General features: G+C 61.8%; 52 protein-coding genes (1 of these 52 cut by a window edge). 31 read left to right on the top strand and 21 right to left on the bottom strand.

The genetic code is table 11. The features are described 5' to 3' along the window. The 9 genes from J5M56_RS20560 to J5M56_RS20520 all read left to right on the top strand — a co-directional run. Nucleotides 1-2,646 carry the 3' portion of an efflux RND transporter permease subunit gene (locus J5M56_RS20560; RefSeq protein ID WP_207937656.1) on the top strand. Its footprint begins 420 nt before the window's first position, so 2,646 of the gene's 3,066 nt are visible here — the last part of the coding sequence; the start codon falls outside the window, past its left edge; the stop codon is at nucleotides 2,644-2,646. A gap of 311 nt (nucleotides 2,647-2,957) precedes the next feature. Next, a complete protein-coding gene (gene oscA, locus J5M56_RS20555; RefSeq protein WP_060477151.1) occupies nucleotides 2,958-3,140 on the top strand; it encodes a sulfur starvation response protein OscA in 183 nt (60 codons plus the stop codon). Between the two features lie 50 nt (nucleotides 3,141-3,190). Continuing rightward, nucleotides 3,191-4,198, top strand: a complete 1,008-nt coding sequence (locus tag J5M56_RS20550; protein ID WP_060477150.1) for a sulfate ABC transporter substrate-binding protein — start codon at nucleotides 3,191-3,193, stop codon at nucleotides 4,196-4,198. 100 nt (nucleotides 4,199-4,298) lie between these two features. Further along, nucleotides 4,299-5,117: a sulfate ABC transporter permease subunit CysT gene (gene cysT / locus J5M56_RS20545; protein WP_186476219.1), complete on the top strand. Its 819-nt coding sequence runs from the start codon at nucleotides 4,299-4,301 to the stop codon at nucleotides 5,115-5,117. A 10-nt stretch (nucleotides 5,118-5,127) separates the two neighbouring features. Beyond that, nucleotides 5,128-6,000, top strand: a complete 873-nt coding sequence (gene cysW, locus J5M56_RS20540) for a sulfate ABC transporter permease subunit CysW (protein ID WP_207937655.1) — start codon at nucleotides 5,128-5,130, stop codon at nucleotides 5,998-6,000. Nucleotides 6,001-6,003: 3 nt separating this feature from the next. Further along, nucleotides 6,004-6,993: a sulfate ABC transporter ATP-binding protein gene (locus J5M56_RS20535; RefSeq protein WP_207937654.1), complete on the top strand. Its 990-nt coding sequence runs from the start codon at nucleotides 6,004-6,006 to the stop codon at nucleotides 6,991-6,993. Nucleotides 6,994-7,179: 186 nt separating this feature from the next. Then, the gene (locus J5M56_RS20530; protein ID WP_207937653.1) at nucleotides 7,180-7,761 is read left to right on the top strand and encodes an alpha/beta hydrolase; all 582 of its coding nucleotides are present in this window, start codon (nucleotides 7,180-7,182) and stop codon (nucleotides 7,759-7,761) included. Nucleotides 7,762-7,825: 64 nt separating this feature from the next. Next, nucleotides 7,826-8,656: a sigma 54-interacting transcriptional regulator gene (locus tag J5M56_RS20525; RefSeq protein ID WP_207937652.1), complete on the top strand. Its 831-nt coding sequence runs from the start codon at nucleotides 7,826-7,828 to the stop codon at nucleotides 8,654-8,656. A gap of 174 nt (nucleotides 8,657-8,830) precedes the next feature. Then, the gene (locus tag J5M56_RS20520; protein ID WP_186476224.1) at nucleotides 8,831-9,616 is read left to right on the top strand and encodes a MetQ/NlpA family ABC transporter substrate-binding protein; all 786 of its coding nucleotides are present in this window, start codon (nucleotides 8,831-8,833) and stop codon (nucleotides 9,614-9,616) included. 99 nt (nucleotides 9,617-9,715) lie between these two features. On the opposite strand, the gene J5M56_RS20515 is transcribed toward J5M56_RS20520, so the two are convergent. Next, nucleotides 9,716-10,534, bottom strand: coding sequence for an alpha/beta fold hydrolase (locus tag J5M56_RS20515; protein ID WP_207937651.1), 819 nt, complete (start codon nucleotides 10,532-10,534; stop codon nucleotides 9,716-9,718). A 71-nt stretch (nucleotides 10,535-10,605) separates the two neighbouring features. Then, nucleotides 10,606-12,972: a penicillin acylase family protein gene (locus J5M56_RS20510; protein ID WP_207937650.1), complete on the bottom strand. Its 2,367-nt coding sequence runs from the start codon at nucleotides 12,970-12,972 to the stop codon at nucleotides 10,606-10,608. A gap of 87 nt (nucleotides 12,973-13,059) precedes the next feature. Between J5M56_RS20510 and J5M56_RS20505 the strand changes: the two genes are divergently transcribed. Continuing rightward, a complete protein-coding gene (locus J5M56_RS20505; RefSeq protein ID WP_207937649.1) occupies nucleotides 13,060-13,626 on the top strand; it encodes a sugar O-acetyltransferase in 567 nt (188 codons plus the stop codon). Here the strand turns inward: J5M56_RS20505 and J5M56_RS20500 are convergent. Continuing rightward, a complete protein-coding gene (locus tag J5M56_RS20500; protein ID WP_186476228.1) occupies nucleotides 13,605-14,174 on the bottom strand; it encodes a DUF6436 domain-containing protein in 570 nt (189 codons plus the stop codon). The two genes, J5M56_RS20505 and J5M56_RS20500, sit on opposite strands and share 22 nt — an antisense overlap. Nucleotides 14,175-14,456: 282 nt before the next feature. Here J5M56_RS20500 and J5M56_RS20495 point away from each other — a divergent pair, with 282 nt between their 5' ends. After that, on the top strand, nucleotides 14,457-15,383 hold the full coding sequence (locus tag J5M56_RS20495) for an alpha/beta hydrolase (protein WP_186476229.1): 927 nt from the start codon (nucleotides 14,457-14,459) through the stop codon (nucleotides 15,381-15,383). Here the strand turns inward: J5M56_RS20495 and J5M56_RS20490 are convergent, their stop codons facing one another. Continuing rightward, on the bottom strand, nucleotides 15,384-16,136 hold the full coding sequence (locus J5M56_RS20490; protein WP_186476230.1) for a DUF2059 domain-containing protein: 753 nt from the start codon (nucleotides 16,134-16,136) through the stop codon (nucleotides 15,384-15,386). 113 nt (nucleotides 16,137-16,249) lie between these two features. Between J5M56_RS20490 and J5M56_RS20485 the strand changes: the two genes are divergently transcribed. Further along, on the top strand, nucleotides 16,250-16,882 hold the full coding sequence (locus J5M56_RS20485) for a 2OG-Fe(II) oxygenase (protein WP_207937661.1): 633 nt from the start codon (nucleotides 16,250-16,252) through the stop codon (nucleotides 16,880-16,882). Nucleotides 16,883-16,912: 30 nt separating this feature from the next. Here the strand turns inward: J5M56_RS20485 and J5M56_RS20480 are convergent, their stop codons facing one another. After that, entirely contained in the window at nucleotides 16,913-17,428 is a 516-nt protein-coding gene (locus J5M56_RS20480; RefSeq protein ID WP_207937648.1) for a transporter substrate-binding domain-containing protein, read from the bottom strand. Nucleotides 17,429-17,652: 224 nt separating this feature from the next. On the opposite strand from J5M56_RS20480, the gene J5M56_RS20475 reads away from it, so the two are divergent. Next, nucleotides 17,653-18,129, top strand: coding sequence for a DUF4399 domain-containing protein (locus tag J5M56_RS20475; protein ID WP_186476232.1), 477 nt, complete (start codon nucleotides 17,653-17,655; stop codon nucleotides 18,127-18,129). Between the two features lie 135 nt (nucleotides 18,130-18,264). Here the strand turns inward: J5M56_RS20475 and serA are convergent, their stop codons facing one another. Beyond that, complete coding sequence (serA, locus tag J5M56_RS20470; RefSeq protein WP_060479614.1) at nucleotides 18,265-19,494, bottom strand: phosphoglycerate dehydrogenase; 1,230 nt, start codon at nucleotides 19,492-19,494, stop codon at nucleotides 18,265-18,267. Nucleotides 19,495-19,665: 171 nt separating this feature from the next. Between serA and J5M56_RS20465 the strand changes: the two genes are divergently transcribed. The 4 genes from J5M56_RS20465 (at nucleotide 19,666) to J5M56_RS20450 (ending at nucleotide 23,837) form a co-directional block, all read left to right on the top strand. Next, a complete protein-coding gene (locus J5M56_RS20465) occupies nucleotides 19,666-21,063 on the top strand; it encodes an FAD-binding oxidoreductase (RefSeq protein ID WP_207937647.1) in 1,398 nt (465 codons plus the stop codon). Nucleotides 21,064-21,087: 24 nt separating this feature from the next. Then, a complete protein-coding gene (locus J5M56_RS20460) occupies nucleotides 21,088-21,753 on the top strand; it encodes a fumarylacetoacetate hydrolase family protein (protein ID WP_060479616.1) in 666 nt (221 codons plus the stop codon). Between the two features lie 176 nt (nucleotides 21,754-21,929). Next, a complete protein-coding gene (locus tag J5M56_RS20455) occupies nucleotides 21,930-22,856 on the top strand; it encodes an SdiA-regulated domain-containing protein (RefSeq protein ID WP_207937646.1) in 927 nt (308 codons plus the stop codon). 78 nt (nucleotides 22,857-22,934) lie between these two features. Next, nucleotides 22,935-23,837 carry an SdiA-regulated domain-containing protein gene (locus J5M56_RS20450; protein ID WP_060479618.1) on the top strand — a complete coding sequence of 301 codons (903 nt, stop codon included), beginning with the start codon at nucleotides 22,935-22,937 and terminating at the stop codon, nucleotides 23,835-23,837. A 131-nt stretch (nucleotides 23,838-23,968) separates the two neighbouring features. Here J5M56_RS20450 and rpiA read toward each other — a convergent pair whose 3' ends face one another. Continuing rightward, complete coding sequence (gene rpiA / locus J5M56_RS20445; RefSeq protein WP_186476236.1) at nucleotides 23,969-24,643, bottom strand: ribose-5-phosphate isomerase RpiA; 675 nt, start codon at nucleotides 24,641-24,643, stop codon at nucleotides 23,969-23,971. A gap of 132 nt (nucleotides 24,644-24,775) precedes the next feature. On the opposite strand from rpiA, the gene ilvA reads away from it, so the two are divergent. The 4 genes from ilvA to ptsP all read left to right on the top strand — a co-directional run bounded on the left by ilvA (nucleotide 24,776) and on the right by ptsP (nucleotide 29,776). After that, nucleotides 24,776-26,290 carry a threonine ammonia-lyase, biosynthetic gene (gene ilvA / locus J5M56_RS20440; RefSeq protein WP_207937645.1) on the top strand — a complete coding sequence of 505 codons (1,515 nt, stop codon included), beginning with the start codon at nucleotides 24,776-24,778 and terminating at the stop codon, nucleotides 26,288-26,290. 38 nt (nucleotides 26,291-26,328) lie between these two features. Continuing rightward, entirely contained in the window at nucleotides 26,329-26,754 is a 426-nt protein-coding gene (locus J5M56_RS20435; protein WP_207937644.1) for a DUF2269 domain-containing protein, read from the top strand. 240 nt (nucleotides 26,755-26,994) lie between these two features. Further along, the gene (locus tag J5M56_RS20430; protein ID WP_060479637.1) at nucleotides 26,995-27,474 is read left to right on the top strand and encodes an RNA pyrophosphohydrolase; all 480 of its coding nucleotides are present in this window, start codon (nucleotides 26,995-26,997) and stop codon (nucleotides 27,472-27,474) included. Nucleotides 27,475-27,496: 22 nt separating this feature from the next. Next, on the top strand, nucleotides 27,497-29,776 hold the full coding sequence (ptsP, locus tag J5M56_RS20425) for a phosphoenolpyruvate--protein phosphotransferase (RefSeq protein WP_186476239.1): 2,280 nt from the start codon (nucleotides 27,497-27,499) through the stop codon (nucleotides 29,774-29,776). 110 nt (nucleotides 29,777-29,886) lie between these two features. On the opposite strand, the gene J5M56_RS20420 is transcribed toward ptsP, so the two are convergent. Further along, a complete protein-coding gene (locus J5M56_RS20420; protein ID WP_207937643.1) occupies nucleotides 29,887-30,633 on the bottom strand; it encodes an NRDE family protein in 747 nt (248 codons plus the stop codon). 129 nt (nucleotides 30,634-30,762) lie between these two features. On the opposite strand from J5M56_RS20420, the gene J5M56_RS20415 reads away from it, so the two are divergent. The 3 genes from J5M56_RS20415 to J5M56_RS20405 are packed head-to-tail and all read left to right on the top strand — an operon-like array spanning nucleotide 30,763 to nucleotide 33,391. Beyond that, complete coding sequence (locus J5M56_RS20415; protein ID WP_207937642.1) at nucleotides 30,763-31,545, top strand: sulfite exporter TauE/SafE family protein; 783 nt, start codon at nucleotides 30,763-30,765, stop codon at nucleotides 31,543-31,545. 16 nt (nucleotides 31,546-31,561) lie between these two features. Beyond that, complete coding sequence (gene lgt / locus J5M56_RS20410; RefSeq protein WP_152955506.1) at nucleotides 31,562-32,368, top strand: prolipoprotein diacylglyceryl transferase; 807 nt, start codon at nucleotides 31,562-31,564, stop codon at nucleotides 32,366-32,368. A 51-nt stretch (nucleotides 32,369-32,419) separates the two neighbouring features. Further along, nucleotides 32,420-33,391, top strand: coding sequence for a thymidylate synthase (locus J5M56_RS20405; protein ID WP_207937641.1), 972 nt, complete (start codon nucleotides 32,420-32,422; stop codon nucleotides 33,389-33,391). 74 nt (nucleotides 33,392-33,465) lie between these two features. Here the strand turns inward: J5M56_RS20405 and cadR are convergent, their stop codons facing one another. Continuing rightward, a complete protein-coding gene (gene cadR / locus J5M56_RS20400) occupies nucleotides 33,466-33,909 on the bottom strand; it encodes a cadmium resistance transcriptional regulator CadR (protein WP_186476241.1) in 444 nt (147 codons plus the stop codon). Between the two features lie 82 nt (nucleotides 33,910-33,991). On the opposite strand from cadR, the gene J5M56_RS20395 reads away from it, so the two are divergent. Next, complete coding sequence (locus J5M56_RS20395; protein WP_207937640.1) at nucleotides 33,992-36,205, top strand: heavy metal translocating P-type ATPase; 2,214 nt, start codon at nucleotides 33,992-33,994, stop codon at nucleotides 36,203-36,205. A 135-nt stretch (nucleotides 36,206-36,340) separates the two neighbouring features. Here the strand turns inward: J5M56_RS20395 and J5M56_RS20390 are convergent, their stop codons facing one another. Both J5M56_RS20390 and J5M56_RS20385 read right to left on the bottom strand, forming a co-directional pair. Then, nucleotides 36,341-37,705, bottom strand: a complete 1,365-nt coding sequence (locus tag J5M56_RS20390) for a GTPase/DUF3482 domain-containing protein (RefSeq protein ID WP_207937639.1) — start codon at nucleotides 37,703-37,705, stop codon at nucleotides 36,341-36,343. Further along, nucleotides 37,698-39,089: a DUF2868 domain-containing protein gene (locus tag J5M56_RS20385; RefSeq protein ID WP_207937638.1), complete on the bottom strand. Its 1,392-nt coding sequence runs from the start codon at nucleotides 39,087-39,089 to the stop codon at nucleotides 37,698-37,700. Before J5M56_RS20385 ends, J5M56_RS20390 begins: the two co-directional genes overlap by 8 nt. Before the next feature lie 54 nt (nucleotides 39,090-39,143). Here J5M56_RS20385 and J5M56_RS20380 point away from each other — a divergent pair, with 54 nt between their 5' ends. Beyond that, nucleotides 39,144-39,659, top strand: coding sequence for a dihydrofolate reductase (locus J5M56_RS20380; protein WP_207937637.1), 516 nt, complete (start codon nucleotides 39,144-39,146; stop codon nucleotides 39,657-39,659). A 34-nt stretch (nucleotides 39,660-39,693) separates the two neighbouring features. Here J5M56_RS20380 and J5M56_RS20375 read toward each other — a convergent pair whose 3' ends face one another. Then, entirely contained in the window at nucleotides 39,694-41,085 is a 1,392-nt protein-coding gene (locus J5M56_RS20375) for an L-cystine transporter (protein ID WP_186476246.1), read from the bottom strand. 240 nt (nucleotides 41,086-41,325) lie between these two features. Between J5M56_RS20375 and J5M56_RS20370 the strand changes: the two genes are divergently transcribed. Beyond that, complete coding sequence (locus J5M56_RS20370) at nucleotides 41,326-42,381, top strand: haloacid dehalogenase-like hydrolase (protein WP_207937636.1); 1,056 nt, start codon at nucleotides 41,326-41,328, stop codon at nucleotides 42,379-42,381. Between the two features lie 88 nt (nucleotides 42,382-42,469). Here J5M56_RS20370 and ilvD read toward each other — a convergent pair whose 3' ends face one another. Together ilvD and J5M56_RS20360 are read right to left on the bottom strand one after the other, a co-directional pair. After that, nucleotides 42,470-44,311 (bottom strand): dihydroxy-acid dehydratase, encoded by a 1,842-nt coding sequence (gene ilvD / locus J5M56_RS20365; RefSeq protein WP_060480063.1) that lies wholly within the window; start codon nucleotides 44,309-44,311, stop codon nucleotides 42,470-42,472. Between the two features lie 270 nt (nucleotides 44,312-44,581). Beyond that, the gene (locus tag J5M56_RS20360) at nucleotides 44,582-45,778 is read right to left on the bottom strand and encodes a class I SAM-dependent rRNA methyltransferase (RefSeq protein ID WP_060480064.1); all 1,197 of its coding nucleotides are present in this window, start codon (nucleotides 45,776-45,778) and stop codon (nucleotides 44,582-44,584) included. A gap of 178 nt (nucleotides 45,779-45,956) precedes the next feature. Here J5M56_RS20360 and J5M56_RS20355 point away from each other — a divergent pair, with 178 nt between their 5' ends. Both J5M56_RS20355 and mutM read left to right on the top strand, forming a co-directional pair. Beyond that, a complete protein-coding gene (locus tag J5M56_RS20355) occupies nucleotides 45,957-46,775 on the top strand; it encodes an HDOD domain-containing protein (protein WP_186476459.1) in 819 nt (272 codons plus the stop codon). Between the two features lie 3 nt (nucleotides 46,776-46,778). Next, complete coding sequence (gene mutM / locus J5M56_RS20350; RefSeq protein WP_060480066.1) at nucleotides 46,779-47,591, top strand: bifunctional DNA-formamidopyrimidine glycosylase/DNA-(apurinic or apyrimidinic site) lyase; 813 nt, start codon at nucleotides 46,779-46,781, stop codon at nucleotides 47,589-47,591. Nucleotides 47,592-47,743: 152 nt separating this feature from the next. Here the strand turns inward: mutM and J5M56_RS20345 are convergent, their stop codons facing one another. The 5 genes from J5M56_RS20345 to J5M56_RS20325 form a co-directional block, all read right to left on the bottom strand. Beyond that, entirely contained in the window at nucleotides 47,744-47,995 is a 252-nt protein-coding gene (locus J5M56_RS20345; RefSeq protein ID WP_060480067.1) for a YfhL family 4Fe-4S dicluster ferredoxin, read from the bottom strand. Nucleotides 47,996-48,103: 108 nt separating this feature from the next. Then, complete coding sequence (gene coaD / locus J5M56_RS20340) at nucleotides 48,104-48,583, bottom strand: pantetheine-phosphate adenylyltransferase (protein WP_060480068.1); 480 nt, start codon at nucleotides 48,581-48,583, stop codon at nucleotides 48,104-48,106. 111 nt (nucleotides 48,584-48,694) lie between these two features. Beyond that, nucleotides 48,695-50,293 carry a GMC family oxidoreductase gene (locus J5M56_RS20335; protein ID WP_207937635.1) on the bottom strand — a complete coding sequence of 533 codons (1,599 nt, stop codon included), beginning with the start codon at nucleotides 50,291-50,293 and terminating at the stop codon, nucleotides 48,695-48,697. Nucleotides 50,294-50,310: 17 nt separating this feature from the next. Next, entirely contained in the window at nucleotides 50,311-50,796 is a 486-nt protein-coding gene (locus tag J5M56_RS20330; RefSeq protein WP_207937634.1) for a twin-arginine translocation pathway signal protein, read from the bottom strand. Next, nucleotides 50,796-52,235, bottom strand: coding sequence for a coniferyl aldehyde dehydrogenase (locus J5M56_RS20325; protein ID WP_243430841.1), 1,440 nt, complete (start codon nucleotides 52,233-52,235; stop codon nucleotides 50,796-50,798). The genes J5M56_RS20330 and J5M56_RS20325 overlap by 1 nt, the downstream gene beginning before the upstream one ends. Before the next feature lie 142 nt (nucleotides 52,236-52,377). Here J5M56_RS20325 and J5M56_RS20320 point away from each other — a divergent pair, with 142 nt between their 5' ends. Further along, on the top strand, nucleotides 52,378-53,043 hold the full coding sequence (locus J5M56_RS20320) for a TetR/AcrR family transcriptional regulator (RefSeq protein WP_186476248.1): 666 nt from the start codon (nucleotides 52,378-52,380) through the stop codon (nucleotides 53,041-53,043). A gap of 34 nt (nucleotides 53,044-53,077) precedes the next feature. Beyond that, nucleotides 53,078-53,932, top strand: coding sequence for a sulfurtransferase (locus J5M56_RS20315; protein ID WP_207937632.1), 855 nt, complete (start codon nucleotides 53,078-53,080; stop codon nucleotides 53,930-53,932). A 13-nt stretch (nucleotides 53,933-53,945) separates the two neighbouring features. Here J5M56_RS20315 and J5M56_RS20310 read toward each other — a convergent pair whose 3' ends face one another. Further along, the gene (locus J5M56_RS20310; RefSeq protein WP_207937660.1) at nucleotides 53,946-54,938 is read right to left on the bottom strand and encodes a hydrolase; all 993 of its coding nucleotides are present in this window, start codon (nucleotides 54,936-54,938) and stop codon (nucleotides 53,946-53,948) included. 146 nt (nucleotides 54,939-55,084) lie between these two features. Further along, on the bottom strand, nucleotides 55,085-55,639 hold a 555-nt coding region (gene rsmD, locus J5M56_RS20305; RefSeq protein ID WP_207937631.1), incomplete at its 5' end, for a 16S rRNA (guanine(966)-N(2))-methyltransferase RsmD.

Below are 55,639 nucleotides of genomic sequence, written 5' to 3'. Positions count from 1 at the left end.
GATGTTTTCGGCTCGGTATATGCGTTCACCGCCGATGGCCTCACCCTGCGTCAACTGCGCGATTACGTGGAGCAGGCCCGCGCCGAAGTGCGCGATGTGCCCAATATCGGCAAGATCGAAATGATCGGCACTCAGGATGAAGTGCTGTACCTGAATTTCTCGACCCGCAAATTGGCCGCGCTGGGTATCGACCAGCGTCAGGTCATGCAGGCTTTGCAAGCGCAGAACGCCGTAACCCCGGCTGGGGTGATCGAGGCTGGCCCGGAACGTATCTCAGTGCGCACCACCGGGCAATTCGCTTCGGAAAAAGACCTGCAGACTGTCAACCTGAAGATCAATGACCGCTTCTACCGCCTGGCCGATATCGCCAACATCCAGCGCGGTTACGTCGACCCGCCGTCACCGATGTTCCGTTACAACGGTCAGACCGCCATTGGCCTTGCAATCGGCATGAAGGCCGGTGGCAACGTGCAGGTGTTCGGTGCTGCGCTGAAACACCGGATGGACCAGGTGATAGAAGATCTGCCGATTGGCGTGGGCGTGCATACCGTCTCGGACCAGTCCGTCGTGGTCGAAAAGGCAGTTGGTGGTTTCACCAGTGCGCTGTTCGAAGCCGTGGTTATCGTGCTGGCGGTGAGCTTCATCAGCCTGGGGATGCGCGCGGGCCTGGTAGTGGCATGCTCGATTCCACTGGTGCTGGCGATGGTGTTCGTGTTCATGGAATACAGCGGCATCACCATGCAGCGGATTTCACTGGGGGCTTTGATCATCGCTCTGGGTTTGCTGGTCGATGACGCGATGATCACGGTCGAGGTGATGGTCACACGGCTGGAGATGGGCGAAAGCCGGGAGCAGGCCGCCACCTTCGCCTATACCTCCACGGCATTTCCCATGCTCACGGGCACCCTGGTTACGGTGGCCGGCTTCGTGCCCATTGGCTTGAACGGCAGCTCTGCCGGTGAATACACCTTCACCCTGTTCGCCGTTATCGCGGTGGCGCTGCTGGTGTCGTGGGTGGTGGCGGTGTTCTTCGCCCCGGTGTTGGGTGTGCATATCCTCAGCAGCCGCAAGGTCAAAGGCCATTCGAACGAGCCAGGTCGGGTTGGCCGGGCATTCGAGCATGGCCTGCTATGGTGCATGCGCCATCGCTGGCTGACCATCATCGGCACGGTGGTGTTGTTCGCCCTGGCGGTCTTTTGTATGCGCTTTGTGCAGAACCAGTTCTTCCCGTCATCTGACCGGCCGGAAATCCTCGTCGACCTGAACCTGCCGCAGAATGCTTCGATCGAGGAAACCCGCAAAGTGGTGGATCGTTTCGAGGCGCGGATCAAGGATGACCCTGACTTGGTGCACTGGAGCACTTACATCGGCCAGGGTGCGATCCGTTTCTACCTGCCCCTGGACCAGCAGCTGCAGAACCCGTACTACGCGCAGTTGGTGATCGTCAGCAAGAGCCTTGAAGCGCGCGAGGCTTTGATGCCGCGCCTTAGGAAGATACTGCGGGAAGACTTCGTCGGTGTCGGTGTCAACGTACAGTCGCTGGAGATGGGCCCGCCCGTAGGGCGGCCGATCCAGTACCGGGTCAGTGGCGGCGATATCGATCAGGTGCGCAAACACGCCATCGACCTGGCGACCTTGTTGGATCAAAACAAGTACATCGGCGAGATGATGTTCGATTGGAACGAGCCCGGCAAGGTGCTGCGGGTGGAGATCGCCCAGGACAAGGCGCGCCAGCTGGGGTTGTCGTCCGAGGATGTGGCCAAAGTGATGAACAGCATCGTCAGCGGTGTGCCGATCACCCAGGTCAATGACAACATCTACCTGATCGATGTGGTCGCCCGCGCCGAAGACGGTGAGCGCGGCTCGCCCGATACCCTGCAGAACCTGCAGATCCTCACCCCCAACGGCACCTCGATCCCACTGTTGTCCTTCGCTACCGTGCGCTACGAGCTCGAACAGCCACTGGTGTGGCGCCGCGATCGCAAGCCAACCATCACCATCAAGGCATCGGTCAACGGTGACATTCAGCCGACTGACCTGGTGGCTCAGCTCAAGCCGAAGATCGATGAGTTCGCCAGCAAATTACCTGTGGGCTTCGAAGTGGCTACGGGCGGTACGGTGGAGGAGAGCGCCAAGGCTCAGGGGCCGATCAGCAAGGTCATACCGCTGATGCTGTTCCTAATGGCTACTTTCCTGATGATCCAACTGCACAGCGTGCAGAAGTTGCTGCTGGTGATCAGTGTGGCGCCGCTGGGCTTGATCGGCGTGGTGCTGGCGCTGGTGCCGACTGGCACGCCCCTGGGGTTTGTGGCAATCCTCGGTATTCTTGCCCTGGCTGGCATCATCATCCGAAACTCGGTGATCCTGGTGACCCAGATCGACGAGTTCCACGCCCAGGGCCTGACGCCGTGGGATGCCGTGGTCGAAGCCACCAATCATCGGCGAAGGCCGATTCTGCTGACGGCTGCAGCAGCGAGCCTGGGCATGATACCGATTGCCCGCGAGGTGTTCTGGGGGCCGATGGCCTACGCCATGATCGGTGGGATCATCGTCGCCACCTTGCTCACGCTGCTGTTCCTGCCAGCGCTGTATGTGGCTTGGTACAAGATCCGCGAGCCACAGGGCAACGAACAAGGCCGACCCTGATCTTTCATCCAGGCCGGGCCTGGCCGTGAATGCGAGGGTGAAACTACCCGCGCATTTGCGGCAAACCGGCTCTTGAAGGCCTGCGCGGGTTTTCAGATCAGCTCCAGCCTGTAGCGGGCCGCGAACGGGTCTGCACAGCTCAACAAGACAATCACTTCCCCGAAGCTGCATCTTCTTTTAATTTTTTGGTTATATAAAAATTCTTAAACAGTATTTTTAAGAATATTCGCGCGTCACTACTATTGCCCTCAAGCCAGGCAATCATTTCCCCTTCAAACCCTGCCAGGCATCTCACTCCAAGGAGAACGAGCATGAGTGCATCGCTGCGCAGCATCGACGGTCAGGATGAAGCCACCATTTTGCGGGAAATCCAGAGCGCACTGCGCGACCTGCGGTTTGGAGCGGTAGAGATCACCGTGCACAACGCTCAGGTCGTGCAGATCGAGCGCAAGGAAAAATTCCGCCTGCAACAGCCCGGTCACAAACCCAGCTGAGTCGCGCCACCCCCTTCAAAACTAGAAAAATGCCAATCGGGAGCTTCACCATGTCCATCCGCCGTTATGCTCTGGCTGCGCTTGCCAGTGCGGTATTTGCCGGTTCCGCCATCGCCAAGGACTACGAACTGCTCAACGTGTCCTACGACCCCACCCGCGAGCTGTATCAGCAGTACAACGCCGAATTCATCAAGCACTGGCAACAGGCCCATCCGGGCGACAAGGTGAAGATTCAGCAGTCCCACGGCGGCTCGGGCAAGCAGGGCCGCGCTGTGATCGACGGCCTGCGCGCCGACGTGGTGACCCTGGCGCTAGCCGGTGATATCGACGAAATCGCCAAGCTGGGCAAGACCCTCCCCGAGGACTGGCAGAAGCGCCTGCCGGATGCCAGCACTCCGTACACCTCGACCATCGTCTTCCTGGTGCGCAAGGGCAACCCAAAAGGCATCAAGGATTGGGGCGACCTGATCAAACAGGATGTCTCGGTTATCACCCCCAACCCGAAAACGTCCGGCGGCGCTCGCTGGAACTTCCTGGCCGCCTGGGCCTACGGCCTGAAAACCGGCGGCAGCGAAGACAAGGCCAAGGCTTACGTTCAGGAGCTGTTCAAACACGTACCGGTGCTCGATACCGGTGCCCGTGGCTCGACCATTACCTTCGTCAACAACGGCCAGGGCGATGTACTGCTGGCGTGGGAGAACGAAGCCTTCCTGGCGCTGAAAGAGGACGGCGGCGCCGATAAATTCGAAATCGTGGTGCCATCGTTGTCGATCCTGGCTGAGCCGCCGGTCGCGGTGGTGGACAAGAATGCCGAGAAGAAAGGCAATACCGAAATTGCCACCGAATACCTCAAGCACTTGTACAGCCCGGCAGGCCAGAAGATCGCCGCCGAGAACTTCTACCGCCCGCGAGACGAAAAAGTGGCGGCTGAATTCGGCAAGCAGTTCCCGAAACTGGACCTGGTAACCATCGACAAGGACTTCGGTGGCTGGAAGACTGCGCAACCAAAATTCTTCAATGATGGTGGTGTGTTCGACCAGATCTATCAGGCACAGTAACGCCAAGGAACCCACGGGGCGGCCATGCAGCCCCGGCATCTAGACGCCTGCACTGGCCCGGGAGCGCTCCCGGGCCTCGTGCGTTCAACCAGGGATATTTATGTCACGTCGCATTTCCCCCGTCATACCCGGCTTCGGGCTGACGCTGGGTTACACCTTGGTGTATCTCAGCCTGATCGTGCTGATACCGCTGGCGGCCATGTTCATCCATGCCTCGCAGCTGACCTTCGCGCAGTTCTGGACCATCGTCAGTGCCCCACGGGTGATCGCCGCACTGCAACTGAGCTTCGGCACCGCGCTGTTTGCCGCCATCATCAACGGCGTGATCGGTACCCTGCTGGCTTGGGTGCTGGTGCGTTACACCTTCCCCGGACGCAAGATCATCGACGCGATGATCGACCTGCCGTTCGCCTTACCCACCGCCGTTGCCGGGATCGCGTTGACCGCGCTGTACGCACCAAATGGCTGGGTTGGCCAGTTCGCTACCGACCTGGGCTTCAAGATCGCCTACACCCCGCTGGGGATCACTTTGGCGCTGACCTTCGTCACCTTGCCATTCGTGGTGCGCACGGTGCAGCCGGTGCTTGCGGACATCCCGCGCGAGGTCGAGGAGGCGGCTGCCTGCCTGGGCGCCAAGCCTGTGCAGGTGTTCCGCCACATTCTGGCGCCAGCGCTGCTGCCTGCCTGGCTCACCGGCTTTGCCCTGGCCTTTGCCCGGGGCGTTGGCGAGTACGGGTCGGTGATTTTCATCGCTGGCAACATGCCGATGAAGACCGAGATTCTGCCGTTGCTGATCATGGTCAAGCTCGACCAGTACGACTACACCGGCGCCACTGCCATCGGCGTGCTGATGCTGGTGGTTTCCTTCATCCTGCTGCTGCTGATCAACCTGCTGCAGCGTCGCATCGAAACCCCTTGAAGGAGGCCGCATGTCCAGTTCAACCCTGAATGCAAGTGCTGCCGCCAATGCCGCCCGGCGAGGCAGCGCCACGTCGCGGCGCATCCTGATCGGCCTTGGCTGGCTGGTGTTTGTGCTGTTTCTGCTGCTGCCGCTGGTGATTGTGGTGTCGCAGGCGCTGAAAAACGGTTTTGGCACCTTTTTCGAAGCGATCTTCGAACCCGATGCCTTGTCAGCATTGAAGCTGACCTTGCTCGCCGTGGTCATCTCGGTGCCGCTCAACCTGGTGTTCGGTGTCAGCGCCGCCTGGTGCGTCAGCAAATACACCTTCCGTGGCAAGAGCGTGCTGGTGACCCTGATCGACCTGCCGTTTTCGGTCTCGCCGGTCATCGCGGGCCTGGTGTACGTGCTGATGTTCGGCGCGCAGGGGCTGTTCGGCCCCTGGTTGCAGGACCACGACATCCAGATCGTGTTTGCCTTGCCGGGTATCGTCCTGGCGACCATTTTCGTCACCGTGCCATTCGTGGCCCGTGAGCTGATCCCGCTGATGCAGGAGCAGGGCACTCAAGAAGAGGAGGCTGCACGTCTACTCGGTGCCAATGGCTGGCAGATGTTCTGGCACGTAACCTTGCCGAACATCAAATGGGGCCTGATCTACGGCGTGGTGCTGTGTACCGCGCGGGCGATGGGCGAGTTCGGCGCGGTGTCTGTGGTGTCGGGCCACATCCGTGGCGTGACCAACACCTTGCCGTTGCACGTGGAGATCCTCTACAACGAGTACAACCATGTTGCGGCCTTTAGCGTGGCCAGCCTGTTGCTGATCCTGGCGCTCTTCATCCTGCTGCTCAAGCAGTTGAGCGAGAACCGTATTAACCGCCTGCGCCACAGCGCCGCGAAGGAATGATTCATGTCGATCGAAGTTCGTAATGTCAGCAAGCGCTTCAACAGCTTCCAGGCCCTCAACGACATCAACCTGGACATCAACAGCGGCGAACTGGTAGCGCTGCTCGGCCCGTCGGGCTGCGGCAAGACCACCCTGCTGCGTATAATCGCCGGCCTGGAAACCCCGGACCAGGGCAGTATCGTGTTCCACGGCCAGGACGTATCCGGCCACGATGTGCGCGATCGTAACGTTGGCTTCGTGTTCCAGCATTATGCGTTGTTCCGCCACATGAGCGTGTTCGACAACGTCGCCTTTGGCCTGCGCATGAAGCCCAAGGGTGAGCGTCCGAGCGAGAGCAGGATCGCTGAAAAGGTCCATGAGCTTCTGAACATGGTGCAATTGGATTGGCTGTCCGATCGCTACCCAGAGCAGCTATCCGGTGGCCAGCGCCAGCGCATCGCCCTGGCCCGCGCCTTGGCAGTGGAGCCTAAGGTGCTGCTGCTCGATGAGCCCTTTGGTGCGCTCGATGCCAAGGTGCGCAAGGAGCTGCGCCGCTGGTTGGCCCGGCTGCACGAGGATATCAACCTCACCTCGGTGTTCGTGACTCACGATCAGGAAGAAGCCATGGAAGTGGCCGACCGCATCGTGGTGATGAACAAGGGTGTCATCGAGCAGATCGGCTCGCCGGGGGAGGTGTATGAGCAGCCGGCCAACGATTTCGTGTACCACTTCCTGGGTGATTCGAACCGTCTGGCCTTGAGCGAGGGGCAGCATGTGTTGTTCCGCCCGCACGAAGTGTCGCTCTCGCGCCATGAAACCGAGGGGCACCACGCGGCCGAAGTGCGTGACATCCGCCCGCTAGGGGCGACCACGCGGGTGACCTTGAAGGTAGAAGGGCAGAGCGAGCTGATCGAAGCCGAGGTGGTTAAGGACCACGACAGCCTGGCTGGGTTGGCGCGCGGGGAGACACTGTTCTTCCGGCCGAAGGTCTGGCAGAAGGTGACAGACATCTGAGTGTCATCAGTGAATGAACAGCCCGGGCCCAGTCCCGGGCTTTTTTACGACTGCAAGGTGGCCGCGAACGGGATGATCACTATCAATCTAACTTTTGGTTATTGATAAATATCCTCTTATTCCTTTACGCATATAACTAGTTCCCTATACTGATCTTCAAACACGCAAACTAGTTGGAGGCGTCCCATGCGCAATGAGCTGATTCGTTACCTGATTGTGCCGGGCTGGCAAGGATCGCCAGACAACCATTGGCAGAGCCACTGGCAGCGCACGCTGCCCAACAGCGCCCGAGTCGAGCAGCATGACTGGCTCACACCCCAGCGCAGCGACTGGGTAAAAGCGTTGGAGCAGGCAATAGCCGCCGAACCCACACCCGTGATCCTTATCGCCCACAGCCTGGGCTGCATCGCTGTCGCCCATTGGGCCGCACAGGCTAACCCGGCATTGCTGCGTCAGGTCCGTGGGGCGTTGCTTGTGGCGCCGGCGGATGTCGAGCGGCCTACCTGCGCGGAGGCTTTGCGCAACTTTGCGCCGATCCCGTTGCAGGCGCTGCCGTTCCCCAGCCAGGTCGTCAGCTCCGACAACGACCCGGCAGTCAGCGTAACCCGGGCCCTGTACCTCGCCCAGGTCTGGGGCGCCGACGCGGGCCTGTTGAGCAATGCCGGGCATATCAATGTCAAGTCCGGCCACCAACGCTGGGAACAGGGCTTCGCCTATTTGTACCGCTTGCAAAGCCGAGTCGAGCAGCGCGCGCTGCGCCGCGCCTGATCGACCACGTACGTTCACCCTTGCCTGACGCCCAGCCACCGACGGTATGGGGCGGGAGTTTGTCATGACCATTCAAAACCCATTCGGCCAGCCCCTGCTGACCTTTCCGGAGCTGGACAAGAGCCCGCTGAGCATACGTGCCAAGGCGCTGGTGTTCATCGACCCACGCTCGCAACTGTTGCGTGAGGCGCTGGAGCGGCTTGCGCCACTGCCTGTGCCAGTGCTGATCCGTGGCGAGACCGGTACCGGCAAGGAGCTGCTGGCTCGGCAAATTCACCGCGCCAGTGATCGGCCTGGGTTGTTCGTGTCGGTCAACTGCGCGGCCATAAGCCCGACCTATGCCGACGCGGAGCTGTTCGGCTATAGCGCAGGCAGCCAGGGCGGCACCGCCAGTAGCCGCGCTGGCTGGTTCGGTTCGGCCAATGGCGGCACTTTGTATCTGGACGAGATCGCCGACCTGCCCTTGGCCATCCAGGGCAAGTTGCTAGCGGCCCTGGAAAACCGCGAGGTGACCCGTGTTGGCGCACAGCAGCCCCAGCCTGTGGATGTGCGTCTGGTAGCGGCCAGCAGCATCGACCTGGCGCGGGTGGTGAAGGCCGGCCGCTTCAATGAACGGCTGTACCAGTATCTGAACGAAGGCGCGCTTCTATTGCCGCCGCTGCGCGAACGCCCGGGTGACATCCTGCCCTTGGCCGAGTATTTCGTGGGCATCTACAGCGTTCGCCTGCAGCGGCCTCTGGCATTGATCAGCGAAGCGGCGCAGCAGGTATTGGAGGCGCATGCCTGGCCTGGTAATACCCGCGAGCTGGAGAACGTGATCCATTTTGCGCTGCTGGTGAACGACGGGGATGAACTGTTGCCTCAAGACCTCGATCTGCCGGGGCCCGCAGCTTAGATGGGCTAATAGCGAAGTCAGTGGTGGCATTTTGCTTTTGGAATAAGCGGCGAATTAAAAGATATTGTTAAGGTATAAAAAATCTCGGTATCGTCCGACTCACGCCCACCGCTTAAACGGTTGGGCCCCCGACTTCGCCATCCTCGATGGCTCAGATCCATAACAAGGAACACCATGAAAAAGACCCTGCTGACCACGGCCCTGGCCGCTACCCTGTCGTTCGCTGGCCTGGCATCGGCTGCCGAGAAATTGGTGGTTGCTGCCACGCCTGTACCCCACGCCGAGATCCTCGAGCTGATCAAGCCGACCTTGGCCAAGGAGGGTGTGGACCTGCAGATCAAGGTGTTCACCGACTATGTGCAGCCCAACGTCCAGGTTGATCAAAAACGCCTGGACGCCAACTACTTCCAGACCCTGCCATACCTACAGAACTTCAACGAAGGCAAGGGTACTCACCTGGTGACCGTGGTCGGCGTGCATGTCGAGCCGTTCGGTGGTTACTCGAAGAAGGTCAAGAGCCTGGACGAGCTCAAGGAAGGCGCCACCGTTGCCATCCCTAACGAGGGCAGCAACAGCGGCCGCGCCTTGCTGCTGCTGCAGAAAGCCGGCCTGCTGACCCTGAAAGACCCGAAGAACGCTCTGGCAACCCCGAAAGACATTGCCGAGAACCCGAAGAAGCTTAAATTCCGCGAGCTCGAGTCGGCCATGCTACCTCGCGTGCTGGATCAGGTTGACCTGGACATGATCAATACCAACTACGCCCTGGAAGCCGGCCTGAATCCTGCCAAGGATGCGCTGGTGATCGAGGGTAGCGACTCGCCATACGTGAACTTCCTGGTGGCCCGCCCAGACAACAAAGACAGCGACGCGATTCAGAAGCTAGCCAAGGCCCTGACCAGCCCTGAGGTGAAGGAATTCATTGCCAAGAAGTATCAGGGTGCGGTGTTGCCTGCGTTCTGATTCGTTCTTGAGATGTAAAAACGCCGATGCTTTTGCGTCGGCGTTTTTGTGTGTGGCTGGCGAGCTGGGGCAGCTGCCCCGTTCCGCACAGGGATGAGCTCAAGCCTTGCGCGGTAGCCAGTTCAACAGGAAATCATTGACCACCTTGGGGTTCTCCAGGCTGGAGATATGCCCCGCAAACGGAATCTGGGCCGCCAGGCAGCCAATGATCCGCGCCATTTCATTGGACTCTTCAGGCGGCCGAGGAATGTCCTGATCGCCACAGAGCACGATGGCCCGCTCACCGGCAATCGCGCATAGCTGCGGCAACAGGTCCGGCCTGCCAAAAATCACTCGCCCCATTGGGTCCAGGCTATGCCGAATGGTTTCGGCTGTGCTTGCCTTGAGGTCGGCGCGAAACTGGTCGCGAATCTCCGGCACCGTCTGCCCACCGGCATGGAAGAAGATTGGCACGATGATATCCAGCAGCTCATCGCTGAAGTGGCCTGCCGCGCTCGCTGCATCCAGCAGGGCGAAGTACTTCTGCCGGGTCGCTTCTGGTTCGGCGCCGAGGTAGGTGTCCATCAACACCAGGCGGTCGACTCGCTCGGGGTGCTCAATGGCCAGTTGCGCACCCCACATGCCGCCGACTGACAGGCCGACCAGGTGGCATTGCGGGATGTTCAGCGCGTCCAGCAGTGCCAGGTGCTGACGGGTCAGGGCGCTCATGTCGGTGGTGGTGGGCGGTGGGGCATCGGAGTCGCCATGGCCCCAGAGTTCAGGGACGATGACACGAAAGTGCTGTGACAGGGCATCGATTTGTGGCTGCCACATGGCCGCCGACCACAAATAGCTATGACCGAGCAGTACCGGGAAGCCTTGCCCCTGGTCTACATAGCTTATGCGCGCGCCGTCGATTTCGATGAAGTGTTTTTGCATGGATGGACCTCGGCTGATAAGCGGTTGCAGGTTAATGAGGGTGCGCTGCGTGGCGCAGTTGCGGCTGTTGTTCATCCGCCAGGTACAAGCCTGAGCGTGCTCTGCGCCGGAATCACACCCATCTGTGCTCGCTGGTAGTTGCCTTCGACATACCCTTGGGCCTGATCCGAAAAATGCTGGTCGAACGGCACGCCACTCTGCCCGACCGGGTTGCTGGTCAGTGCCTGCCCGGCATCGGCAAAGTCGATCAGGCGCCGGGTCGATGGCCCATAGGTCACCGGCCATGGCGCCGGGCCGATCTTCGCCGAGAGGTTGTTCGGCACCTCATGGGTACCGGGCGCGGCGAACGGCCCGACGTTGAACAGTAGGTTCAGCGGCTTTTTGGCCCCAAGAGGGTGGTTGTGGGTCAGGGTATGGGCTTTGCCCCATTGCCAGCTGGCCGGGTCGCTACCCATGGTGTCGCGCAGGTGTTTCAGGCTTTGCTGCCAGGCTGTGCGCACGACGGCGGTACGGTCGGAACGCTGGTTGCCACCGCGGGTATTCCACCACGGTGAGTCGGCATCCGCCGCCAGGCGTGGCAGGGCGGCGTCGATGGTGCGGGTGCTGATCAGTATCGGGAACCAGGTATCGCCCAACTCGTCATGCAGGGCTGCGAACGCCAGCTCGTAGAGGAACTGGTTGAACAGCGTGGCGCTGGTGGAATCCAGCGGGTAGTCGCCGCGCCAGGCTGCCAGCTGCTCGACCAGTTCCTTCTCCTCGTCGCCCTTAGCGACCTCGCGCAGAGTTGCCAACAGTGGCGCTAAGGTACGCGAACCGTAATCGCTGGCCGTATCAAGCTGCAGCGCCTGGCTATTGTGCGTGTCCCATTTCACTTGCGGGTTGGCCAGCTGGCGATCGAGCTGGCGGCCGCGGTCGGCGAGGTTGTAGTAGCCGGGTATCGGCACCAGGGAAGGTGGCTGGTAGTTGGCCGAGACGATATAGCCGCTGGCCGGGTTCTCCTGTTGCGGGTTGACGCTGAATGGATAGAAACCGAGTTTGTCGGCCTGGCCGCTGGCACCGTCGAGAATGAACGCCGGGTTCACACTATCTGGGCGGATCGGCAGTTTCGCCGCCGCCCACCAGCCAATGTCGCCACGTGCGTTGGCCCAGACCAAATTCAGCCCTGGCGCCTGCACCTTGGCAGCGGCTTCGCGCATCTTGCCCAAGGTGTCGGCGCGGTTGAGCTGATAGAACCCCTCCAGGATCGGGTTCTCGGTTTCGAGAAACGCCCACCACATGGCAATCGGCCGAGGCCCGGCTGCGCTGCCGATGACTTCATTGACGATTGGGCCGTGGCTTGAGCGGCGCAGGTTGATGGTCACCGGTTGCTCACCTTTGACCGCAATCTGCTGCTCGGTCTGTTCCAGTGTCTGCCACTGGCCGTCGATTTTTACTTGGTCGGGGTTGGCGGGGTTGGTCTGTTCCGCGATCAGGTCGACGTCATCGTTCTGGAACATGGTCAGGCTCCAGCCGAAATCACGGTTGTGCCCTAACATCGCGAACGGGTTCAGCGCCTGGAAGTAGCCATACAGGTTGAAGCCAGGTGCCGAGAGCTCGGCTTCGTACCAGACGGCAGGTACGGCGAAACTGATGTGCGGGTCACCGGCCAGCAAGGGTTTGCCGCTGCGGGTGCGGCTACCGGAAACAGCCCAGGCATTGCTGCCTTCGAACTGCGGGATACCGGCGTCGATCAGCGCGTGGTGGCTGGCAAATGCCACGCTTTCGAGGCTTTGCCAATCGGCAGCGGCTAGCGGCGTACCGAGCGCGCCCTGCGGTTGCCAGTCGAGGTCGAAAATTTTCAGGTATTGCGGGCCAAGCTGGTCGCGGATGTAGGTCAGTGCAGGTTCGGTGCGAAAGGCCGCCGCAAAACTGTAAGCCAGATAGCCGGCGATGCTCAGGGTGTCTTGGGCTGTAAACGGCCGTGGGGTGATGCCGATCAGGTCGAACTCCATCGGCTTGGGGTGGCTGGCCTGCCAGGCGTTGACGCCCTCAAGATAGGCCTGCAGGGCTTGCCATGCGGGCGATTGATGGTCCTGGCGCTGAGCCATCAACGCGGCCTGTTCACGGATGCGCAGGCTGCGAAACAGGGTGTCGGTGGGCAGCAGCTTGCTACCGAATATTTCGGCCAGTTCCCCACGGGCCAGGCGGCGCATGATCTCCATTTGGAACAAGCGATCCTGGGCATGCACGTAGCCCAGGGCGCGGTACAGGTCCGCTTCGTTCTGGGCTTGCAGGTGGGGCACGCCACGGGCGTCATAGCGCACGCTGACCGGCGCCTGCAGCCCAGCCATGGCCACCTCGCCCGAACGCTGTGGCAGCTTGCCGTGCACGTACCAGTAACCGGCGCCAGCGGCCACGGATACAACGGCCACGGCAAACAGGGTCAGGCTGCGCTTCATCGAGACTCCTTGTGCATTCGAGCGGAAACTGTGGTCCGATCATCGACGGATTCGCGAACAGAGCATAGCCCCCTGAAAGGAGTTTCCATGTCCCTCAGCGAAAAACAGAAAATGCTCACAGGCCAGCTGTATCACGCTGGCTGCCCCGAGCTGCAGGCCGAACAGATCGCCAGCAAGCACTGGATGCACCGTTACAACAACAGCGTCGAGCTGCCCAACGAAGCGCGCAACGACCTGCTGGCCGAGCATCTAGGCCACGTTGGCGAGGGCACGGTGATCCGCCCGCCGTTCTACTGCGACTACGGCTACAACATCAGTATCGGCCGCAATACGTTCATGAACTTCAACTGCGTGATCCTTGATGTGGTGCCAGTGCGCATTGGTGATGACTGCCAGATCGGCCCCAACGTGCAGATCTACGCGGCTGACCATCCGCTTGACCCCGAGGTCCGGCGTAGTGGGCTGGAAAGCGGGCGACCGGTGACCATTGGCAACAATGTGTGGATCGGCGGTGCAGCGATCGTGCTGCCGGGGGTGACCATTGGCGACAACGCCATCGTGGGCGCCGGCAGTGTGGTGACCCGTGATGTCCCAGCGGGGGCGACCGTCGTGGGTAACCCGGCGCGGGTGTGTCAGCCGGTCCAGGGGCAGTAGCAGCCTACGGCCAGCGTATTCGAGGCGTTGACCTTACGCCCGGCCAGCAGTGCTTTGAGGATCGGCTCGATGAAACTGTTACTGGCATTGCACACCGCGCCTTCGCTGTAGGGGCCGAAGTAGGCAAGGTTGCCCTGACGGTCCCAGATGGCCACGGCAGGGGAGGCGGGCAGGTGTTCGCTGCCGGGCAGGTTGTCGAGGGTTTGCAGGCTGGCGAGGTTGGCGGGCAGCAGGCCTTGGCTGCCGGGCTTTTGCACAACGTAGAATGCCACGCCCTGGTCGGCGAACTGGGCAATCAGATCGCCAAGGTGCTGCTGGTTGCCCACGTTGCAGGGGCAGGCCGGGTCCCAGAAGTGCACGACGCGGATCGCCCCGGGGCCGGCTAACCCGGCAGGTAGGCGTAGCTGGCTGCCGTCGAACAGCTTGGTCTGATTGTCGAACGGGCGCAGGTAGCGGGACTGGAAGGTGATGTAGGCCTGCCAGAGAACAAGGGCGCAGAGCATCAGTGCGAGCGCCGCCAGGATCTTTTTGGTGTTCATAGGCTTCATGAGTTTCCTGCGGCCTTTTATACGAGCGGCTTTAGCCGCGAAGAATGCGTTGCGGTGTGGCGCACCGGCTTCGCCTGTAACCCGCTTCTACAGGCGCTGCACATGCCATGAGATGAGCGCAAACCTATGGAGCGGCTCAAGCCTTGAAGAGGCCAGCGCAGACAGAGGATGCTGTCACTCCGACAGGCTGATCTCGGTGCCTTCGAGGTGAGCAAGCTTGCCACGGAGTCGGCCAGAGCTGAATATCGCAGATCAATACTCGATCCGCCTTGGATGTACCTGATGCCTGCTTCCTTTCACCCCGATCCCCTGCGTGCCAGCCTTGCGCCGTTGGCCACGCGTCAGGCGTTGTCCAACCAGGCGCAGGACTATCAACGCTTCTATGGCTTGAACCTGCCGGTGCAGAGCTGGCTGGGCGGTTTTCAGGCGGCAGGGTTCGAGTTGGTTGGGCAAGTCTGGCTGCCTGAAAAGCCAAAAGCGACGCTGTTCCTACTGCACGGCTATTACGACCACATGGGCCTCTATCGGCATGTCATCGAGTGGGCACTGGCGCTTGGGTACGCGGTAATCAGCTGCGACTTGCCAGGCCATGGCCTGTCTAGTGGCGAGCGCGCGAGCATCGGTGATTTCGCGGTCTATCAGCGTGTGCTGGAGGCTTTGTTCGAGCAGGCGCGAAGCCTTGGGCTGCCACGCCCCTGGCATTTGTGCGGGCAGAGCACCGGTGGTGCCATAGCTGTGGATCACCTGCTGCATCAAGGTGAGCGCAGCCCGGTCGATGGCCAGGTGATCCTGCTGGCGCCACTGGTACGGCCGCGGGCATGGCGCTGGTCGAAGTTCAGTTATCGGGTGTTGCGCCACTTTGTCGATGGCATCGAGCGCCGCTTCAGTGAGAACACCAACGACCCGACGTTCCTGCCGTTTCTCGAAGCCGACCCGCTCCAGCCTCGGCGCTTGCCCACGGCGTGGGTCGGTGCATTGATCGCCTGGGTCAAGCGCATCGAAGCGGCGCCGCATTGCGCGCGGCGGCCGCTGATCGTACAGGGGGAGGACGATGGTACGGTGGATTGGCCCTACAACCTTCAAGTGCTCAAGGCCAAGTTCGACGAGCCGCAGATCCTGCTGCTGCCCCAAGCCCGTCACCACTTGGCCAACGAGTTGCCAGGCATCCGCCAGCGCTACTTTGACTTCATCGGGCAGCGCATGGGCTGATTACTTGAGGTCAGCGCTGTTCTGGCCAACCGCAAGGCCAGCACGCACCGCAGCTACAGCCGCCTGGTAATAGGCTTTGCCTTCCGGCGACTCGGCGAACGTGGCGAATTCTTCGAGTTCATCGTCGGACAGGTCACGGTACACATACAGCAGCGTGTTGTTCAGGTCCTGGCCGATCTGCCCCATCAGCCGCTGGCGCTGGCCGTCGAGCAGCCCTTGGGCTTGGCTTGGGCCGAACAGGCCAGGGATCATCGAACTGAGGCTGTCGGCGGCCACCCCGGCAATCGCCAGGCTGACTTCGGCACCGGCTTCACGGGCCGGCAGCGCCTGGGCCAAGTGGCCTATGACCAGCATCCGGTTGTCGCTGGCCTGCATCTTCGGCAGGCCCTCGGCGTGCTTTGCCAACTGGTCCTTGCGCGTGGCGAGCAGCTCGGCGGCAACGATCTTGCGCCCCAATGGCGACTGGAAGAACGCTAGGGCCGGTGTCGGGTTGGGCAGGGTGCTGCGCAGTTTGGCCAACGCACGGCTGTCCATCGCCTTGGCTTGGAAGCGCTGGTTGCTGTTGTTGACCAGCGCCTGATAAACCGCAGGCGGCAAGCTATTGCGATAGCGTTGCTGAGCTGCGCTCACGGCGTCGGTGAAATGGGCGCGCTGGTCAGGCCAGCCGGCGGCTTTGTACAGTTGATCAAGGCTGTCTGCCCGGACAGGCATGGTGCAGATCATCAGCAGAAGCAGGGAAAACAAACGGCGCATTCAGGACTCCTGTCGGCAGGTAGCTATTGTCCTTGGACGGGCGCCGTTTTGTCGAGCAATCCTAACGCTTCTCAGCCAAGTGGCGCTGTGCGCCGACAGAGTGAATGGATATGATGCGCGCCATGCACATCTCCCCCGAAAACCCGATGTTTGCGGCCGTCGTTGACGATCTGGCCACCCATGGCTGGTCGCAGCAGGCGCTCTTTCTGCCTGCCGACCTGGTGCGCGCGCTGGCGGCCGAATGCCGCCGCCGTGATGCCGAAGGTCAACTCAACCCGGCCGCTGTAGGGCGCGGCGATGCCCAGGAGGTGCGCGAGAGCATTCGCGGCGATCAGATCCAGTGGATCGACCCTGGCCAGGCCCCGGCTTGCGATGATTACCTGGCGGCCATGGACCAATTGCGTCAAGCCATGAACCAGGGCTTGTTTCTGGGCCTGGAGGATTTCGAATGCCACTTCGCCCTGTACCCACCGGGTGCGTTCTATCGCCGGCACCTGGACCGCTTCCGTGACGATGACCGGCGCATGGTGTCGGCAGTGCTGTATCTGAACGAAGACTGGCAGCCAGAGAACGGTGGGCAGTTGCGCATGTTCCTGGCCGGCGGTGTCGAGCACGATGTGCAGCCTTTGGCCGGCTGCCTGGCGATTTTTCTTTCCGGCGTAGTGCCGCACGAGGTGTTGCCAGCTACGCGCGAACGCCTGTCGTTGACTGGCTGGTTCCGGCGCCGTGGCAACGACCCGTTCTGATCTATCGAGTGAGTGCCTGCCGGGGGATGTTCAGTTGGCGGGCGTTGGAGCAAGGGCGGCAGGGGTCGCTTGGCCTGCCTGCATGCCCTTGAACCACTTGCGCTCAAGTTCTGCCATACGGCCGCTGTCTTTGAGGCGTTGAATGGCGTTGTTGACCGCGCTTTCGAAGGCCGGGTTATCTTTCTGGAAAGGGATCACCAGCTTCTTTTCGCCAAACGCCTGGCTTACATCGAACGGGCCATCGGCATTGGGCGCCTCGCTAGAGGGGGTAAGGGCAACATCGTACTTTCCGCTTTCGACCCCCGGCAGCACTTGCTCGGCTGTGGCTTCCAGAAACTCGGCACGCAAGTCGAGTTCGCGGGCCAAGTCCTGGCCGAACTCGACCTCAAAGCCCGTCAGGCGGTCGTCTTGCTTGAAAGAATAGGGTGCGTTGTCGGCTTGCACGGCAATGCGTAGTTCGCCCCGGTCGGCAATTTCGTCTATCAGCTCGGCCTGAGCCAACGGAGTGATCAGTACTGCCAGCAGTACGCCTATGGTCGAACGCATGTCGTGCCCCTTTTTATCTAGCAAATGAATAACTTTCGCCGCGATTTTCTTCCCCATCGCGGTCGAGCGCAGCCTATGACCTTCAAGCCTTGGCGAGGTTTAACCCTAACTGAAAAATTTGTGCCCTGGGGCCATGATCGCTGCGAACGGGTAATTCAACTATGTTGAATCATCGCGGCCATTGTTTGATGGCGGTGTTTTCAAGTGAACCACAGGAGACGTTGATGAACAGCTTATTTTCCCGTGCTGCCGTGGCTGGCCTGCTGCTGGGGGTGTCGATGATGGCCGGCGCAGCGGATGCCCTCAAAAGCCAGGAGCCGCCTAAGGGTGCCAAAGTCTTCATCGTTTCACCGGCCGATGGCGCCACGGTGGACAAGACCTTCACCGTGAAATTCGGCATCGAGGGCATGGAGCTCAAGCCTGCTGGCGATCAGACTCCGCATACCGGCCACCACCATTTGCTGGTGGATGTGGACAAGCAGCCGGTCGCCGACATGCCGCTGCCGACCAGCCTGATGCCGGCTGCGGGAACTGCGTTGCCAGCCGGGCCGCAGGTGCTGCACTTCGGCAAGGCGCAGACCGAAGCGACCATCACACTCGCCCCAGGCAAGCACACACTGCAACTGGTGCTGGGCGATCAGTACCACGTGCCGTTCAAGCCGAGCGTGGAGTCTGAAAAGATCACTGTCCAGGTAAAGTAAGCGCCGATCCGACCCCATAGGAGTGTCGAGCGCTGCGGGGTTGGGTATTGGCAGGCAAAGAAAAGGGCTGCGTCACGGCCCCTCGCGGATGTACCCGCGAAGGGCCGCAGCGCAGCCCCCATTGTCTTGCCTGGCTTAGAACAGTACGCGCGAGCGAATGGTCCCTTTGACCTGTTGCAGTTTTTCCTGCGCCAGGTCGGAGTACTCGGCGTCAACGTCGATCACCACGTAACCAACTTTCTCGTTGGTTTGCAGGAACTGGCCGGAAATGTTGATGCCGTTCTCGGCGAAGACCTTGTTGATCTCGCTGAGCACGCCCGGAATGTTCTCGTGGATGTGCAGCAGGCGGTGCTTGCCTGGGTGGGCCGGCAGCGCCACTTCAGGGAAGTTGACCGACGAGATGGAGGTGCCGTTGTCGCTGTACTTGACCAGCTTCTCGGCCACTTCCAGGCCGATATTGGCCTGTGCTTCGGCAGTGGAACCACCGATGTGCGGGGTGAGGATGACGTTGTCCAGGCCACGCAGAGGGCTTTCGAATTCTTCGTCGTTGGAGCGTGGCTCCACTGGGAACACGTCGATGGCGGCGCCGATCAGGTGCTTGTCCTTGATGGCGGCCGCCAAGTGATCCAGCTCGACCACGGTACCGCGAGCAGCGTTGATCAGAATCGCGCCTTTTTTCATCGCACGGATTTCCTTCTCGCCAATCATCCACTGGGTGGATGGCAACTCAGGCACGTGCAGCGAAACGATGTCGGCCAGGCCCAGCAGTTCGTTGAGGCTGGCGACCTGTACGGCGTTGCCCAGTGGCAGCTTGGTCAGCGGGTCGTAGAAATAGACCTGCATGCCAAGGTTTTCTGCCAGAACCGACAGTTGAGTACCGATCGAGCCATAGCCGACGATGCCCAGTTTCTTGCCACGGATCTCGAACGAGTTGGCCGCGCTTTTGATCCAGCCGCCACGGTGGCAGGATGCGTTTTTCTCCGGGATGCCACGCAGCAGCAGGATCGCCTCGGCCAGCACCAGTTCGGCCACCGAGCGGGTGTTGGAATAGGGGGCGTTGAATACGGCGATACCACGCTCGCGGGCTGCGGCCAGGTCAACCTGGTTGGTGCCGATGCAGAAGCAGCCGACGGCGACCAGTTTCTTGGCACAGTCGAAGATTTCTTCGGTCAGTTGAGTGCGCGAACGGATGCCGATGAAGTGGGCGTCGGCGATCTTTTCCTTCAGCTCGGCATCCGGCAGGGAACCTGTGAGGTATTCGATGTTGGTGTAGCCGGCGGCCTTGAGGGTATCGACCGCGTTCTGGTGCACACCTTCAAGAAGAAGGAACCGGATCTTGCTCTTGTCGAGAGAAGTCTTGCTCATCTGCGTAAACCTGTATCCCGGAGAAAAAATGGCGAGGACTGATGCCAGGCGCCAGGGCAGCCATAGCATGAACAGCGGGAGCGCTATGCTAGCATACGCGACCCAATCTGAGCTTATCCCGACAGGTGAAGAGTGCTCAGGGTGACTATGAATAAGTCGAGAGTTCCAGCGATGACCCACTCTGCGGTAATTGAAGAACTGATGACCCTTGTCGACCCTGGCAAGGTCCTGACCGACCCGGCTTCGCTCCAGGCCTACGGCAAGGACTGGACCAAGCACTACCCGCCTGCACCCACCGCCATCGTGCTGCCCAAGACGGTTGAACAAGTGCAGGCCATCGTGCGTTGGGCCAATCAGCATCGGGTTGCCCTGGTGCCCTCCGGCGGGCGTACCGGTCTGTCGGCCGGTGCCGTGGCCGCCAATGGCGAAGTGGTCGTCGCCTTCGACTACATGAACCAGATACTGAGCTTCAATGCCTTCGACCGTACCGTGGTATGCCAGCCAGGCGTCATCACTCGGCAGTTGCAAGACTTTGCCCACGAGCAGGGCCTTTATTACCCGGTGGATTTCGCTTCCAGTGGCTCCAGTCAGATTGGCGGCAACATCGGAACCAATGCCGGCGGTATCAAGGTCATTCGCTACGGCATGACCCGCAACTGGGTAGCTGGTCTGAAGGTGGTCACCGGCACTGGTGAGCTGCTGGAGCTGAACAAGGACCTGATCAAAAACGCCACCGGCTACGATCTACGTCAGTTATTCATTGGCGCCGAAGGCACCTTGGGTTTCGTCGTCGAAGCGACCATGCGCCTGGACCGAGCCCCGCGCAACCTTACCGCCATGGTGCTGGGCACCCCTGATTTCGACTCGATCATGCCGGTGTTGCATGCCTTTCAGGGCAAGCTCGATCTGACCGCCTTCGAGTTCTTCTCCGACAAGGGTCTGGCCAAGATCATGGCCCGTGGTGATGTGCCGGCTCCTTTCGCCACAGACTGCCCGTTCTATGCTTTGCTTGAATTCGAGGCCAGTACCGAGGAGGTGGCCAATCAGGCGCTGGCCACCTTCGAGCACTGTGTGGAGCAAGGCTGGGTGCTCGATGGGGTCATGAGCCAGAGCGAAACCCAGCTCAAGAACCTGTGGAAACTGCGCGAATACCTGTCCGAGACCATCTCTCACTGGACGCCGTACAAAAACGATATTTCCGTGACCGTTTCCAAGGTTCCTGCGTTTTTGCGCGATATCGATGCCATCGTCAGCGAGCATTACCCTGACTACGAAGTGGTCTGGTACGGCCACATCGGCGATGGCAACCTGCACCTGAACATCCTCAAGCCCGAGCACATGAGTAAGGATGACTTCTTTGCCTCGTGCACCAAGGTCAACAAGTGGGTGTTCGAGATCGTCCAGCGCTACAACGGCTCGATCTCGGCCGAGCACGGTGTGGGCATGACCAAGCGCGACTACCTCAGTTACAGCCGTTCGGCCCATGAAATTGCCTGCATGAAGGCAATCAAGGCCGTCTTCGACCCTAACGGCATCATGAATCCGGGTAAGATCTTCGCTCCTGAATAAAAGCAGTGATCAAAGGAGTCGGCCATGAGTTACCAGCACCAGTACGTAGACGGCACGCGCATCCATTTCCCGCTGGGCAAAGTGGTATGCATCGGCCGCAACTACGCCGAGCATGCCAAGGAACTGGATAACCCCATCCCAAGCGAGCCGCTACTGTTCATCAAACCGGGCAGCTGCGTGGTGCCCCTGGAGGGCGGCTTCAAGATCCCGACCGACCGTGGCTCGGTGCACTACGAGGCCGAAATCGCCGTGCTGTTGGGCAAGCCGTTGTCGTCCAACGCCTCTCAGGAAGAGGTGATGGATGCCATCTCCGGATACGCCCCAGCCCTGGACCTGACTCTGCGCGACGTGCAGGCCAAGCTCAAGGAAAAGGGCCTGCCTTGGGAGTTGTGCAAAAGCTTCGACGGCGCCTGCGTGTTACCACCGTTCGTTTCTGCGGCATCCTTTGAAGACGTGACCGATATTCCCGTGCGCCTGACCATCAACGGTGAAGTGCGCCAGGACGGTAACAGCAAGATGATGCTCAACCCGATCGTGCCGATCATCCAGCACATGGCGGCGCAGTTCTCGCTGCAGGCGGGTGATGTGATCCTGACCGGTACCCCGGCCGGTGTCGGGCCATTCAATGTGGGTGACGAACTGGTGCTGGAACTGCCAGGTGTTTGCCGTTTCGAGAGCCGCGTGCTCTGACGCAAGGCCTCATCACCTCGTTCGCGGCTGAGCCCGCTCCCACTAGGGTCTCATCTTGGGTGACATCAAACTTGTGGGGGCGGCCGCAGCCGCGAAGAGGCCCGCGCCGTTTACTGTTTTTTCACACCCCATCCGGATAATGCGCGGATCTTCGCCTCTGTCTGCAGGACCTTCGAATGCCTACACCCGTCAGCACCAGCGCCCCCTCCAAGCGCCGTTTCTACCTCCGCTGGCCCTTCGCCGTGGCGGTTGCTGCGGTGATTGGCTATGGCGTGGCGGTGGCTATGCACTGGGACGACCGCGGCATGCTATGGGTCAAAGAGCGCTTTGAAACCAGTGCCGAGCGCAGCGAAAGCGTGTGGCTGCCGAACTATCGAGTGGACATCGATGCCAAGGTGTTGCCCGGTATGGAGGACGACGAAGCTTCGGACGTGGCCTACAGCCCGCACACCCGCACGCTGTTCGCAGTGATGGGCAAGAACCCGTTTCTGGTCGAGCTAAGCCTCGAAGGGGATGTGCTGCGCAAGATCCCACTGGCAGGCTGGAGCAACCCGGAAGGCGTTGCCGTGTTGGAAGATGGCGGCATCGCAATCACCGATGAGCGTCAGCACGATCTGACCGTGGTCAAGGTCGATGCACAGACCGTTTCGTTGAACCACGCTGATTTTCCCAGTTATGACCTGGGTGAGTCGGTCAAGAGCAACAAAGGCTTCGAAGGTATCGCCTGGGACCCTATGCGCCAACGCCTGGTGATCGGCGAGGAACGCCCGCCGAAGCTCTACACCTGGAATAGCGACGGGCGTAGCCCACTCAAGGGCCAAAAGCAGGTGCTGGCCAGCGATGACCTCGATTTGCGCAACCTGTCAGCCTTGGCCGTCGACCCACGTACGGGCCACCTGCTCGTGCTGTCGGCTGACTCGAACATGCTTTTGGAACTCGATGAACAAGCTCGGCAGGTAAGTTTCATGACGCTGCTGGGGGGCTTCAACGGCCTGCAAAGCACCATCCCGCGTGCCGAAGGCGTGACCATGGATGATCAGGGCGACCTGTATATGGTCAGCGAGCCGAACCTGTTCTATCGGTTCAAGAAAAAACAGCAATGAAGCTGGAATCTTCCTACATTAAGCTTCGCTTCAGTCGTCCATGGTTTGATCCGCAACTACCCCGTCGAGACTCTTGCCATGCGTCGCCTTTTTCATCTGTCAGTGATCCTTCTGCTTGCTGGGCTGCTGATCTTGGGCTTGGCTGCCCAGGAGTTGCGCCTGTTCGAGCGCGGCTGGTTCAACGTAAAAAGCTGGTGGCAGCCGCCTGAGCAGGGCATGCGCTTGGATCGCTACCAAGTGGCCGTGGAAGCGCAGCCAATCGAGGGGTTGGACGACGATATTTCAGCTCTGACCTACGACCCTGACCGTAAAACCCTGTTCACCGTAACCAATGCCCGTTCGGAGCTGCTCGAACTGTCGCTGGAGGGGCGTATTCTGCGCCGCGTGCCGTTGACCGGCTTTGGTGATCCCGAGGCCGTGGAGTATGTAGGGCCTGGCAGCTACGTGATCTCCGATGAGCGCCAGCAGCGGTTGATCCGGGTGCGCCTTGACGATGACACGCCGTTTCTGGATGCGGCCGATGCCGAACAGATGAGCCTGGGAATCGGCCTCAATGGCAACAAGGGCTTTGAGGGGCTGGCGTACGATTCTGCAGGCCAGCGCTTGTTCGTGGCCAAGGAACGCGACCCCATGCTCATCTATGAGATACATGGCTTTCCGCATCAGAACCCGGAGCGCCCTTATGCGGTGCATGTGGTGCAGGACCGCAAGCGTGATGCGCGGTTGTTCGTGCGCGACCTTTCCAGCTTGCAGTTCGATGAGCGCAGTGGCCACCTACTGGCGCTCTCGGACGAATCGCGCCTGGTGCTTGAGCTCGATGCCCATGGTCAGCCGCTAAGTACGCTGTCTTTGCATAGGGGGCTGCAGGGGCTGAAGGCATCAGTGCCTCAGGCTGAGGGAATTGCCATGGACGAGGCCGGCACTTTGTACCTGGTCAGCGAGCCGAACCTCTTTTACGTGTTCAAGCAGCCCGCTGACTGATTGCCTGTTCGGGCCTTTTTGCGGGTAGAGCCGCCCCTCTATGTAGTGCGTCAGAGGCGAGCACTAGCGTGTAGGAGCGGCTTATGCCGTGAAGCGGCCGGCAACGGATAGCGAAGACATACGCTCAGCGGTTAATCGGCCTTGAGCGTCTTCACTCCTTCGGCAGTACCCAGCAGCAGCAGGTCTGCCGGGCGCGCGGCGAACAGGCCGTTGGTCACCACGCCGACGATGGCGTTGATCTGGGCTTCGAGCTCTACTGGGTTGGTGATTTGCAGGTTGTGCACGTCGAGGATGACGTTGCCATTGTCGGTTACAACGCCCTCACGGTACACAGGGTCGCCGCCGAGCTTGACCAACTGACGGGCCACATGGCTGCGCGCCATGGGGATTACCTCGACCGGCAGCGGGAAGGCACCCAGCACTGGAACAAGCTTGCTGCCGTCGGCGATGCAGATGAAGGTCTTGGCCACCGCCGCTACGATTTTCTCGCGGGTCAGGGCCGCGCCGCCACCTTTGATCAGGTTCAGGTGGGCATCGCTCTCGTCGGCACCGTCGACATAAAACTCCAACTCGCTGACGCTGTTCAGCTCGTAGACCGGGATGCCATGGCCTTTCAGACGTTGGGCCGTGGCCTCGGAGCTGGCCACCGCGCCATCGAATGCGCTCTTGTGCTGGGCCAGGGCGTCGATGAAGAAGTTGGCGGTCGAACCGGTGCCGACGCCGACGACGCTTTTTTCATCCAGCTTCGGCAGAATGAAGTCGACAGCGGCCTGGGCGACGGCCTGTTTGAGTTGGTCCTGGGTCATGCGGGCTCCGAGAGGGGGCGGGGGCGGTAATGAAAGGAGCCTAGTATAACGGCTCGGGCGGCTTTGCTGTGGTCGCCCGACGTAGCGCTGGGGTAGACTCGCAGGCCTTGTCCCGCGGCCAGTGATGCTCCGATGCTCGAACAGTACGTCAAGAAGATCCTCACCTCGCGCGTCTACGACGTCGCTGTGGAAACACCCCTGCACAGCGCTGGGCAGTTGAGCAAACGCCTGGGCAACCAGATTCTGCTCAAGCGCGAAGACCTGCAGCCGGTGTTCTCGTTCAAGATCCGTGGCGCGTACAACAAGCTGGCGCAGCTCACCCCGCAAGAACTGGCCCGTGGCGTGGTCACCGCCTCGGCTGGCAACCATGCCCAAGGCCTGGCTTTGGCGGCCCGTGAGCTGGGCATCAAAGCCACCATCGTGATGCCCAAGACCACCCCTGAAATCAAGGTTGAAGGTGTACGCTCGCGCGGCGGCAAGGTAGTGCTGCATGGCGACTCCTTCCCTGAGGCGCTTGCCTATTCGCTGAAAATGGTCGAGGAAAAGGGCTTCGTCTACATCCATCCCTACGACGACCCGCATACGATTGCCGGGCAAGGCACGGTGGCGATGGAAATCCTCCGTCAGCACCCAGGGCAACTGGACGCGATCTTCGTGCCAGTGGGCGGCGGTGGCCTGATTGCCGGTATCGCGGCCTATGTGAAGTACTTGCGCCCGGAAATCAAGGTGATCGGCGTGGAGCCGGACGACTCCAACTGCCTGCAAGCTGCCATGGCTGCTGGTGAGCGCGTGGTGCTGCCGCAGGTGGGGCTGTTCGCCGATGGCGTGGCGGTTGCGCAGATCGGCCAGCACACCTTCGATATCTGCCGCCATTACGTGGATGAGGTGGTGACGGTCAGCACCGATGAAATCTGTGCGGCTATCAAGGATATCTATGACGATACCCGCTCGATCACCGAACCTGCCGGTGCGTTGGGGGTGGCGGGCATCAAAAAGTACGTCGAACTCAAGGGCGTGACCGGGCAGACGCTGGTGGCCATCGATTCCGGCGCCAATGTCAACTTCGATCGCCTGCGCCACGTGGCCGAGCGGGCCGAGCTTGGCGAGAAGCGTGAAGCCATCATCGCCGTGACCATCCCTGAGCGCCCCGGTAGCTTCAAAGCCTTTTGCGAGGCCATTGGCAAGCGCCAGATCACCGAATTCAATTACCGCAAGCATACCTCCGACGAGGCGCACATCTTCGTTGGCGTGCAGACCCATCCAGAAAACGACCCGCGAGCGGCGCTGGTGCAGAACCTGATCGACCAGGGCTTCCCAGTGACCGACCTGACCGATAATGAGCTGGCCAAGCTGCACATCCGCCATATGGTCGGTGGGCACTCAGCGGGTGCCAGTGACGAGATGGTGCTGCGCTTCGAGTTCCCTGAGCGCCCAGGGGCGCTGTTCAACTTCCTGACCAAGCTGGGCGGGCGCTGGAACATCTCGATGTTCCACTACCGCAACCATGGCGCGGCAGACGGGCGGGTGGTCGCTGGCCTGCAGGTGCCGGAGGAGGAGCGTCACCTGGTGCCGGCGGCACTGGCCAAGATTGGCTATCCGTATTGGGACGAAACCGACAACCCGGCGTACAAGCTGTTCCTGGGTTGAGCGGCTAAGCTTGGCTTATCGCTCAAGGATGTGAACCCATGGAACACCTGACTACCCTCAAGGCCTTGCACATCGCCGCTACTGCAGTGTTGCTGCTCTGCGCCCTGGGCCTGGCGATCTGGACCGTGCGTGCGCGCCGCCGCGGCGACGCCCAAGCCTATGCCAAGTTGCTGCGCCGGCCGCTGGTGTTCGTCTGGCTGGTAATGGGCGTTTGCTTGCTGAGCATGCCGTTCACCGGCTGGTGGCTGGTGCATCTTGTGGGTTGGCCGCTGGGGCAGACGTGGCTGCTGGCCTCCAGTGTTCTATATACCCTCGGTGCCTTTGCCGTTTGGTGGTTGCTGGTACGGCTCAACCGCCTGCGCAAGGCTGAGGTGACGGGGCTGCGGTTTACCCTGGCCTTGGCCGTGTTCAGTGGAGTGTGCTTGCTGTCCATCGCGGGCCTGATGGGCGCCAAGCCCGTCTGACGGGCCGCCGGTTTCTTCCCAGGTAAACCCGCTCCTGCAGGCATATCTGCGCTGCAGCGCCCGTAGGAGCCGGTTTACTCGCCAAGCGGCCAGAGCATCAATGCTCAATCCTTCATAGTCGGCCCGCAGAATACAGAATACGTAGTTACCACCGCGCTGCAGATAAGCTTGGCGGGCGCGTTGCTGCGCTCGCAGGCTTTGTGGAACAATGCGGTGACATGCGTTTGCGAGGTTGCTGCCGTGATCGACCCGGATGGTTTTCGCCCCAATGTCGGAATCATTCTCACGAATGATGCCGGGCAGGTGCTATGGGCTCGACGGATCAACCAGGATGCCTGGCAATTTCCCCAGGGTGGCATCAACCCTGATGAGTCGCCGGAAGATGCCCTGTACCGCGAGCTGAACGAAGAAGTTGGCCTTGAACGCGATGATGTGGAAATTCTTGCCTGCACCCGCGGCTGGTTGCGTTATCGTTTACCCCAGCGGCTGGTCCGCACGCACAGCCAACCGCTGTGCATTGGCCAGAAGCAAAAGTGGTTTTTGCTGCGCCTGGTGAGCAATGAACAACGGGTGCGGATGGACCTGACCGGCAAGCCTGAGTTCGACGGCTGGCGTTGGGTCAGCTATTGGTACCCGTTGGGCCAGGTGGTGACATTCAAGCGTGAAGTCTACCGCCGAGCCCTGAAAGAGCTTGCACCGCGTCTTTTGACGCGCGACTGACGACGGAGTTCGACCCCGAGCCATGCTCAATACGCTGCGCAAGATCGTCCAGGAAGTGAACTCCGCCAAAGATCTCAAGACGGCGTTGGGGATCATTGTCTTGCGCGTCAAGGAGGCCATGGGCAGCCAGGTCTGCTCGGTGTACCTGCTCGACCCGGAAACCAACCGTTTCGTGCTGATGGCCACCGAAGGCCTGAACAAGCGCTCCATCGGCAAAGTCAGCATGGCACCCAATGAGGGCCTGGTTGGCCTGGTCGGTACCCGTGAAGAGCCGCTGAACCTGGAAGACGCTGCCGCCCACCCACGCTATCGCTATTTCGCCGAAACCGGTGAAGAGCGATTCGCCTCGTTCCTCGGTGCGCCGATCATCCACCACCGCCGCGTCGTCGGTGTACTGGTCATCCAGCAGAAAGAGCGCCGTCAGTTCGACGAAGGCGAAGAAGCTTTCCTGGTCACCATGAGTGCCCAGCTCGCTGGCGTCATCGCCCATGCCGAGGCCACCGGCTCGATCCGTGGCCTGGGGCGCCAGGGCAAAGGTATTCAGGAAGCACGCTTCGTCGGGGTGCCGGGCTCGCCGGGCGCCGCGGTCGGTCGGGCCGTGGTGATGCTGCCACCGGCTGACCTGGAGGTGGTGCCAGACAAGACCGTCGAGGATATCGATGCCGAGCTGAAGCTGTTCCAAAATGCCCTGGAGGGCGTGCGTGAAGACATGCGCAAGCTGTCGGCCAAGCTGGCGACCCAGCTACGCCCGGAAGAGCGCGCGCTGTTCGATGTGTACCTGATGATGCTCGAAGACGCCGCCCTGGGTGGTGAAGTGATCGAAGTGATCAAGACTGGCCAGTGGGCACAGGGCGCTCTGCGTCAGGTGGTCGGCGAGCACGTCAACCGCTTCGAGCTGATGGACGACGACTACCTGCGCGAGCGTGCCTCGGACGTCAAGGACCTTGGGCGTCGTCTGCTGGCGTATCTGCAACAAGCGCGCGCGCAATCGTTGGTGTATGCCGACAACACCATCCTGGTCAGTGAAGAGCTGACCCCGGCGATGCTCGGCGAAGTGCCCGAAGGCAAGCTCGTTGGCCTGGTGTCGGTATTGGGCTCGGGCAACTCCCACGTCGCCATCCTTGCCCGTGCCATGGGCATTCCAACGGTGATGGGTCTGGTCGACTTGCCGTATTCGAAGGTCGACGGCATCGAGATGATCGTCGACGGCTACAAGGGCGAGGTGTTCACCAACCCCAGCGACGTGCTGCGCAAGCAATACAGTGACGTGGTCGAGGAAGAGCGCCAGCTGGCGCAGGGCCTTGATGCCTTGCGCGAACTGCCGTGTGTAACCCCGGACGGCCATCGTATGCCGCTTTGGGTCAACACCGGCTTGCTTGCTGACGTGGCCCGTGCTCAGCAGCGCGGGGCCGAAGGGGTTGGCCTGTACCGCACCGAAGTGCCGTTCATGATCAACCAGCGCTTCCCCAGCGAGAAGGAGCAGTTGGCGATCTACCGCGAGCAACTGGCGGCCTTCCACCCGCTGCCGGTGACCATGCGTACCCTCGACATTGGTGGCGACAAGGCGCTTTCCTACTTCCCCATCAAGGAAGAAAACCCGTTTCTTGGCTGGCGCGGCATTCGTGTCACCCTCGACCATCCGGAAATTTTTCTGGTGCAGACGCGCGCCATGCTCAAGGCCAGCGAGGGCCTGAACAACCTGCGCATACTGCTGCCGATGATTTCCGGCATTCACGAGCTGGAAGAAGCCCTGCACCTGATTCACCGTGCCTGGGGCGAGGTGCGCGACGAAGGCACCGACGTCCCGATGCCGCCAGTTGGGGTGATGGTGGAAATCCCGGCGGCGGTGTACCAGACCAAGGAGCTGGCGCGGCAGGTGGACTTCCTGTCGGTTGGGTCCAACGACCTGACCCAGTACTTGTTGGCGGTGGACCGCAACAACCCGCGGGTCGCCGACCTTTATGACTACCTGCACCCGGCGGTGCTGCAAGCGCTCAATACCGTGGTGCGCGATGCCCATGGCGAGGGTAAGCCTGTGAGCATCTGCGGCGAAATGGCCGGTGACCCGGCGGCGGCCATTTTGTTGATGGCCATGGGCTTCGACAGCCTGTCGATGAACGCCACCAACTTGCCTAAGGTGAAGTGGATGCTGCGCCAGGTGAACCTGGGTAAGGCCAAGGAGCTGCTGGCCGAGGCCTTGAGCCATGACAACCCGCAAGTCATCCACAGTTCGCTGCAACTGGCCCTGAAAAACCTCGGCCTGGCGCGCATGATCGGGCCTGGGACCAACAAGCCTCTTTAACCGGAGGTGGTGCTTCGCGGGCACGCCTGCTTGCATAGGGCGAGCGCAGCCTTCAGACACGGCGCGTTGCCTGTGAGCCCACGCCCGTGAAGAGGCCGGCGCCAACAGCCTCACACGTGCAAGCTGACTTCCCCGAGATGCCCACCAAAGGGCCCGAAACTGCGCTCCACTAGCCGCCTTCTCCCTCGATCATCCGCGATCAACACCGTGCTTGCCCGTGTGCCATAGGTTTGGCTGGCGATGAATACGCTCGACAGCAACTTCTCTGTTGCGATCCCCACGCCGGTTTCCGGTAGTTCCGCGTCCGGCGGCTGCTCTTGGTCTGCCAGTAACGTCAGCAGGCGCTGGGGGTCGGCTGTATCAAGCAGCCCCTGCAGCCCTGTACGTGCTTTGACGAGTTTCGGCCACGGCGTATCCAGCCCGGCATTGGAAAGCCCGTAAACCCCGGCCTGCAGCAAGCGGGGCGCCACTTCTCGGGCATTCAGGTAGCCCAGATGATCGGCATCCCCTACCAGCAGGTTGAAACCTGAATACTGCCCGCTGCGGCTGGCAACCCGGTCGAGGTAGCTCTGCACTCCCAGTTCGCCTTGCAGATAGGCCGCCACCAACTCGCCCCGCGAGCGTGGCCCCGGCACCTGCCCGGGGTCGCGAATGTTGGTCAACGCAGCAAAGCGCCCCTGTGGGCCGACACCCAGCCATGTGCCACCGGCCTGCAAATCGCGCCCAGCGTACACCCCAGGTGCATCTTCCCAGGCCGCCAAGGCCTGGGCCGGGCGGGCATAGAATTCGTCGCGGTTGGCGGCGACGACCAGCGGCAGGGCATGCCCTGGGCGCCAGGCGAATACGATCAGGCACATCGGTTGAGCCTCTGTGTTTTCGGCCACTGTACCGGCTGCGCGGATATCGAGCCATCCTGTCACAGAGTTCACTAGAGCCCCGTGCCCGGCTTCCGTTACCATGCCGGATTGTTTTCTCGGGAAAGACGAATGGAATTCGTGCTCTATCTACTGTTGGGCGCCTGTGCTGGGGTATTGGCAGGGCTGTTCGGCGTGGGCGGCGGCATCATCATCGTGCCGGTGCTGGTGTTCAGCTTCACCTTGCAAGGCTTCGACGCCTCGGTGTTGACACATCTGGCAGTCGGCACTTCGCTGGCTACCATCGTCTTCACCTCGATCAACGCCGTGCTCGAGCACCATCGCAAGGGCGCGGTGCAGTGGCCGATATTCGCCTGGATGACGCTCGGCATCCTCTTGGGAGCCGGCGTCGGCGCCAAGACCGCTTCGCTGATCCAGGGCCCGCAGTTGCAAAAGATCATCGGCGTGTTCGCCTTGATCATCGCTGCGCAGATGGCTCTGGATCTCAAGCCCAAAGCCAGTGGTGCTCTGCCTGGCAAGCCAGCCCTGATCGGTGCCGGTGGGGTGATCGGCTGGGCATCGGCGATCTTCGGCATTGGTGGCGGTTCGCTGACCGTGCCGTTTCTGACCTGGCGCGGCCTGCCGATGCAGAGGGCAGTGGCAACTTCATCGGCCTGCGGTCTGCCAATCGCTTTGGCCAGTGCGCTGAGCTTCATGCTGCTGGGCTGGCACGACCCAAACTTGCCGCCCCACAGCCTGGGTTTCGTATATCTACCGGCGCTGGTTGGCATTGCCGTGACCAGTATGTTTTTCGCGCGTTTTGGCGCACGCCTGGCGCACAAGCTGTCGCCGCGTCTTTTGAAACGCCTGTTCGCAGCCTTGCTGTTCTGCGTCGGCCTCAGCTTTCTGATTTGAATCAAGAGGAACTTGCATGCTGCCTTACCCGCAGATAGACCCCGTGGCCGTTGCCCTCGGGCCGCTGAAAATCCACTGGTACGGCCTGATGTACCTGGTTGGCATTGGTGGCGCCTGGCTACTGGCTTCTCGCCGGCTCAACCGCTTTGACCCAACCTGGAGCCGGGAGAAACTGTCCGACCTGGTGTTCTGGCTGTCGATGGGGGTGATCGTCGGTGGGCGCCTGGGGTACGTGTTGTTCTACGATCTGCACGCCTACCTGGCAAATCCGACGCTGATCTTCGAAGTGTGGAAGGGTGGCATGTCGTTCCACGGTGGCTTCATCGGGGTGATGCTGGCTGCGTTGTGGTTTGGCAAACGTAACAACAAGTCGTTCTTCGAACTGATGGACTTCGTCGCGCCGCTGGTGCCGATCGGTCTGGGCGCTGGGCGTATCGGCAACTTCATCAACGCCGAGCTATGGGGCAAGCCCACCGATGTACCGTGGGCGATGATCTTCCCGCCGTTCAGCGACCCAGCGCAGTTGCCGCGCCACCCGTCGCAGCTCTACCAGTTCGCCCTGGAAGGCGTAGCGCTGTTCGTCATTCTCTGGCTGTACTCGCGTAAACCGCGGCCTACCATGGCTGTTTCCGGTATGTTCGCGCTGTTCTACGGCATTTTCCGCTTCATCGTGGAATTCGTCCGGGTGCCGGACGCGCAGCTCGGTTACATCGCGTGGGGCTGGCTGACCATGGGTCAGATTCTTTGCGTACCGATGATCCTGGCTGGCCTTGGCCTGATCTGGTGGGCTTATAATCGCAAACCCACGGCGAAACCCGCCTGATTATTCCCACGGCAGGGGTGATCCCCCTGCCGTTTTTGCTACAGGTAAGCCATGAAACAGTATCTGGACCTGGTCCGCGACGTCATCGAAAACGGTACGCTGCAAGGCAACCGTACCGGTATCCGTACCATCAGCCTGCCGGGCGCCATGCTGCGTTTCGACCTGCAGAAGGGTTTCCCGGCCGTCACCACGCGCAAGCTGGCATTCAAGTCGGCGATTGGCGAGATGGTGGGCTTTCTACGTGGCGTGAAAAACGCCGGTGAGTTCCGCGAGCTGGGCTGCAAGGTCTGGGATCAGAACGCCAACGAAAACGCTCAGTGGCTGGCCAACCCGTTCCGCCAGGGCCATGACGACCTTGGCGAAATCTATGGCGTGCAATGGCGCCAGTGGCCGGGCTACAAGCGTATTGCGCTGAGCAACCTGGCTGCCATCGAAATGGCCGAGAAGGCCGGTTTCCGCCGTATTGCCCAGGATGAAGAAGACGGCCAGGCGTTCGTGGTGCTGTACAAGGCCATCGACCAGGTGCGCCAGTGCCTGGACACCATCGCCAACGATCCGGGTAGCCGGCGCATCCTGTTCCACGGTTGGAACTGCGCGCAGCTGGACGAAATGGCCTTACCCCCGTGCCACCTGCTTTACCAATTCCACCCGAATGTCGAGACCAAGGAAATCTCCTTGACCCTGTACATTCGCTCCAACGACCTTGGCCTCGGTACGCCGTTCAACCTCACCGAGGGCGCGGCGCTGCTGTCGCTGTTTGGCCGCCTGACTGGTTACACCCCACGCTGGTTCACCTATTTCATCGGCGATGCCCATGTGTATGAGAACCATCTGGACATGCTCAACGAACAGCTCAAGCGAGAGCCGCTGCAAGCGCCGAAGCTGGTAATCAGCGATCGCGTGCCGGAGTTCGCCAAGACTGGCAAGTACGAACCGCAGTGGCTGGAATTGATCGAGCCGAGCGACTTCAGCCTGGAAGGGTATGAGCACCATGCGCCGATGACCGCGCCCATGGCGGTCTAACAGGTCTTGATCGCCTGATAGGCCTGTTCGTGGCTAAACCCGTTGCCAAACGGGTTTACCCGCGACGCTCATGGCTAATGCCCGTGGCTGCGCCCTACGTGTGAATGCTCGGTATCCGGCACCGATACCGCCCCGTTCGTCTCCAATCGCTGCAGGATCGCGCATTCCGTCCCCTGCGCGTTGCAGCGCCGCCGCAGCTCCACCAACTGCTCCTGCAATGCCACCAAACCATCGATCCGCGCCTGCACATGCTCGATGTGCTCATCGATCAGCGCATTGACGCTGCCGCACGCATCCTCGGGGCTGTCACGTAGCTGGAGCAGGCTGCGAATCTCCTCCAGGGTCATGTCCAGGGTTCGGCAGTTGCGAATGAAGGTCAGCCGTTCGACATGGGCTTGGGTGTATTGCCGGTAGTTGCCTTCACTACGCGCCGGGGCCGGCAGCAGTTGCTCGCGCTCGTAATATCGGATGGTTTCCACGGCGCAATCGGTGGCTTTGGCCAGTTCTCCAATCTTCATCAGGCAATCTCCAAGCGGTGGCTTGACCCTATAGTGGCTACAGGGTGTTCAATTGGCAACAGGCCCAATTTAAGGATGCCCCATGAACCAGCCTGTCAGTCATGACCACCCGCACGATCACCATAGCCATAGCTGCTGCGGCGCCGAAGCAGCGCCAGCCAAGGTGCAATTGCGCCCCGAGGCCAGCAGCCATGCTCGGCTCAGCCGTTTTCGCATCGACGCCATGGATTGCCCAACCGAGCAGACCCTGATCCAGGACAAACTCGCCAAGCTCCCAGGCATCGAACAGCTGGAGTTCAATCTGATCAACCGCATCCTTGGTGTGCGCCATACCTTGGACGGCACGGGTCAAATCGAGCAGGCCATCGCCAGCCTTGGTATGCAGGCCGAGCCACTTCAGGCCGATGACGATGGCAGCGCCATGGCGGTTCAACCGCATAAGGCGCACTGGTGGCCACTGGCTTTGTCGGGGGTGGCCGCCATCGCCGCGGAAATTGTGCATTTCGCTGGTGTTGCACCCCAGTGGTTGGTCGCGATGCTTGCGCTCGCAGCGATTCTCGGCTGTGGCCTGGGAACCTACAAAAAGGGTTGGATTGCCCTGAAGAACCGCAATCTCAACATCAATGCGCTGATGAGCATCGCGGTGACTGGCGCCGTGCTGATTGGCCAATGGCCGGAAGCTGCGATGGTCATGGTGCTGTTCAACGTCGCAGAACTGATCGAAGCCCGGTCCCTTGATCGAGCGCGCAATGCCATCGGCGGGCTGATGCAACTGGCGCCGGACATGGCTACCGTGCAGCAGGCCGACGGCCAGTGGCGTGAGGTAGAGGTGCGTGAGGTGGCGCTCGGTAGCCTGGTGCGGGTACGCCCTGGCGAGCGCATCGGCCTGGATGGCGAAGTGGTCAGCGGGCAATCGAGTGTCGATCAGGCGCCGATCACAGGCGAAAGCTTGCCCGTGGAAAAAGCAGCCGGCGACAAGTTGTTCGCGGGCACCATCAACCAAGCCGGCGCCTTGGAATACCGCGTAACCGCTGCCGCCGGGCAGTCGACACTGGCGCGTATCATCAAGGCCGTCGAGCAGGCCCAGGGTGCACGTGCGCCCACTCAGCGCTTCGTCGATCGATTCTCACGCATTTATACACCTTCGGTATTCATCATTGCTTTGGCTGTGGCCGTGGTCCCACCGCTTTTCATGGCGGAGGCCTGGATGGATTGGGTGTACCGGGCGCTGGTGCTGCTGGTGGTCGCCTGCCCCTGTGCGTTGGTGATTTCCACGCCGGTGACCATCGTCAGCGGCCTGGCCGCAGCCGCACGCAAAGGTATCCTGATCAAAGGCGGGGTGTACCTGGAAGGAGGGCGCAAGCTGGACTTTTTGGCTCTGGACAAGACCGGCACCCTGACCCACGGCAAACCGGTGCAAACCGATGCCAAAGTGCTCGACCCGCTGTTCGAGAGCCGCGCTCAAGGGTTAGCGGCAAGCTTGGCCGACCGTTCCGATCACCCGGTGTCGGGGGCCATCGCCCAGTTCGCCAAGGCGCAGGATGTACTGCTGAGCGAAGTCCGCGAGTTTGCGGCCCTGGCCGGTCGCGGTGTGCGTGGCGTGATCGACGGCGAACTGTATCACCTGGGCAACCACCGTTTGGTCGAGGAGCTGGGCCTTTGCTCTCCTGCGCTGGAGGCACAGCTCGACACCCTGGAGCGCCAGGGCAAGACAGTGGTTCTGTTGCTTGACCGTTCCGGGCCGTTGGCACTGTTCGCGGTGGCCGACACCGTCAAGGACAGCAGCCGCCAGGCCATCGCCGAACTGCACGCGCTGGGCATCAAGACGCTCATGCTGACCGGCGACAACCCCCACACCGCCCAGGCCATCGCCGCGCAAGTAGGGATCGACCGCGCAGAAGGCAACCTGTTGCCGGCCGACAAACTGCAGAGCATCGAGCAGTTGTACGCCGAGGGGCATCGCGTGGGCATGGTGGGCGATGGTATCAACGACGCGCCAGCCCTGGCCCGGGCCGAAATCGGCTTCGCCATGGCGGCGGCCGGCACCGACACTGCCATCGAGACTGCCGATGTGGCGTTGATGGACGATGACTTGCGCAAAATCCCAGCGTTTATCAGGCTGTCGCGCCAGAGTGCGACGATCCTGAAGCAGAACATCATTCTGGCGCTGGGCATCAAGGCACTGTTCCTGGCCATGACCTTTGCCGGCATGGCCACCCTATGGATGGCGGTATTCGCCGATATGGGCGTGAGCCTGCTGGTGGTGTTTAACGGTCTGCGGCTGCTGCGCAAATGAGGCCCTGCAACGCTCAGTGCCGAGGGGCAGGGCCTTGCTGCAGCAAAAGGGCAGTTTGCGCGTAGCACCTACGGCGCCGTACTACGACCTTGGCCTGGTGGCTGTAGGCGCCGCGAAGAGGCCGGCACTGTCGAATCAGATCTGTGAAACCAGCGCCTCCAGCTGCTCCTGCCGCTCGGCCTGATTGAGCTTGGCCCCAGGGTTTAGGGTCGACCACTGCGGGTGGGCACGTGCCCTATTCAATGCTTCGGGCAGCTTGCCCTCGCGCCAGGCTTTTTCATCCAGCTCGCCCAACTGGATGCTGCCTTGCGCGGCATGCCCGCGGCGCTCCAATGCCACCATCAACTGCTGTTGACGCAGCGCCAGCAACCGCAGCACGGTGTCGTCCACCGTCAGTTCACGTTGGCCTTTGAGTTTGCCCATCAGCCGCGACCCATAATTACGCGCCGTTTGCAGTGCGCCGCCGGCAATCGCACCTGCTAGCGCAGCTGCGCCGAGGGTCAGCCCCCCCACCAGCAGGTCGACCCCGGCACCGGCAGCAGCGCCGGCGGCCACACCGCTGCCCAAACGTACCCCTAGCAACTTCAGGGTTTCGGGATTGAACAGGTCATCACCCCAACGCCCGTCAAGCAATGGCAAGTCCCCGGCATCGGCATCTTCCCGGCGAAAGGCATATAGCTTGAGCAGCGCTTGCACGCAACGCTGCTCTCGTTGGCGCACGTCATCGCGCAAAGCCTCAATGGCAAGGGCTTCGGCCGCCGGTTGCGCCTCGACGCTGCGCCGGCAGGCGGCGCAGTCGAGCAGCAGTTCGGCAATCAGGCGTTTGCCGCTGTGGCGACGTGCCAGGCGCTGGGCCTGCTGGTCATCGATCAGCCGTTGCAGGGCTGGCCGGGCGCCTTCGAGCAGCAGCGCGAGGCTTTCGTACAGCCGCCGTTCACCATCCTCTGGCGGGGCTACGCTGTCGAACCGCACCAAAGCGTGAAGCCCAAGCCTGGCAAGGGCTTCACGCCATTGCGGCTCACGGTGCTGGCTGCTGGCGACGAAGTTGAGCACCGGCAGCAACGGTTTGCCGCAACCGGCCAGCACCTCCAATTCGTCGCGGTACTTGGCCAGCACCGGTTCGCGGGCGTCGATCACATACAGGCCGGCATCGCTGGCCAGCAGCTGGCGTAGCACTTTGGCCTCCTGCTCATAGCGCTGGCGGGCTTCGCTGCCCTGCAGGAAGCGTTCAACCCGGGATGGGCCGTCCAAGCGTTCACCGGGGCGCTCCAGGCGCTCGAGGTAGTCGAGCAACGCGATGGCGTCTTCCAGGCCAGGGGTGTCGCAGAGCTCCAGCAGCGCCTGGCCATCCACCGACAGTCTTGCCCCTTCGACGTGGCGCGTGGTGCTGGCGCGGTGCGAAACCTCACCGAAGCCCACGTCGCGGGTGAGGGTGCGTAGCAGCGACGTCTTGCCGACGTTGGTGTGGCCGACCACGGCCAATTTCAGCGGCTCAGTCATGGCCATGCTCCAGCCAGCCAAGAGGCGATGTGTCAGCATAGGGTAGGCCCAGAGGCTCTAGCGCATCGTGCCAGTCATCCAGGCGCGCGCCGTCCAGGGTTTGACCAGGCGCTGCCGGGAGCAGCCAGATCCGCGTTGCACCGGCATGGCGTGCCAGCTCTGCCAGTAGTGCCAAGCTGCCCCTGTCAGGCGAGCGCCGCGGGTCGCAGGCAATGGCCAGGCGTGCCGGCGGGAAGCGGCTGAACTGTTCGAGCAGCTTGTTGCGTGATGCGCGGCTGTCGAGCACGCCCGCATCGGTCACTGCCTCAGCAAGTGCTGGAGGCCAAGCGCGCTGCTCGTCCAGTTCCAGGCCTACCAGCACGGCGCCGCTGCTGGCGTTTTCCAGGCCCCCTGCTTGGAACTGCGGCAAGGCATCCGGCGCGGCATCCTGGACGCCTAAGCGCTCGCTGCGGGGCATCAGGCTGTCCTGCAACTGCGCATAGCCGGGCAGGCTCAGGTCAAGCGTCAGCCGCTCGCGGCCTTGGCGCCAGCGCCACAGGCACAGCGCGGCCAGCAGCAGCCGCGGGAGCAGGCCGTACACCAGGACGACCCCAAGCAACCAACTGGCCCAGGCCTGGCGGGCGATATCCAGAGCAGGCAGGCTGTCGCCGCTGGCGCGTATCATGGCTTCATTGGGTACAGCGAAACCCAGCAATGCCGGAAGCGCGCCCAGCGCTTGGGTCAGGTGGATGAATGGCGCGGCGGCCAGCAGCGTGGTTTCCCAGACAAAGCCGTAGCGTCGGGTAGCCAGCAACGCCAACAGCATGGCCAGGGCGGCCAGCATCGCCAGCAGCCACAAGCTGTGCACCAGTGCACCGAGCAACCAGCGGTTCAGGCGCTGGCGTTGCAGCAGCACCAAGAGCGCTGGCGCCAGGTGCGCAGCCTTGGCATCCCGGGCGAAGCGTTCGCTCAACCACAACCACAGGCGGCCGAGGCTGGCGCCGTGTTCGCCGCTCACGGTAAAACCCACGGCCCAACCCAGCAGTGTCAGTAGGTTCAGCCCAAGCAGGCTGCCAAGCGCCCAGAACACGTTGACCGGGCGCAGGCCGTCGCCCAAGGCAGCGAAGGCAAGGCCGGCACCGCTGAAAATAGCCATCAGCATCAAGGCCAGCAATGCCAGGCGTGCGCCTTGTTTCCAGTGGCTCAAGGCAGTTCTCATGCCATCGCGTTCTGCCAGCCACAACGCGCGGGTTTCGATGCGCGTTGCCAGGTCGCCACCCAGTTGGCGGGCGTGGCGGTTGGCCTCCTGATCGTCCAGCAGGCCTGCGTGTTCTTCGCGCAGGCGCACCGCTTCGGTGAGCCAGCGCTTGTCCAATGCAGTCGGTGCAGTCACAACGTCTTCCATCGCATGGTTCAGGGCAGAAGCATAACCCACACAGCCGGTGCTATCCTCGCTGGCATGAATACATCACTCCCCCTCAGCCTGATCGCGGCGCACGCTCAGAACCGTGTGATCGGCATCAACAACTCCATGCCCTGGCACCTGCCGGGGGACTTCAAGTATTTCAAGGCCACCACCTTGGGCAAGCCCATCATCATGGGGCGCAAGACCTGGGATTCGCTGGGCCGGCCGTTGCCGGGGCGGTTGAATATCGTGGTCACTCGCCAGCCTGATTTGGAGCTGCCGGGGGCTGAAGTGTTCACTTCCCTTGAAGCCGCTGTGGCGCGGGCCGAGCAATGGGCGCTCGAGCAAGGCGTTAATGAGCTGATGCTGATTGGCGGGGCACAGTTGTACCAGCAGGCCCTGGAAAAGGGGCTGGTGAGCCGCATGTACCTCACACGTGTCGAACTGGCGCCTGAGGGGGATGCCTTTTTTCCTGAGTTCAGTGAAAGCCAGTGGCAGCGCATTTCCAGTGACGAGCAGGCTGAGGAAGGCAAGCCTGCTTATCATTTCGAGGTCTGGGACAGGAAGTGAGAGGCTAGGGGCCGCCTGACGGCCCCGCGTGTTCTCAGGTGTGGCTCAGTTCGGCATGCTCATCGTCGGCCAGCACGGCCTTGTCGGTTTGTTTGAGCAACTGGCTGGTCACCACGCCCGCAGTCATCGAGCCGTTGACGTTCAACGCCGTGCGGCCCATGTCGATCAGCGGCTCCACCGAAATCAACAGGGCCACCAGCTCGACCGGCAGGCCCATGGCCGGCAGTACGATCAGCGCGGCGAAGGTCGCACCGCCACCCACGCCGGCAACCCCCACCGAGCTCAACGTCACGATCGCTACCAGGGTCGCGATCCACAGCGGGTCGAAGGTGTCGATACCCACCGCCGGAGCCACCATCACGGCCAGCATGGCAGGGTAGAGGCCAGCGCAGCCGTTTTGGCCAATGGTGGTGCCGAACGACGCGCTGAAGCTGGCGATCGATTGGGGTATACCCAGCCGGCGGGTTTGCGCCTCGATGTTCAGCGGGATGCTGGCAGCGCTGGAACGGCTGGTGAAGGCAAAGGTCAGCACTGGCCAGACCTTGCGCAAGAAGCGCAATGGGCTCACGCCGGTAGCGGCGAGGATGATGCCGTGAACCACAAACATCAGCGCCAGGCCAAGGTATGACACCAGCACGAAACTGCCGAGCTTGAGGATGTCTTGCAGGTTCGAACTGGCTACCACTTTGGCCATCAGCGCCAGCACGCCGTAGGGCGTGAGCTTCATCACCACCCGTACCAGGCGCATCACCCAAGCCTGCAGGGTATCGATGGCCGTCAAGGCCCGCTCACCCTTCTGGGCATCGTCCTTGATCAATTGCAGCGCAGCCAGGCCAACGAATACCGCGAAGATCACCACGCTGATGATCGAGGTAGGCTTGGCTCTGGCCAGGTCGCCCACGGGGTTACTGGGGATGAACGACAGCAGCAGCTGTGGGACATTCAGGTCGGCGACCTTGCCCGCGTAGTCGCTGTGAATAACCTGCATGCGGGCGCTTTCCTGAGCACCGGCCACCAGGCCCTGGGCGCTCAGGCCGAACAGGTTGGTCAGAACAATGCCGATCAGCGCGGCAATGGCAGTGGTCAGCAGCAGCGTGCCGATGGTGAGCACGCTGATGCGGCCCAGGGAGGAGGCATTGTGCAGCCTGGCCACGGCGCTGAGGATCGAGGCGAAGATCAGCGGCATGACGATCATCTGCAAAAGGCCGACATAGCCGTTGCCGACCAGGTCGAGCCAGCTGATGGTGGCCTTGAGTACTGGGTTGCCTGCGCCGTAGAGGGTGTGCAGCACCAAGCCGAATGCCACCCCCAGTGCTAGGCCCAACAGCACTTTTTTGGCCAGTGTCCACTGGGTGCGGCGGGTTTGTGCCAGGCCCAGCAGCAAGGCCAGGAACGCCAGCAGGTTAAGAGATAGCGGCAGATTCATTGAAGCTCCAGGAAAAAGCATAAGAGGCATCGCCTCTGTGAGCGATTACGAAAGCAAATGCTAACAGTCTGAAAACAAACGAATTTATACCCAAAGGTAATTTGCTTAGTCGCTTATGGAATAACACAAGGTCGCTCCTGGCAATGAACAGGACGTTTACGGTTTTATATGGGTCGCTGTCAGGGTCCAAGGGTTGGGCATGATGGACTAGCGTTTCCAGGTCATTTCAGGAGATCCCCCATGAAGTTCGCGCCGAAAACCATCGCTCTAGGTGTGTCGCTATTGTTTTCTGTCCAAAGCTTCGCCACCGAGCTCAAGCACTGGCCCGCCGAAGCGGCCAAGCAACTCGATAGCATGATCACCGCCAATGCCCACAAGGGTAATTACGCAGTGTTCGATATGGACAACACCAGCTACCGCTTCGATCTCGAAGAAGCGTTACTGCCGTTCATGGAGAACAAGGGCTTGCTGACCCGCGAAAAGCTCGACCCGTCGCTGAAGCTGATCCCCTTCAAAGACACTGCCGAGCACAAGGAAAGCCTGTTCAGCTACTACTACCGCCTGTGCGAGATCGACGACATGGTTTGCTACCCGTGGGTGGCACAGGTCTTTGCAGGTTTCACGCTCAAGGAGCTGAAGGCTCAGGTCGACGAGCTGATGGCCTCGGCCAAGCCGATCCCCAGCACTTACTTCGAAGGCGGCCAGGTAAAAGCCATCGAGGTGCAGCCGCCGAAGGTCTTCACTGGCCAGGCCGAGCTGTATAACAAGCTGATGGAGAACGGTATTGAGGTGTACGTGGTGTCGGCGGCCTCCGAGGAGCTGGTGCGCATGGTCGCTTCCGACCCCAAGTACGGCTACAACGTCAAACCGCAGAATGTGATAGGCGTTAGCCTGCTGCTGAAGGATCGCGCCAATGGCGAGCTGACCACCGCCCGCAAGCAAATCAGTGCCGGGCACTATGACCCCAAAGCCAACGAAGGGCTGGAGCTCACCCCTTACCTGTGGACACCGGCTACCTGGATGGCAGGCAAGCAAGCGGCCATCCTCACTTACATCGATGAATGGAAAAAGCCGGTGCTGGTCGGCGGCGATACACCCACCAGCGATGGTTACATGCAGTTCCACGGGGTAGATGTGAACAAGGGTGGCATTCACCTGTGGATCAATCGCAAGGCCAAGTACATGGATCAGCTCAACGGCATGATTGCCAAGAACGCAGCCGCTCAGGCCAAGGAAGGGTTGCCGGTGACGGCGGACAAGAACTGGGTGATCGTCACACCGGAGCAGATTCAGTAGGCCGAGTGTTCGTTGCGCCAAGAGAACGGCGCAGCCATAAAAAAACCGGCGCCTGGGGCGCCGGTTGTGCTTTCAGCCCTTCAGAGTCTCACAGCCCTTCGAGCATCGCCTTATTACGCACGGCACCCTTGTCGGCACTGGTGGCCAGCAAGGCGTAAGCCTTCAACGCGGTAGTCACCTTGCGTGGGCGCACCTCAGCCGGTTTCCAGCCTTTTTTGTCCTGCTCGACACGGCGGTGAGCCAGTTCCTCGTCGCTGACCAGCAGGTTGATCGCACGGTTCGGGATGTCGATCAGCACCTTGTCGCCGTCGCGTACCAGGCCGATGGCGCCGCCAGCGGCAGCCTCCGGCGAGGCGTGGCCGATCGACAGGCCTGAGGTACCACCGGAGAAGCGACCGTCGGTGAGCAGCGCGCATGCCTTGCCCAGGCCTTTGGACTTCAGGTACGAGGTCGGGTAGAGCATCTCTTGCATGCCCGGGCCGCCTTTGGGGCCTTCGTAACGGATGATGACGATGTCGCCGGCCTTCACTTCGTCAGCGAGGATACCGCGCACGGCGCTGTCCTGGCTTTCGAAGATCTTGGCGGTGCCTTCGAACACGTGGATCGACTCGTCGACCCCGGCGGTTTTCACCACGCAGCCGTCTACCGCGATGTTGCCGTACAGCACAGCCAGGCCACCCTCTTGCGAGTAGGCATGCTCGAAGCTGCGGATGCAGCCGTTTTCACGGTCGTCGTCCAGAGTGTCCCAGCGGGTCGACTGGCTGAACGCGGTCTGGGTCGGGATACCGGCCGGGCCTGCCTTGAAGAAGGTGTGCACGGCTTCGTCATCGGTCTGGGTGATGTCCCACTTGGCGATGGCCTCTTCCATGCTGCGGCTATGCACGGTCGGCAGGTCGGTGTGCAGCAGGCCGCCGCGGGCCAGCGAGCCGAGGATGCTGAAGATGCCGCCGGCGCGGTGCACATCCTCCATGTGGTACTTCTGGATGTTCGGCGCCACTTTGCACAGCTGCGGCACCTTGCGCGACAGGCGGTCGATGTCGCGCAGGTCGAACGCTACCTCGCCTTCCTGGGCTGCGGCCAGCAGGTGCAGGATGGTGTTGGTCGAACCGCCCATGGCGATGTCGAGCATCATGGCGTTCTCGAACGCTTTGAAGTTGGCGATGCTGCGCGGCAGTACCGACTCGTCGTTTTCCTGGTAGTAACGCTTGCACAGCTCGACGATGGTGCGACCGGCAGTGAGGAACAGCTGCTCGCGGTCGGCGTGGGTGGCCAGGGTCGAACCGTTGCCTGGCAGGGCCAGGCCCAAGGCTTCGGTCAGGCAGTTCATCGAGTTGGCGGTGAACATGCCCGAGCACGAACCGCAGGTAGGGCAGGCGCTACGCTCATACTCGGCGACTTTTTCGTCGGAAGCTGTGGAGTCGGCGGCGATGACCATCGCGTCGACCAGGTCCAGGCCGTGGCTGGCCAGTTTGGTCTTGCCGGCTTCCATAGGGCCGCCGGAAACGAAGATCACCGGGATGTTGAGGCGCAGGGCAGCCATCAGCATGCCGGGGGTGATCTTGTCGCAGTTGGAGATGCAGACGATGGCGTCGGCGCAGTGGGCGTTGACCATGTACTCGACAGCGTCGGCGATGATCTCGCGGCTTGGCAACGAATACAGCATGCCGTCGTGGCCCATGGCGATGCCGTCATCGACCGCAATGGTGTTGAATTCCTTGGCCACGCCACCGGCGCGTTCGATCTCGCGGGCTACCAGTTGACCCAGGTCCTTCAGGTGTACGTGGCCTGGGACGAACTGGGTGAACGAGTTGGCGATGGCGATGATCGGTTTCTTGAAGTCTTCGTCCTTCATCCCGGTAGCACGCCACAGGGCGCGGGCGCCGGCCATGTTGCGGCCTTGGGTTGAAGTCTTGGAACGATAATCAGGCATGAAACACTCCTGGCGGCTTAATCAGGTCACAAAAAGGGGAGTGAGCTTCTCTTGTCCTTTGTGCCGCAGGCCGGTTGCCACTGCACGGATGGGGCCGAAGACCGCGCGGGATCGCCGCGTGCTTGGCCAGAGCTCATAAACCCGCCGGGGATGACTGGCGATGGATAGGCCGATTCTACACCGCTGGCGCGGCGAGGGAATGCAGATGTGGATGGTTGGCGGGGCAATTGCAGCAGGAAAGGGCCGCGCGGCGGCCCTTTTTGGCAGATATCAGCTGTTGGGCAGCAAGCGGCAGGTGATGCTCTTGATGTAGCGGGTCTCGGCGATTGCCGGGTGCACCGGGTGGTCAGGGCCTTGGCCACCGCGCTCCAATAGCTGCAGGTTGCGGTCCAGGTGGCGGGCGCTGGTCAGCAGAATGTTGTGCAGATCATCCTCGGGCAGGTGCATCGAGCACGAGGCGCTGACCAGAATACCGTCCTTGCTCAGCATGCGCATGGCCTGTTCGTTGAGGCGGCGGTAAGCGGCTTCACCGTTTTTCAGGTCTTTCTTGCGCTTGATGAAGGCGGGCGGGTCGGCAATGATCACGTCGAAGCGTTCTTCAGCGGCCTTGAGCTCGCGCAGGGCCTCGAACACATCGCCTTCGATGCAGGTCATCTTCTCGCTGATGCCGTTCAGCGCTGCGTTACGCTCGACGCCATCCAGGGCGAAGCCCGAAGCATCCACGCAGAATACTTCGCTGGCACCGAATGCGCCGGCCTGTACACCCCAACCACCGATGTAGCTGAACAGGTCGAGCACGCGCTTGCCTTTGACGTACGGGGCCAGGCGTGCGCGGTTCATACGGTGGTCGTAGAACCAGCCGGTTTTCTGGCCTTCGCGTACCGGGGCCTCGAACTTGACGCCGTTTTCCTCCAGAGCCACCCAGTCTGGCACTTCACCGTAGACCGTCTCGACATAGCGCTGCAGGCCTTCGGCGTCGCGGGCGGCGGAGTCGTTCTTGAACAGGATGCCGCTGGGCTTGAGCACCTGGATCAGCGCAGCGATCACGTCGTCCTTGTGCGCTTCCATGGTGGCCGAGGCCAGCTGCACGACGAGGATGTCATGGAAACGATCGACCACCAGGCCCGGCAGCAGGTCGGAATCGCCGTACACCAGGCGATAGCACGGCTGGTCGAACAGGCGCTCGCGCAGGGACAGTGCGACGTTCAGGCGGTGGACCAGCAGCGACTTGTCCAAAGCCAGCTTGATGTCGCGCGACAGCAGGCGGGCGCAGATCAGGTTGTTCGGGCTCAGCGCGACAATACCCAGGGGCTTGCCGTTGGCCGCTTCGAGCACAGCCTGCTGGCCGGCCTGAAAGCCTTGCAGCGGGGTCGCAGAAACGTCGACTTCGTTGCTGTAGACCCACAGGTGGCCGGCGCGCAGGCGGCGGTCGGCATTGGCTTTGAGGCGAAGGCTGGGCAGGGACATGACGTCGCTCCGGGAAAAAAGAGCGGGAGTATACCTTGTTGGCCGCCTTTTCGGTTCGGGCTGCGACAAAGCGCAGGCGGCACCAACTGAGTTAGAATCGCTCGTCCCCAACGAGTAAGCACGCATGTCCCAAGAACTCAGCGCCGAACAGATCCAGCAAGCCTTGCAAGGCATTACCATTCCGCCGCAACCGCAGATCATGGTCGACCTGCAGTTCGAGCAGTACATGCCCGACCCGGACCTGGATACCATCGCCAAGCTGATTTCCCAGGACCCTGGCCTGGCCGGTGCTTTGCTCAAGCTGGTGAACTCGCCGCATTTCGGCCTGGCCAACAAGATTGGCTCGATTCAGCGTGCCGTGAATCTGCTGGGCAGCCGGTCGATCATCAATCTGATCAACGCACAGTCGATCAAAGGTGAGATGAGCGACGAGACCATCGTCACCCTCAACCGTTTCTGGGATACCGCACAAGACGTGGCCATGACCTGCCTGACCCTGGCCAAGCGCACCGGCATTCAGGCCGCTGACGAGGCCTACACCCTCGGGTTGTTTCACGACTGTGGCGTGCCGTTGATGCTCAAACGCTTCCCCGATTACATGCAGGTGCTGGAGGACGCTTACGCCAAGGCCAGTGAGCACACGCGTGTGGTCGATACCGAGAACCGAGCCTTCAATACCAACCATTCGGTGGTGGGTTACTTCACGGCCAAGTCCTGGCGCCTGCCAGAGCACATCAGTGCGGCGATCGCCAACCATCACAATGCACTGTCGATCTTCCGCGAAGATGCGTCACGCAATACCCAGAGCCAGTTGAAGAACCTGCTGGCTGTATTGAAGATGGCCGAGCACATCTGCGCCTCGTATCGGGTGCTGGGTAACCAGAGCGTGGACCACGAATGGCAGGTGGTCGGCCCCCTGGTGTTGGATTACGTCGGTTTGTCGGAGTACGACTTCGAAAACCTCAAGCAGAACATTCGCGAGCTAGGTGGGCACTGACCGATGCCGGAACTACCAGAAGTCGAAACCACCCGGCGGGGTATTGCCCCGCACCTGGAAGGCCAGCGCGTCAGTCGTGTCGTCGTGCGGGACGGGCGCCTGCGCTGGCCAGTGCCGGAAGATCTCGACGTGCGCCTGTCCGGGCAACGTATCGTCAGCGTCGAGCGGCGGGCGAAGTACCTGTTGATCAATGCCGAGGTCGGTACCTTGATCAGCCACCTGGGCATGTCGGGCAACCTGCGCTTGGTGGAGCAGGGCTTGCCGGCGGCCAAGCATGAGCACATCGATATCGAGCTGGAATCGGGGTTGATGCTGCGCTACACCGACCCGCGCCGCTTCGGTGCCATGCTCTGGAGCCCGGATCCGCTCAACCATCAATTGCTGCTGCGCCTGGGGCCTGAGCCGCTGACCGATTTGTTCGACGGGGAGCGGTTGTTCCAGCTTTCGCGCGGGCGTGCGATGGCGGTCAAGCCGTTCATCATGGATAACGCGGTGGTGGTTGGGGTGGGCAACATCTACGCGACCGAGGCACTGTTCGCCGCCGGGATCGATCCACGCCGTGAGGCTGGCGGCATTTCCCGGGCCCGTTACCTGAAGCTTGCGATCGAAATCAAGCGCGTGCTGGCGGCGGCCATCGAGCGAGGCGGCACCACTTTGCGCGATTTTATTGGCGGTGACGGGCAGCCAGGGTACTTCCAGCAGGAATTGTTCGCCTATGGGCGCGGTGGGTTGCCTTGCAAGCTGTGCGGCACGCTGATGCGCGAGGTCAAGCTGGGGCAGCGGGCGAGCGTGTTCTGCCCGCGCTGCCAGCGATAACCTGGGGCTACTCACAGGGTTTTGCGTAGGCTATCTGCGCCGGCCCCTTGGCGGCTGAAGCCGCTCACACAGGTGGAAGCTCGCCTCAATGGATGGGCAATCGCTGTAGGAGCAGGTTCAGCGTACGAGGGCCAAGCCCTCGCCAGGATTGATCAGGCCTTGCCGGTGATCCGCTGATACTTGGCCATCAGCTCGTCGTGGGTTTCCGGGTGCGCCTCATCCAGCGGGATGCAGTCAACCGGGCAAACCTGTTGGCACTGCGGCTCGTCATAATGACCGACGCACTGGGTGCACAGGTTAGGGTCGATCACGTAGATCTCTTCGCCTTGGGAGATGGCCTCGTTCGGGCACTCGGGTTCGCAGACGTCGCAGTTGATGCAATCGTCGGTGATGATCAGGGACATGGGGGCTCCGGCCGGGGCGCATCGCCCGGGCATGTTCAACGCTTTGGGCACAATTGTGCCGCATTCGCGCCCGCAGTGCACGCGGGCGCGACGATCAGGTGCGCTTTATCACTTCTTGAAACGTTCGGTCAGCGCATCCGCCACCGCAGGGTGTACGAACTTGGTGATATCTCCACCCAGGGCGGCAATCTCGCGCACCAGCGTCGAAGAAATGAACGAATAGCGCTCGGACGGCGTGAGGAACAGGCTCTCGACATCCGGTGCCAGTTGCCGGTTCATGTTTGCCAGCTGGAATTCGTACTCGAAGTCCGATACCGCGCGCAGGCCGCGCAGAAACACGTTCGCGCCCTTTTCCTTGGCGAAATGCGCCAGCAATGAGGAGAAGCCGATGACTTCGACATTGGGCAGGTGCTTGGTGACCTCGCGGGCCAGCTCGACCCGTTGCTCCAGCGGGAACAGAGGGTTCTTCTTCGGGCTGGCGGCCACTGCGATGATCACGTGATCGAACAGGCGAGAAGCGCGCTCGACCAGGTCGCCGTGGCCTTTGGTAATGGGGTCGAAAGTACCCGGGTACAACACTCGGTTCATCGCGTCATCCTGGCTGGAGTGCGTTGGGGAGTCGGATGGTAGCGCAGCGACTGCGCCCGGCCAAGTCATGGGGCCGGCTGATGGCACTATAGACAGGGCGTGTATTCGTTGTCATGCACTCTGTGCCAGGCGGCCGGCCAAGGCGTCGCAGAGCTTGGCGCTAATGGCATAGACCGACAATTGCGGGTTGGCGCCGATGCTGGTGGGAAATAGCGAGCCGTCATGGATCGAAAGGTTTTCCAATTGGTGGTGGCGGCCCAGGCTGTCGCAGACCGCGTGCCGTGGATCGTCACCCATCGCGCAGCCGCCCATGACATGCGCGCTGCCCAGGCGGGTGCGAAACGGCTCCAGGCGCAGAGCCTCGATCATGCGATGCGCCTGTTCCAGGCTGGCGGCAGCGCTGGCGTCGCTGTGCACCGGAGTGACCTGTGTGGCGCCCGCCGCGAACTGGATCTGCGCCATGCTGTGAAACGCCCGGCGCAGGCCCTCGCGTAGGTAGTCGGTGAGCGGATAATCGAGCACCGGCGAGCCGTCACCACGCAGCTGCACCTCGCCACCGGCGCTTTGCGGATGAAAGCCGTCGCGCAGCAACGCCAGCATCACGTGGGTATGGGGTAGCTCGGCCATACGCCTGGCGTTATCGCTGCCGTAGCCCCCGAGCAGGGTGCTGGCCAGGGCAGGATGCAGGGGCGGCACTTCCAACTTGTAGCCCACCGCGCCGGTGATGCCGCCTTGCCACTGGAAGTGGTCGCTGTAAATCGATTGCGGAGCGCCGTAGAAAGGGTCGATGCGCTCAGCGAACCTCGCTGCACTGAAGTTGGCCAGGTGCAGAAAGGTCCGTTTGCCCAACCGGCCGTGCGGGTCCGGGGCCTTGGAGCGCAGTAGCACGGCTGTGCTGTTGATGCCGCCACCAGCCAGGATGTAGTGGCGGGCCTGCACTCTGATCTGTCGACCAGTGGGGTGGACGCCTCCGGCATCCAGCGCTTGGCAGTGCAGTCGGGCGATGCGCTGGCCATCGTGCTCGAAGCGTTCTGCTCGAGCGAGGTAGAGCAGCGCTGAGCCGCTGTCCAGCATCGCCGGAATACGCGTGACCAGCATCGACTGCTTGGCGTTGACTGGGCAGCCCATGCCGCAATAGCCAAGGTTCCAGCAGCCGCGCACGTTGCGGGGAATCACCGCCCAGCGATACCCGAGCTGTTCGCAGCCGCGGCGCAGCACTTCATTGTTGGCATTGGCCGGCAGCGCCCATGGGCTGATCCCCAATTCGTGCTCCATGCGCTCGAACCATGGCTGCATTTCATGCTCGGACAAGCCCGACACATCGTGGGTCGCAGCCCAGTGCTGCAGCGTTTGCGGCGGCGTGCGGAAGCTCGAAGTCCAGTTGATCAGTGTGGTGCCGCCCACTGCACGGCCTTGCAGGATGGTAATGGCGCCATCCTTGCTCATGCGCCCCAGGCCCTCTTGATAAAGGCTGGCATAGGCCTGATCTTCGAGCATGTGGAAATCGCTGCTGGTTTTTAGCGGCCCCTCTTCGATCAATAGCACCTTGAAGCCGGCTGCACTGAGCATCTGCGCACTGGTGGCGCCGCCGGCACCACTGCCGATCACGGCGATGTCGGCCTCCAGCGTGAGGTCTTGCTCCAAACGCGAGCCGTCATGGGTGATCCAGCCGCGCTCGAGGCCTTGGCGAAACGGGTCGGTTACAGGCATTGGCGATGCTCTTGTCGTCAGATCTTGGGTGGGCCGGGGTAGCTGCAGGCAGCCCAGGCCTGCGGGCATTCATACCAAGCCATCTGCAGCAGTTGCAGCAGCGCGGCGTGGCCCATGCGCAGCAGGTCCAGTGAGCTGTTTTGCCACCGTTGCAGAAATGCGCTGACCTGATCCGCACTGGCCTGCTCCCAGGCACCCCAGACTCCAGTGAGGGGCCCGCGCGTCAGCGGCAGGTTGAGCACATCGAACAGTTGCCGAGTGAGCTTGAGCATTTGCGGGGAAAGCGCTGCCAGCTTGCGGTCGAGGCTTGGCAGTACCCACTCGTCGCTCGCTGCCGTGTCGGCCAGCACCACCGCGATCAATGCGCGCAATGCTGGCAAGTCATCGTCACGCAGCGCCTGGTAATTGGCAGCGGGCGTTTCGGCGCTACAGCCAATCAGGCTGACGCTGCTTAAAAACAGGCTGGCGCCCAGGCTCAAACGCAGCAGGTCGCGGCGCTGCATCAGCGGATGAACAGCTTGTAGATCAGGCGCTGCAAGGCCTTGCCATAAGGCGGGTAGATCAGCCGAGCAGCATTGATGCGCTGTTTGGCTAGCACCGCCTTGGCCTTGCTGAAGGTCTGGAAACCCTCGTGCCCATGATAGTGCCCCATACCGGAGGGCCCGACTCCGCCAAAGGGCAGGTCGTCTTGGGCCACATGCAGCAGGGTATCGTTCAGGCACACACCGCCGCTATGGCTGTGCTGAAGAACATGTTGCTGCTCGCTACGGTCGTAACCGAAGTAGTAAAGCGCCAGGGGGCGCGGGCGCTGATTGATGTAGGCAAGCGCATCGTCGAGGTGATCGTAGGGTACCAAGGGCAGCAAAGGGCCGAAGATTTCGTCCTGCATGACCTGCATGCTGTCGTTGACCCGGGTCAGCAGATGCGGCGGCAGGCGGCGGCCCTGGCGCGGCTCTGCGGGATACAAGTCGATGACCTGGGCACCTTTGCTGCGCGCGTCATCCAGCAGGTGCTGCAGGCGTTGCAACTGCCGAGGGTTGATGATGGCGCTGTAGTCAGGGTTGTCAGCTATGCGTGGGTACATGCGTTGCACGGCGCTACGGTAGGCATCGGCGAAGTCGTTCAAGCGCTCACGCGGCACCAGCACGTAATCGGGGGCGACGCAGGTCTGGCCGGCGTTGAGGGTCTTGCCGAATGCAATGCGCTCGGCAGCGGTGCCCAGCGGTACATCGGCCGAAACGATGGCCGGGGACTTGCCGCCCAGCTCCAGGGTCACCGGCGTCAGATTGTGCGCAGCGGCCAGCATGACCTGGCGGCCGATGCTGGTGGCGCCGGTGAACAGCAGGTGGTCGAAGGGCAGGCGGGCGAAGGCTTGGCCGACTTCGATTTCGCCAAGGACCACGCTGACCAGGTCCTCGGGGAACACCTTCTCCAGCAAGGCTTTCAGCGCTTGGGCGCTGGCTGGGGTGGATTCACTTAACTTGAGCATGACACGGTTTCCGGCCGCCAGCGCGCCGGTCAATGGGCCAATGGCCAGGAACAGTGGGTAGTTCCACGGCACGATGATGCCCACCACTCCCAACGGTTGGTACAGCACGCGCGCACTGGCCGGCTGGAATGCCATGCTTACCGCGCGCCTGGCGGGGCGCATCCAACGTTGCAGGTGGCGCTCGGCGTGGCGAATGCCTTGCACCGACGGCAATAGTTCGGCCAGGAGGGTTTCGTCGGTACTGCGGCCGCCGAAATCTTGGTCGATGGCTTCGATAAGCGTTTGCTGTTGTGCCAGCAATGCCTCGCGAAGGCTTTTCAACCACTGCCGCCGCTGCGGCGCCGACGGCATCGGGTTACCAGCAAAGGCCAGGCGCTGAGCGGCGAATGTGGCCTGCAAAGCAGTGTCGCAAAGCGCAGTCGATAGGGCGATGGGCGAGGTCACGAGGTTCATCCATTCGGGCGCGAAGTTACTAGAGCCTATACTCTAATCAGTGCGCTGGTGCGACTTTTTTCAGGGGCAGCAACGGTGCAACAGGGCGGCGATTCACCGTAAGATGGCCCACTATCCAACGCCTGCAGAATGGGAACTGAGCATGGCCCCGCGCATGAAGACTCGAGAGCGCATCGTGCAGAACAGCCTTGAGCTGTTCAATCAGCAGGGCGAACGCAGCGTCAGTACCAACCATATCGCCGCGCACATGGAGATTTCGCCCGGCAACCTTTATTACCACTTCCCCAACAAGCAGGCGATCATCGCCCTCTTGTTCAGCCAGTACGAAGAACTGGTAGACAGCTTCCTGCGCCCGCCCCAAGGCCGTGCAGCCACGGTCGAAGACAAGCGCTTCTACCTCAAAGCGTTGCTTGCGGCGATGTGGAACTACCGGTTTCTGCACCGTGATCTTGAGCATTTGCTGGAAAGCGACCCGGAGCTGGCGGCGCGCTATCGGCGCTTTTCCGAGCGTTGCCTGCGCCAAGGCCAGGCGATCTATCGTGGCTTCGTCGAGGCAGGGATCCTGACCATGGAAGCGGCGCAGATCGAGTCACTGACCATCAATGCCTGGATCGTGCTGACTTCTTGGGTACGCTTTCTCAGTACCACCCGTGAACATGCCGCGCACCTGAGTGAAGAAGCCTTCAAGCGTGGCGTCTATCAGGTGCTGGTGCTTGAACTGGGTTTCGTCACCAGCAATGCCCGCGGCGCAGTGGATGCGCTGTGCCAGGAATTCCACGTACCGTTCAATCAGGCCCTTGAGCTCTAGCCCGGGCCGTCGTGCCATCGATCAGGAGATTGTCATGCCGCTTGCGCAATTGATCACCCCGCAACAACTGGCCGAGCGTCTAGGCTCGCCCAAGCTGGTGATTCTCGATTGTCGTTTCGCTTTGGAAGACGTGGATTACGGCCAGCGCAGCTATGCCCAAGGGCACATCGCTGGGGCGCATTTTGCCGATCTGGAAAGAGACCTGAGCGGGCCGGTGAGCAAGGGCCGTACCGGTCGCCACCCGCTGCCGAACCCACAGCGGTTGATCGAGCGCCTGCGCGAATGGGGCCTGGACGACGACAGTGAGGTGGTGTTGTACGACGATGGCCCCGGCGCGTTCGCGGCCAGGGCGTGGTGGCTGTTGGTGTGGCTGGGCAAGCGCAGTGACGTGGCGATCCTCGACGGGGGCCTCAAGGCCTGGCATGCGGCCCACCTGCCGCTGAGCCTGGATGCGCCTGCCAGGCGCGAGGGTACGTTCAGCGGTGAACCGGATGCCAGCTTGCTGATCGATGCACAGCACCTGGCCAAGCGTCTGGGCAGCCCTGACCTGACCCTGATCGATGCCCGTGCGTTGCCGCGCTTTCGCGGTGAGGTAGAGCCGATCGACCCGGTTGGCGGTCATATTCCGGGCGCTCAGTGCGCGGCCTTCACCGAAAACCTCGCAGCGGACGGCCGCTTCCTGGCACCCGAGCAGCTACGGCAGCGTTTTGCCGAAAAGCTTTCGGGGCGTTCGCCAGAGCAACTGGTCGCATACTGCGGCTCTGGGGTGACCGCCTGCCACAACCTGTTTGCACTGGCGTTGGCAGGCTACCCGATGGGCAGGCTGTACGCCGGGTCCTGGAGCGAGTGGATCAACGACCCCGGCCATGGCATAGCGACCGGCGACTAGGGCGCAGTCAGCATCACTGGCCGTCGACGAGCCATTGTGGAATACGCCGCTCCAGGTAATAGCCAGGGTTGCGCAGGCTGCCGTCGACGAAGCCCACATGCCCACCGCGTGTATGCAGCTCGAACTGGGTTTGTGGTGGCAGTTCGCTGGCGGTGGGCAGGCTGTGGTCGAACACGAACGGGTCATCGGTGGACTGGATGATCAGGGTCGGCGTGCGGTTTTCGGCCAAATAGAAGCGGCTCGATGAGCGGCGATAATAATCGTGGGCATCGTTGAAGCCATTGAGCGGTGCGGTGACTTTGCCGTCGAAGTCCCAAAACGTTTTCATTCTGCCCAGCGGCCCGAGTCGGTCCAGCGCGGCCAGCCCCTCGTGGTCGCCAAGGTCGCGCAGATGCCGGTGTTTGACCTGAACGTAGGCCATCATCTCGCGCATGAAGTGTGCCTGGTAAACCTTGGAAAACCCTTGGCCGATACGGTCGGCGCACTGGTCGAGGCGAAACGGCACGGAAACCGCCACAGCCGCCTGCAACTGGCTGGCCGAACCACTTTCCCCCAGATACTTGAGCAACACATTGCCGCCCAGGGAGTAGCCCACGGCGTACAGCGGCGCCAAAGGGCGTTGGGCATGCAGGTGCGCGACGACTTCAGCCAAGTCTTCGCTGGCACCGGAATGGTAGCTGCGCGGCAGCAGGTTGGGCTCGCCGGAGCAGCCGCGCCAATTCAATGCAACGCTAGCCCAGCCGCGGGCTTGCAGCGTTTGCTGCAAGCCTTTGACGTAGTGCGAGTGGGAGGAGCCGGTCAAACCATGCAGCACCAGCACCAGCGGTGTATCCGGGCTGTGCGGCCCGTGCCAGTCGAGGTCGAGAAAGTCGCCATCGGCCAGCCACAAACGTTCGCGGATGCGCTGCAATGCAGGCAGCTTGCGCCACAACGGCCCCCACAGGGTTTGCAAGTGGGGGTTGGACAGACCGATGGCCGGGCGGAACGTGACGTTGAGACTGGGCATGCTGGGCGACTCGAAATAGGCCTGCTGGAACGTGCCATCGGCCCCCGCCGTTGTACCCTCGCCATCGGTGAGGATACGCGTTGACCTCATGTTTTTAGCGTAGGCCGAAATGGCATTGCGTGGCGACGTGAGGAATTAGATCAGCCTCAGCCCCGCTGCCAGAGCGCGTAGTGCACCTGGCCGGTTTTCTTTTCGCGGTGCAGGCGCCAGTTGGCGGGCATCGGCAGCGTAGACGGCGCCGCCTCGCTTTCGGTGTAGATCCAGGCCTGCTCCCCTAGCCACTGGTTCTGCTCCAGCAGGTTACAGGTATTGGCCAGTAGGTCCTGATGGAACGGTGGGTCGAGGAACACCACATCGAACTGTTGTTTTGCCGGGTTGTGTAGGTACCGCAACGCGTCGGTCTGCAATATCTGGCCGCGCGGGCAGCGCAGAATCTCGAGGTTGTTCTTCAGGTTGGCGATGGCGGCCGGATTGCTGTCCAGCGCCACCGCATCTTCGGCCCCACGGGACAAGGCTTCGAGTACCAAAGCGCCACTGCCGGTGAAGGCATCCAGCACGCGAGCGCCTTCGATATGTGGCGCCAGCCAGTTGAAGACCGTTTCGCGCACACGATCCGGGGTAGGGCGCAGGCCTTCGCCATCCGGCACCGCCAGGCGGCGGCTGCGCCACTCGCCGGCGATGATGCGCAGGTGACCCTGGCC

This window comes from Pseudomonas sp. 51_B (assembly GCF_017491595.1).
GTDB lineage: Bacteria > Pseudomonadota > Gammaproteobacteria > Pseudomonadales > Pseudomonadaceae > Aquipseudomonas > Aquipseudomonas promysalinigenes.
This window is presented reverse-complemented; position numbering and strand designations above follow the sequence as displayed.

What these genes read in the sequence shown, in the direction of transcription:
- J5M56_RS20515 (WP_207937651.1), bottom strand. Translation starts at nt 10,534, where the DNA reads ATGCAAAAACACTTCATCGAAATCGACGGCGCGCGCATAAGCTATGTA.
- J5M56_RS20530 (WP_207937653.1), top strand. Translation starts at nt 7,180, where the DNA reads ATGCGCAATGAGCTGATTCGTTACCTGATTGTGCCGGGCTGGCAAGGA.
- J5M56_RS20535 (WP_207937654.1), top strand. Translation starts at nt 6,004, where the DNA reads ATGTCGATCGAAGTTCGTAATGTCAGCAAGCGCTTCAACAGCTTCCAG.
- J5M56_RS20320 (WP_186476248.1), top strand. Translation starts at nt 52,378, where the DNA reads ATGGCCCCGCGCATGAAGACTCGAGAGCGCATCGTGCAGAACAGCCTT.
- J5M56_RS20455 (WP_207937646.1), top strand. Translation starts at nt 21,930, where the DNA reads ATGCCTACACCCGTCAGCACCAGCGCCCCCTCCAAGCGCCGTTTCTAC.
- J5M56_RS20315 (WP_207937632.1), top strand. Translation starts at nt 53,078, where the DNA reads ATGCCGCTTGCGCAATTGATCACCCCGCAACAACTGGCCGAGCGTCTA.
- J5M56_RS20405 (WP_207937641.1), top strand. Translation starts at nt 32,420, where the DNA reads ATGAAACAGTATCTGGACCTGGTCCGCGACGTCATCGAAAACGGTACG.
- cysT (WP_186476219.1), top strand. Translation starts at nt 4,299, where the DNA reads ATGTCACGTCGCATTTCCCCCGTCATACCCGGCTTCGGGCTGACGCTG.
- J5M56_RS20520 (WP_186476224.1), top strand. Translation starts at nt 8,831, where the DNA reads ATGAAAAAGACCCTGCTGACCACGGCCCTGGCCGCTACCCTGTCGTTC.
- J5M56_RS20370 (WP_207937636.1), top strand. Translation starts at nt 41,326, where the DNA reads ATGAAGTTCGCGCCGAAAACCATCGCTCTAGGTGTGTCGCTATTGTTT.
- J5M56_RS20375 (WP_186476246.1), bottom strand. Translation starts at nt 41,085, where the DNA reads ATGAATCTGCCGCTATCTCTTAACCTGCTGGCGTTCCTGGCCTTGCTG.
- J5M56_RS20415 (WP_207937642.1), top strand. Translation starts at nt 30,763, where the DNA reads ATGGAATTCGTGCTCTATCTACTGTTGGGCGCCTGTGCTGGGGTATTG.
- J5M56_RS20510 (WP_207937650.1), bottom strand. Translation starts at nt 12,972, where the DNA reads ATGAAGCGCAGCCTGACCCTGTTTGCCGTGGCCGTTGTATCCGTGGCC.
- J5M56_RS20495 (WP_186476229.1), top strand. Translation starts at nt 14,457, where the DNA reads ATGCCTGCTTCCTTTCACCCCGATCCCCTGCGTGCCAGCCTTGCGCCG.
- J5M56_RS20550 (WP_060477150.1), top strand. Translation starts at nt 3,191, where the DNA reads ATGTCCATCCGCCGTTATGCTCTGGCTGCGCTTGCCAGTGCGGTATTT.
- J5M56_RS20480 (WP_207937648.1), bottom strand. Translation starts at nt 17,428, where the DNA reads ATGCGTTCGACCATAGGCGTACTGCTGGCAGTACTGATCACTCCGTTG.
- lgt (WP_152955506.1), top strand. Translation starts at nt 31,562, where the DNA reads ATGCTGCCTTACCCGCAGATAGACCCCGTGGCCGTTGCCCTCGGGCCG.
- J5M56_RS20460 (WP_060479616.1), top strand. Translation starts at nt 21,088, where the DNA reads ATGAGTTACCAGCACCAGTACGTAGACGGCACGCGCATCCATTTCCCG.
- oscA (WP_060477151.1), top strand. Translation starts at nt 2,958, where the DNA reads ATGAGTGCATCGCTGCGCAGCATCGACGGTCAGGATGAAGCCACCATT.
- J5M56_RS20325 (WP_243430841.1), bottom strand. Translation starts at nt 52,235, where the DNA reads ATGAACCTCGTGACCTCGCCCATCGCCCTATCGACTGCGCTTTGCGAC.
- cadR (WP_186476241.1), bottom strand. Translation starts at nt 33,909, where the DNA reads ATGAAGATTGGAGAACTGGCCAAAGCCACCGATTGCGCCGTGGAAACC.
- J5M56_RS20395 (WP_207937640.1), top strand. Translation starts at nt 33,992, where the DNA reads ATGAACCAGCCTGTCAGTCATGACCACCCGCACGATCACCATAGCCAT.
- J5M56_RS20500 (WP_186476228.1), bottom strand. Translation starts at nt 14,174, where the DNA reads ATGAAGCCTATGAACACCAAAAAGATCCTGGCGGCGCTCGCACTGATG.
- J5M56_RS20380 (WP_207937637.1), top strand. Translation starts at nt 39,144, where the DNA reads ATGAATACATCACTCCCCCTCAGCCTGATCGCGGCGCACGCTCAGAAC.
- J5M56_RS20390 (WP_207937639.1), bottom strand. Translation starts at nt 37,705, where the DNA reads ATGACTGAGCCGCTGAAATTGGCCGTGGTCGGCCACACCAACGTCGGC.
- J5M56_RS20345 (WP_060480067.1), bottom strand. Translation starts at nt 47,995, where the DNA reads ATGTCCCTGATCATCACCGACGATTGCATCAACTGCGACGTCTGCGAA.
- J5M56_RS20360 (WP_060480064.1), bottom strand. Translation starts at nt 45,778, where the DNA reads ATGTCCCTGCCCAGCCTTCGCCTCAAAGCCAATGCCGACCGCCGCCTG.
- ilvA (WP_207937645.1), top strand. Translation starts at nt 24,776, where the DNA reads ATGCTCGAACAGTACGTCAAGAAGATCCTCACCTCGCGCGTCTACGAC.
- ptsP (WP_186476239.1), top strand. Translation starts at nt 27,497, where the DNA reads ATGCTCAATACGCTGCGCAAGATCGTCCAGGAAGTGAACTCCGCCAAA.
- J5M56_RS20330 (WP_207937634.1), bottom strand. Translation starts at nt 50,796, where the DNA reads ATGCAGCGCCGCGACCTGCTGCGTTTGAGCCTGGGCGCCAGCCTGTTT.
- rpiA (WP_186476236.1), bottom strand. Translation starts at nt 24,643, where the DNA reads ATGACCCAGGACCAACTCAAACAGGCCGTCGCCCAGGCCGCTGTCGAC.
- J5M56_RS20475 (WP_186476232.1), top strand. Translation starts at nt 17,653, where the DNA reads ATGAACAGCTTATTTTCCCGTGCTGCCGTGGCTGGCCTGCTGCTGGGG.
- J5M56_RS20490 (WP_186476230.1), bottom strand. Translation starts at nt 16,136, where the DNA reads ATGCGCCGTTTGTTTTCCCTGCTTCTGCTGATGATCTGCACCATGCCT.
- J5M56_RS20420 (WP_207937643.1), bottom strand. Translation starts at nt 30,633, where the DNA reads ATGTGCCTGATCGTATTCGCCTGGCGCCCAGGGCATGCCCTGCCGCTG.
- J5M56_RS20485 (WP_207937661.1), top strand. Translation starts at nt 16,250, where the DNA reads ATGCGCGCCATGCACATCTCCCCCGAAAACCCGATGTTTGCGGCCGTC.
- J5M56_RS20435 (WP_207937644.1), top strand. Translation starts at nt 26,329, where the DNA reads ATGGAACACCTGACTACCCTCAAGGCCTTGCACATCGCCGCTACTGCA.
- ilvD (WP_060480063.1), bottom strand. Translation starts at nt 44,311, where the DNA reads ATGCCTGATTATCGTTCCAAGACTTCAACCCAAGGCCGCAACATGGCC.
- serA (WP_060479614.1), bottom strand. Translation starts at nt 19,494, where the DNA reads ATGAGCAAGACTTCTCTCGACAAGAGCAAGATCCGGTTCCTTCTTCTT.
- J5M56_RS20525 (WP_207937652.1), top strand. Translation starts at nt 7,826, where the DNA reads ATGACCATTCAAAACCCATTCGGCCAGCCCCTGCTGACCTTTCCGGAG.
- J5M56_RS20450 (WP_060479618.1), top strand. Translation starts at nt 22,935, where the DNA reads ATGCGTCGCCTTTTTCATCTGTCAGTGATCCTTCTGCTTGCTGGGCTG.
- J5M56_RS20335 (WP_207937635.1), bottom strand. Translation starts at nt 50,293, where the DNA reads ATGCCTGTAACCGACCCGTTTCGCCAAGGCCTCGAGCGCGGCTGGATC.
- J5M56_RS20465 (WP_207937647.1), top strand. Translation starts at nt 19,666, where the DNA reads ATGACCCACTCTGCGGTAATTGAAGAACTGATGACCCTTGTCGACCCT.
- J5M56_RS20310 (WP_207937660.1), bottom strand. Translation starts at nt 54,938, where the DNA reads ATGCCCAGTCTCAACGTCACGTTCCGCCCGGCCATCGGTCTGTCCAAC.
- J5M56_RS20505 (WP_207937649.1), top strand. Translation starts at nt 13,060, where the DNA reads ATGTCCCTCAGCGAAAAACAGAAAATGCTCACAGGCCAGCTGTATCAC.
- J5M56_RS20385 (WP_207937638.1), bottom strand. Translation starts at nt 39,089, where the DNA reads ATGGAAGACGTTGTGACTGCACCGACTGCATTGGACAAGCGCTGGCTC.
- mutM (WP_060480066.1), top strand. Translation starts at nt 46,779, where the DNA reads ATGCCGGAACTACCAGAAGTCGAAACCACCCGGCGGGGTATTGCCCCG.
- cysW (WP_207937655.1), top strand. Translation starts at nt 5,128, where the DNA reads ATGTCCAGTTCAACCCTGAATGCAAGTGCTGCCGCCAATGCCGCCCGG.
- coaD (WP_060480068.1), bottom strand. Translation starts at nt 48,583, where the DNA reads ATGAACCGAGTGTTGTACCCGGGTACTTTCGACCCCATTACCAAAGGC.